Origin of the sequence: Vibrio sp. 10N.247.311.14, from assembly GCF_041467715.1 — a bacterium.
Classification (GTDB): domain Bacteria; phylum Pseudomonadota; class Gammaproteobacteria; order Enterobacterales; family Vibrionaceae; genus Vibrio; species Vibrio crassostreae_C.
Window position 1 is genome coordinate 1 of the sequence record NZ_JBFSVE010000021.1, and the last position, 57,671, is coordinate 57,671.

The following is a 57,671-nucleotide window of genomic DNA, read 5'->3' on the forward strand; positions in this document are numbered from 1 at the left end:
TAACATAATCCGCGTGTCCTGGACAGTCTACGTGTGCGTAGTGACGTGCTGGAGTGTCGTACTCAACGTGAGAAGTTGCGATTGTGATACCGCGCTCACGCTCTTCTGGAGCGTTATCGATAGATGCGAAATCTTTAGCAACACCGCCGTATACTTTTGCAAGAGTAGTACAGATAGCAGCAGTTAGAGTTGTTTTACCGTGGTCAACGTGGCCGATAGTACCAACGTTTACGTGCGGTTTCGTACGTTCAAATTTTTCTTTAGACACAATCGTGTTCCTTCCTAGTTATGATTCGCCACGTTCATTATTGAGCGAGACGCGCCAGAAATTGCTATTTTATGCGCCAACTCTCGTTAGCGCAATATTTGGACGCATTGTTCTTTCAAAAAATGAAAAAAAATGCCTTCCTTTTGTTTAACCACGCTCTGCAATGATTGCTTTTGCAACATTGTTAGGCACTTCAGCGTACTCACTAAACTCCATAGAGTAAGAAGCACGACCTTGTGTCGCAGAACGTAAATCAGTTGCGTAACCGAACATGACAGACAACGGAACTTGTGCACGAATTATCTTCAGGCCAGCTGTCCCCTCGTCCATACCTTCGATGATGCCGCGACGACGGTTAATATCGCCAACAACGTCACCCATCCAGTCTTCTGGAGTAGTTACTTCAACTTTCATCATAGGCTCAAGCAGAACCGGTTGCGCTTCAAGTGCACCCGTTCTGAAAGCCATAGAGGCAGCGATTGTAAACGCCATCTCACTTGAATCTGTTTCATGGTAAGAACCATCATATAGTGTAGCTTTGATATCCAAAACTGGATAGCCAGCAAGCACACCATTGTTCATCTGCTCTTCAACGCCTTTAGCAACTGAAGCGATAAACTCTTTCGGTACGATACCATTGGCAATTTCATCCACAAAGACAAAGCCTTCGCCAGCTTCTGATGGTTCTAGTTTCAGCCATACGTGACCGTACTGACCTTTACCACCATGTTCACGGATAAATTTACCTTCCGCTTTCGCTGTACCACGAATAGTCTCACGGTAAGCCACTTGCGGGTTACCAACGTTGCAGTTCACGCTAAATTCGCGCTTCATACGGTCAACGATGATATCTAAGTGTAGTTCACCCATACCAGAAATCAGAGTCTGGCCAGTTTCCGCATCCATATCAACGCGGAACGATGGGTCTTCCGCTGCTAGTTTACCTAGAGCGATAGTCATTTTATCTTGATCAGCTTGAGAGCTTGGCTCTACAACGATCTGAATAACTGGGTCTGGGAACTCCATGCGCTCAAGAACAATCTTATGGTTCTGGTCACAAAGGGTTTCACCAGTAGTCACATCTTTCAGGCCAATGATGGCTGCGATGTCACCTGCTCGTACTTCTTTTACTTCTTCTCGCTTGTTTGAGTGCATTTGAACAATGCGACCTAAGCGTTCACGTTGTTTCTTCACAGAGTTATAAGCTGTTTTACCGCTTTCAACAACACCAGAGTAAACACGGATGAAAGTTAAAGTACCAACGAATGGGTCTGTTGCAATCTTAAATGCTAGCGCTGAGAACGGTTCTTTGTCGTCTGCGTGACGCTCTGCTTCGTTCTCATCTTCATCGATACCTTTAATTGCAGGTACATCGACTGGAGAAGGAAGGAAATCAACAACTGCATCTAGAACAGCTTGTACACCTTTGTTTTTGAATGCACTACCACAAGTAGCAAGTACGATTTCATTATTAAGGGTACGAGTACGAAGACCTTGTTTGATTTCAGCTTCTGTTAGTTCACCTTCTTCAAGGTACTTATCCATCAGCTCTTCATTTGCTTCTGCAGCAGCTTCAACAAGTTCTGTACGATATTCTTCAGCCATTTCTTGCATGTCTGCAGGAATATCTTCGTACGTGAAAGTCATGCCTTGGTCAGCTTCATTCCAGTTAATTGCCTTCATCTTGATAAGATCGACAACGCCTTGGAAGTTTTCTTCAGCACCAATGTTCAGTTGAATTGGAACAGGAGTTGCGCCTAAGCGGTCCTTGATCTGTTCAACTACGCGCAAGAAGTCAGCGCCGGTACGGTCCATTTTATTAACGAAAACCATACGTGGAACTTGGTACTTATCAGCTTGACGCCATACTGTCTCTGACTGAGGTTCAACACCAGATGAGCCACAGAACACAACAACTGCACCATCAAGCACACGCAGAGAACGTTCTACTTCGATTGTGAAGTCAACGTGTCCAGGAGTGTCGATGATGTTAATACGGTGGTCCGAGAACTGAGCTTCCATACCACGCCAAAACGTAGTGGTTGCTGCTGAAGTGATCGTAATACCGCGCTCTTGCTCTTGCTCCATCCAGTCCATGGTTGCTGCACCATCGTGAACTTCGCCGATTTTGTGAGAAAGACCGGTATAGAACAGAATACGTTCACTTGTGGTTGTTTTACCTGCATCTACGTGAGCAACGATACCGATATTACGGTATTGCTCTATAGGAGTTTTACGAGCCACGGTTGAATCCTCTTATTAGAGACTTAGGGACTATTGCTATGTCTAGATTAGGCGTTAAAAGCGATGCTTCGCTAAAAATTGCTTGCCCTAGAAATAGCAATAGTTCCTAGCATAAGCATAGGAACTAAAGAAGTGCTGCAAGGAACCTTGCAGCACTAAAAAGGTATTACCAACGGTAATGTGCGAACGCTTTGTTTGCGTCAGCCATGCGGTGAACGTCTTCACGTTTCTTAACCGCAGTACCTTTGTTCTCAGACGCGTCTAGCATTTCAGCAGCTAGGCGTTGAGCCATAGATTTTTCACCACGCTTACGCGCAGCTTCAACTACCCAACGCATAGCAAGAGCGTTACGGCGAACCGGACGAACTTCTACAGGTACTTGGTAAGTTGAACCACCTACACGGCGAGATTTAACTTCTACCGCTGGGCGAACATTTTCAAGAGCTTCTTCAAATACAGCTAAGTGGTCTTTACCAGACTTCTCAGCCATTGAATCTAGTGCAGTGTAAACGATTTTTTCTGCAGTAGATTTCTTTCCGTCAACCATAAGGATGTTAACGAATTTTGCCAGCAATTCAGATTTGAACTTAGGATCTGGAAGGATCTTACGCTGACCTATTACGCGACGACGTGGCATGGATATTCTCCGTTGTCTTCTTCAGGTTTTTTCCAAAACTTTTCAGAATAATAAATAAAATAGTGTTTGGCCTTACTTAACGCTTTCTTTTAAAAAAGAAAATGCATTAAGACTTAGGACGTTTCACACCGTACTTAGAACGACCTTGTTTACGGTCGTTAACGCCAGCACAGTCTAGCGCGCCGCGAACAGTGTGGTAACGAACACCCGGAAGGTCTTTTACACGACCGCCACGGATTAGTACAACACTGTGCTCTTGAAGGTTGTGACCTTCACCACCGATGTACGAAGTTACTTCGAAACCGTTGGTTAGACGTACACGACATACTTTACGTAGTGCCGAGTTAGGTTTTTTAGGTGTAGTAGTGTAAACACGAGTACATACACCACGTTTTTGTGGGCACGCTTCTAGTGCAGGCACGTTGCTTTTAACAACTTGCTTTACACGAGGCTTGCGAACCAACTGGTTAATAGTTGCCATTAACTAGCTCCTGAAATTTACTTGAAAGTAAGCTTTGTGAAAAATCTATCCCTAATCACAAGTCGTAATTAGGGACGCAAAATTCTATTCAGCAGTGGGAGGTGTGTCAAGAAATATACAGATCTTTTTTAGCCGTCTAGAGCTCAGGATGGTCTAATTTTAACCAAACTGATAAAACACGCTTACCAAGTCACTGATTTATCTTTCAAAACCGTCAGTTTAACGAAGCCATCGAAGTCAACTTGATCAATGGTACTTGAGACAAGTAGTTGTAAACCTCGGCTATCGAGATCTGGTTTTAACACCGACACCTGCTCTACTGCGCAGATTTGAGTGAATAACTCATGATTTGGAAGGCAAACATACACCGCATCTTCCACCAAAAGGAACTGATCCTGTGGCTGAGAATAGGTCAATGCGAGTTTAAGTTTGTCGACTGATTTTACGATATGAAGCATAGCGTCCCTTAGAAAGTCAGTATCTGTTGGCACTGAGATAACTTCTGCGTTAACTCGTCGGCTTCAACGGTGGTCACATCGATCAACAGGTTGTCTGCTGAAAGACCAAACTGACTCAGACTACGCTGACACACATACACCTGTTCGATGTCGTACAGGTCCATAAGTTTGAATGCAGAGATGTAGTCACGCGATAGTGTTTCGTCGGGCTGCTGCGCTTTAAGAAGCTGTGTCACCCCATCACCAACAAAGAACACGGCAATGTCTTCACTGTATGCGGACGTAGCAAGCAGGGCGTCTAACCCTTCTCTACCCGCAGCGGTCGTATGAGGGAAACTGTTAAATATAAAGGCTAACTTTCTCAAAACTGCACCACCCTATCTTGCGTTAGTAGTGCTTCCGATAAGCTCCCTAATCCGGCCTGAGTAAATCCAGTTGCTAGGTTAGAGGCACTTAGTTGATGTTGCTCTGCTTCTTCAGAGCTAATCACTCCGCGTCTTAGCGCAGCAGCAACACAGGTTTCAAGGCTAACATCGTGCTCATCAGCCAGCTTTTGCCAAGCTGAAGCTAAGTCAAATTCATCGTTAGCCGGTACGGTAAGGTCTGAGCCGTTACTGACGCCATCTTGATAGAAGAACACACTGTGAAGTTTGTGGCCCTGTTTAATCAGAGCCACGGCAAACTGGTAGGCACTTCTTGCTGACTGTGAGCCATACACCGGCCCATTAACTAGGAGTGTATAGCTTAGCAACCCTCTTCATCCTCTGTTTTACGTTGGCGGATGTATAGGTACACGGTGTGCTTAGAGATGTTCAGTCGCTCAGCAACGCGGTTAATCGCGTCTTTGATGTCGAAAATACCTTTATCGTACAACTCCATCACGATCTGACGGTTCTTAGTATTATTCGATACCGATTTGTCAGCGTTAATTTCTTCTATGGTGCGTTCAACCGTTTGGTCGACAAGTTCTTCAACGTCACTAGCAAAGTTAACCGATGATGCGGCTTCGTCTGCGTCTTGCGTAGGCATGAACGATTGCAGTACTTGTGAGAATGGCGCGTCTAGGTTGACGTTAATACACAGTAGACCAATCACTCGGTCTTCACCGTTGCGGATAGCAACCGTGATCGACTTCATCAACACTCCGCCTTTAGCGCGAGTGAAGTATGAACGTGAGAAGTTACGCTTAGAACCTTCAATATCTTTTAGCATCTTCAATGCAAGATCGGTGATCGGCGAGCCAACCTGACGACCTGTATTTTCGCCGTTGGCAATTTTAATCGCAGAAGTATTGAGGTCTTCTAAAGAGTGCAAAACGATTTCACAAAACGGACCAATAAGGCTCGCAATACCGTCAACAACGGCCTCATAAGATCTTAGAATGATTTTATCGTGTTCACTGAATGGCATAACGTGGACTGATTCCATTTCAAGTAACACATCTGCATTGACTGTTTCTGTAGTAGTCACTTATTCCTTACCTTCGTGTGAAAAATCAACAAATTTATGTAAGTTTATCAGAAAATTTTAATTGCACACCTAGCTAACATTGCAACTAGTGATTTAGAACAAGTTTAAAAATCAAATACTCATCTTCAAATCATAAAAAAAGCCTAACTCAAAGTTAGGCTTTTTATTCAATCAACGTATTTTAGTACGAGGCTTTTAACCGATATTACTGTGCAGGAGCTGCTTCAGCATTATCGATGTTTAGTAGTTCTACTTCGAATACTAGCGTTGAGTTAGCAGGGATAGTCGGTGTGTCTTGCTCACCGTATGCTAGCTCTGGCGGGATAACGAACTTGTACTTAGAACCAACTTGCATCAGTTGTACGCCTTCAGTCCAGCCTGGGATTACGCGGTTTAGTGGGAATGTTGCTGGTTCGCCACGATCGTAAGAGCTGTCGAACTGAGTACCGTCTGTTAGCGTACCTTTGTAGTGTACTTGAACGGTATCAGTGTCTTTTGGAGAAGCGCCTTCACCAGCAGTCATTACTTGGTAAAGTAGACCAGATTCAGTTTGCTTAACGCCTTCAGTTTTAGCGAACTCAGCGCGGAAGTCATCACCTGCTTTCTTAGTTTCAGCTGATTTCTCTGCCGCTTGTGCTTGCATAGTTTCAGCAACACGCTTGTCTAGAGCTTCAAGAGCTGCGCGAGTTTCTTCTTCGTTCAGTGCAGTTTTCTCTGCGAATACGTCTTCGATACCTTGAAGAACCATATCTTTGTCTAGGTTAATACCTAGCTCGCTTGGCTTATCAATGCTTGTGCTTAGGTAGTTAGCGAAAGATACGCCGATTGCGTATGCCGCTTTGTCGTCTTCTGTTTTAAAGTTTACTGCTTCAACTTTAACTTCTTCAACCTGTGGAGCTTCTGCCTTTGGTTCTTCTTTCTGACAACCAACTGCTAGCATAACCGTTGCGGCAAGCAGTGATACTTTTAAAACTGATTTCATTGAATTCTCCAATTAATGGCCAAGCCATTGGTTATTGTGCACAAATCTAATGATTAGATTGGTGTGAATACGTTAGTTATAACAATATACTAGTCATATGTCTTTCGACACAAACCGGATTATTAGATGTGATGCGAATATTTTTCCACTCATTGCTATGTACAATTGTCATCGCCTTGTTAAATGGATGTTTTTTCTTCCAAGATGATGAGCAACGTTGGGAAATTGAACCCAATGGTGCCACCAGCTTTGCCCTTAGCAGAGATGGACGCTTCGCCCTGCTCTACTCTCAGAAAAAACAGCTATTGCTTTGGGACCTTGCCGAAAACAAAGAGTTAGCTCAACTCGGCCCACAAGATCAATTAGAAAACCAAGTATCGCGTATCCGTATCTCGGACAATGGCCGCTTTGCCATTACCGCAAGCCAGATGAACTTCGCCGTTTGGGACCTCTCTTGGACTCAAGCACAAGGGCTTTGGTCTATCTCCGATGGCTTAATTCGCGATGTCGATATCTCTAGCAATGGTGAAAAAGTATTGCTTGGCCTGTCTAATGGCAAAGCGATCTATGTGGACTTAGTCACCGGACGCCGTCTTGAGTTCCTTGCTCACCGAGAAAAAGTTAATTCTGTTTCCCTTTCTTCCAATGGTCGCTACGCATTATCAGGTGGCAACGACTATAAAGCCTACCTGTGGGATACCGAGTCAGGCTTGGTATTACGCACCTTTGAGCATGAACAAAGAGTAGTACGAGTCGCGCTACAACGCGATGGTGAACTGGCTTTTACCTCTGATGGCGGCAATCAAGCGATGATTTGGGATCTTGAAACGGGCGAACCTCAAGCGCAATTGCAAAGCTGGTCTCGACAGTTGATTTTCTCGAGTGCGCGTTTTTCTGATGACGGCAGTATGTTGGTGACGGGCACACCATCCAGCCAAGTGAGTGTGTGGAATACTCAGGATGGCAAGCGAATTTCTCGCCACGATGCTGAGCCATTAAAAGATGCTCGCCCTCCTCGTGCGGTAGTGTATGATGCAGCCTTTGATGATAAGAACCGTGTGATATCGGGCACCTCTGCGGGCATTGCCCAAGCTTGGAATGTGGATTAAGAACGATGACAGAAAAGCGAGTTGAACAACTAGAAAGCCGCGTAAATGACCTAGAGTGTCAGCTAGCTTTCCAAGAACAGACCATTGAAGAACTCAATGAAGCGCTTAGCCAACAACAAATGTTAATCACGAGAATGCAAGATCAGATGAAGTTCGTGGTTGGCAAAGTAAAAAATATGGATGGCTCTAATCTAGCTGACGCATCAGAAGAGACGCCACCTCCACACTATTAAGTGCGGTTCAAAATAACCAATTAAATCTAACGACGCATATCGTTAGTTTCTCGTCCTCAATGTGTAAACACATTTCAGGACGGGACATAGAAAACTAAGAGGGCGACAGATACTTATCTGTCGCCCTTTTGTTTATTTCATCTCAGTGAATAAGCTAAAGCCAATTAAGCCGATACCAACTTAGTCGTCGGCATAAATCTTCACTTCAACACGACCTTGAGTATCAACGCTTGCACGATACATTCCTGAGCTGTTCATACCAAAATGTATATCGCCTTGGCCATCGATAGCGATCAAGCCACCTTCTCCACCCATGGTTTTCAATTCACCTTGAATGATCGTTTCACAAGCGGTGTGCACATCTTCTTTCAGATAACGCATTCGTGCTGCGACATCACTGGCGACCATTTTACGTAGGAAGAACTCACCCATCCCGGTTGTTGAGACGGCAACATTGCCATTTTCAGCGATGGTTCCTGCACCAATGATCGGAGAGTCACCCACACGACCGTATTTCTTATTGGTCACGCCACCGGTACTGGTTGCTGCCGCTAAGTTACCCGCTTGGTCTAATGCGACCGCACCAACCGTGCCGTACTTTTTATCGTCAGGGTATTTCTCAGCTTGCTGTTCATCATATTTCGCTTCAGACAGAGCAAAGATGCCTTTCTCTTTCATCGACTGAAGTTGGTCATAGCGGCGCTCAGTAAAGAAGTAGTCTTGCTCGGTAAAGGTGTAGTCATGCTCAAACGCAAACTTCTCGGCACCTTCACCAATCAGCAACACATGGTCGCTTTTCCGCATCACATCACGTGCAAGCTCAATTGGGTTTTTGATATGGCGAACGCCTGCAATAGCACCTGCATCCATTTCGCGGCCATGCATCACAGAAGCGTCCATCTCAACAAATTCATCATGCGTTAAAACAGAGCCCCTACCGGCATTAAAGTGCGGGCTGTCTTCCATCACCTTAACCGGTGCCACTACCGCATCCAGAGCATCACCACCCGATTGCAATATTTGATAACCAGCCAAAACCGATTTTTCCAAAGCCTCGGTAATACCCGCTTTTAATTCATCGCTCATTTGCTCTCGCAAGATGGTTCCTGCACCACCATGAATGGCAATTGAAAAAGGCTGTGACATACAAACTCTCCACTGACGTCGTCTTATAATATTGTGCTATCAATACCACATCCATGGTTCGATGTCTGATAGCGAAAACCAAACTTTTTGCGAATGCTTAGACTTTCGGACACTTGGTTTGGTGGATAAAAGCGAGATCAAAAAGCTAGACTCCTAAACACAAAAAGCCTCCACAAGGGAGGCTTTCAAGATTCTTAAACTAAACCGTTAATTCGGTATTAGTGAGAACCACAGCTACCGCCGCCGCAGCAGCCGTCTTTTTTCTCTTCACCGTGGTCATGGCCTTCGCCACCACAGCAACCGCCTTCGTGGTCATGATCGTGGTCGTGACCGCCACAGCCGCCTTCTTGGTGTACGTGACCGTGTTGAACTTCTTCTTCAGTCGCTTCACGAACCGCTACAACTTCAACGTCAAACGTTAGAGTTTGGCCAGCTAGCATGTGGTTACCATCAACAACAACTTCGTCGCCATCTACTTCAGTAACTTCTACTGGGATTGGACCTTGGTCAGTATCCGCTAGGAAACGCATGCCAACTTCGATTTGCTCAACACCTTGGAATACGTCAGCAGGAACACGTTGAACTAGTGCGTCGTTGTGCTCGCCGTATGCGTCTTCTGGAGTAACCGTTGCAGAGAACTTGTCGCCAGCTACTTTGCCTTCAAGCTCTTTTTCAAGACCTGTAATTAGGTTGTTGTGACCGTGAAGGTAATCTAGTGGAGCTTCTGCAGTTGATTGGTCAACTACTACGCCATCTTCAAGTTTCACTTGATATGCAACACTAACTACTACGTTCTTTTCAATTTTCATGAGAGCTCCAAGGAGGTTTGGACTAAGCTCGAACAGTTGAGCTTAGGAAAAATTCTGTACCGGGATATTATGGGGATCAATTAACGAAACTCAATCATTCTGGCTTAAAAATACCGATCATTTCTTGATTCGCGTGTTCAGATTTCTCTACAGTTTTCGGTTTACGCTGTTCTGTGAAGTCACAATCGACACATTCCACCAGCTCGATATTATTTTCAATCCACCAACGGAGTGTGTCTTGAGTGTTGCAACTTGGGCAGCTTGCCCCTGCGATAAAGCGTTTTTTCTGTTTCACGTTCATATCCTTTACTGCTCTGGATTCGCGGTTCTTCCCACTCACTTTATTGATAAGTTAAGCAGAGACCGCGTTTATTATTAGGTTAGTTCTATAGTCTGTTATTTCTATGCCCAAGCTCTATTTCTAAGCTCAAGCATGAGTTATCACTTCAAGCTACTGCCAATAGTTTCGAGATTGGTGATCGTTTTCCATCTCGCGTCCAAAGATCTCTTCAAGTTCTTTACGAGCCTCTTTCGCTCTTTGGGCTAACTCGGCATCTTCGTTATGCTGAGGCAGCAACTCTTTCAGCATACCATTATCCAACTTTCTAAAGTGTGCTTCTGCTCGCTTCGCTTTATATGGATGCATGCCAAGTTCAGTCAATGTTTGACGACCTAAATCCAATGCTCCAAGGAAGGTTTCACGCGAATAGTTACTCACACCGTGGTTAAGTAGTTGATACGCTTCAACACGGCTTCGTGCACGCGCCAAGATCTTTAAGCGTGGGAAGTGCTGCTTACATAAATCGACGGTTTTCATGATTTCATCAGGGGAGTCAGTACACAACACAATCGCCTCTGCTTTATCAGCACCGGCTGCGCGTAATAGCTCTAGGTGAGTCGAGTCTCCGTAAAAGACTTTGTAGCCAAACTTTCTAAGGATATGGATTTGGCTGGCATCACTCTCAAGAACGGTAATACGAATCTTATTAGCGTACATCAAGCGACCGATGATCTGACCGAAGCGACCAAAGCCAGCAATGATCACTCGAGGGCTGCGATCAACCACATCCGAAGACATCGCACTTTCGCTGATTTGGTTCAGTTGACGAGCAAAGAACTTATCTTGCAGCTTAAGCATTAGTGGCGTGGTCACCATAGACAGGCTCACTACTACCAGTAAGAACGACACCTGTTCGCCACTTAAGATGCCTTGAGCACTCGCCGCAGTAAAAATAACGAAAGCGAACTCACCACCTTGGCTAAGGATCATCGCCATTCGGCTGCGTGCTTTAGCTTGAGTGCCGAAGATACGAGCCAGCGCATACAGCACCAAACCTTTCAATACGACTAGCGACGACACTGCAATAAGTATTGCGAATGGGCTTTCTGCCAGTAGACCTAGGTTTACCGCCATACCCACAGAGATAAAGAACAGACCAAGCAGTAAACCTTTGAATGGATCAATCGCGATCTCAAGCTCGTGTCGATATTCACTTTCAGCCAGAAGGACGCCCGCCAAGAAAGTACCTAATGCCATCGATAAGCCAATCTGCTGCATGATGACGGCAATACCAATCACCAATAACAACGCTGCAACCGTGAAAAGCTCACGGACACCGCTCATCACTACGTATCGGAACAGTGGCCTCAACAAGAAGTGACCACCGACCAGCAGACCAATCACACCGCCTAGCATCCACAGCATGTCAGCCCAACTGCCGCCCGTATTGCCAGCGAGCAAAGGCAGCATCGCCAACATAGGGATAACAGCTATATCTTGGAAAAGCAGTACTGCAAAGCCTGACTGCCCGGCTTCTTTACCACCAAGTTCTCGCTCTTCAATAACGCGTAAAGCAATGGCTGTCGAAGACAACGCTAAACCCATACCTATTACCAGGCTGGTTTGCCAAGTTAATCCAAATAGACAGGCGATGGCGGTAATAATCAGAGTGGTGATCAGCACTTGTGCGCCACCGAGTCCTAGAATCGGCGCTCGCATCTGCCACAGTTTTTTCGGATTAAGTTCGAGACCAATCAAGAAGAGCAGCAGTACCACCCCGAATTCGGAGAAGTGTAGAATCGCTTCGACATCACTGATTAAGCCAAGCCCCCATGGGCCAATTGCCACACCCGCTAATAAGTAACCAAGTACTGAACCCAAACCGGCGCGCTGTGCGATAGGAACCGCAACCACAGCAGCCGCTAAAAATATAACGCTACTTTGTAGAAAATCATTAGTCAGAGCCATCATCTGCTCCTATATCTTGTAGCGGGTCTCGCAACCAATTTCGATACGCTTCGGCGTGTTGGTAACGCGTCATATCGGAGACATTTCGTGCCCAGTGTAAAACCAAAGGGGATATCCAATTCATCTGACACAAAGCAGCGGTAAGCTCGAATGGTTGCAAGATCTCTTGTAATGGATATTTATTATAGCCTGCGGCACCAAACGCCTCTTCTTTACCACCGGTAGTAATCACACTGCGCCAGTGTTTGCCTTTAAGTGCGCTCTGCTCACCAAACGCAAAACCCTTGCCTAACACGCGATCAAACCACTCTTTTAACAATGAAGGGCAGGAATACATAAACAGAGGATGCTGAAACACGATCACATCGTATTGAAGGAGCAATTCATGCTCATAAGGCACATCGATAAAGAAGTCTGGGTAGATGGCGTAGAGATCATGAACTTTGACATGACCGAGCGACTCTACCTTCTTAACCATCATCTGATTAGCAATAGAGGTTTGCGGCTCTGGGTGCGCGTAGATGATCAACACCTTTGGCACGACTTTGTCTGTCGAGGGAGTATTACTCATTCCTTTGAAACATTCCTTTGAGGGCTAAACGGTGGCAAGGCCACAAGAATTTAAGCAAAAGTTATTAATATGTTATTGGCATCATAACGCAAATTGCATTGTGATCGACTTTTATCTGGTTTCAGCCTACTATGCAGGCGTCTGTTCACCTCTAATTTCTATGCTATTTCAATTATGATTACTTTCTCTGATATTCAATTGCTACGCGGCGGTAAGCCACTCCTCGACCAAGCATCTGCGACTTTTCACCCTGGCGACAAGATCGGTTTGGTTGGTAAAAACGGCTGTGGTAAATCTACGCTATTCGCCTTAATTAAGGACGAACTGTCTATTGATGCGGGTTCATTCAGTAAACCAGCCCATTGGGAAATGGCTTGGGTTGCTCAAGAAACACCTGCATTAGAAAGAACAGCAATTGAATACGTGATTGATGGCGACCGTGAATACCGCGGCCTTGAAGATCAACTAGAGAAAGCTGAACAAGCCGACAATGGCACATTGGTAGCAGAGATCCACGGCAAGATTGAAACCATTGGTGGTTACAGCATAAAGGCACGTGCTGCCGAGTTACTGGATGGCCTAGGCTTTAGCCAAGAACAAATGACATGGAACCTGACTCAATTCTCAGGTGGTTGGCGTATGCGTTTGAACCTAGCGCAAGCCCTACTGTGTCGCAGTGACCTACTGCTACTCGATGAGCCTACCAACCACTTGGATTTAGACGCAGTAATGTGGTTAGAGCGTTGGTTACAAAGCTACCCAGGCACACTCGTTCTTATCTCGCACGATAGAGATTTCTTAGACCCTATCGTCAACCGCATCGTGCATGTTGAAAACCAACAGCTCAATGAGTACACGGGTAACTACTCATCGTTCGAAACCCAACGAGCGCAAAAACTGATTCTGCAACAAGCGATGTACCAAAAGCAGCAGAAACAGATGTCTCACATGCAGAGCTACATTGACCGTTTCCGTTACAAAGCTTCAAAGGCTCGCCAAGCGCAAAGCCGTATTAAAGCGCTAGAGAAAATGGAACAAGTGCTGCCTGCTCAGTTTGATAATCCATTCAGCTTTGAGTTTAGAGAACCAGACGCGCTACCAAATCCAATCATGATGATGGATGAAGTATCAGCGGGCTATGATGACAATCTGATTCTAGAGAAAATTCGCCTGAACCTAGTACCGGGTAGCCGTATTGGTCTACTTGGTCGAAATGGTGCTGGTAAATCAACACTGATTAAACTGCTTTCTGGCGAACTTAAACAGCAAGGCGGTGAACTGAGTTATTCGCAAGGCGTTAAGATTGGTTACTTTGCACAGCACCAGTTAGAAACGTTGCACCCAGAAGAAACACCGCTGCAGCACATGATGCAGATTGCCCCTAAACACACCGAGCAACAATTGCGTGATTACCTAGGTAGCTTCGGTTTCCAAGGTGAAAAAGCGCTCGATAAAGTGGCACCCTTCTCTGGTGGTGAAAAAGCGCGTTTAGTTCTGGCGCTACTGGTATGGCAAAAACCGAACCTGTTGCTACTCGATGAACCAACCAACCACTTGGATCTCGACATGCGTCAAGCGCTGACTTTTGCCCTGCAGACGTTTGAAGGCGCAATGGTTATCGTATCGCACGACCGTTACCTACTGCGTGCAACTACCGATGATTTATACCTTGTACACGACCGCCAAGTCGCACCGTTTGATGGTGACTTAAGCGATTACTACAAGTGGCTAACCGAGCAACAGAAAGTTGAGCGCAAAGAAGCACAAGCATTGGCACCAGCCAAAGACGGCGCCAACAGTGCAGCAGCGAAAAAAGAGCAGAAACGTAAAGAAGCCGAGTTCCGTAAACTGACGGCACCACTTCGTAAAAAGCTCACTCAATTTGAAAAGCAGATGGATAAATTAACGCAGGCTCTTGAAGAAGCTGAGCAAGAATTATCCGACACATCACTGTATGAAGCTGAAAATAAGGCTAAACTGAATAAAGTACTCGCTCTCCAAGCGAGCAGTAAGTCACAGCTAGAAGAAGTTGAAATGGATTGGATGTCCACTCAAGAAGAGCTTGAGCAGATGGAACAGGATATGGATAGCTTATGAGCCCAGAGCACGCCCCAATATCACTAACACTGGAACGACTATGGCAATTTAGCCTTCAGTATTACAGTGTGCGCGGTGTAAAGGATGCGTGCTTAGCTTTGCAAAACCAGTTCCACGGCAACGTCAATCTACTGCTGCTTCTCAAATGGCTTGATGAGCAGCAATTGTCTTTTGCTGAAGAAGAGTGGCATAAAGTTCAACAGTGTTTAAGCCGCTCTGAAACCCTGCTTCATGGCTATCGAGAGCTACGTAAACATCTCAAAGCACACGTTGTCGACTCTCTATACCGTGAAGCGCTAAAGTTTGAGTTACAGCTTGAAAAGCAACAACAGTCCGATCTGGTCGACTGTATAAACTCCCTACAGCTGTACGCTAACCAGCAATCACCGCTCACTTTTCAGTACTGTCGTTTATTAGGGGCTGAAAACCTCTACGACGCTTTTTCTGAACCAGCACCACAGCCCTAGCTCATTCTCTTTCCCTTTTATTCAATGAAGATCCAAGCTTAACCTTGATATTATTCAAACGGTTACCCATAGCCTGTTTTTGTATCTCGTATAAGTGAAGCCTTGCGCTTATGCCGAGAATCAACCAAGCTCAAATAAAAACGTGGGCGTTTCGTTACAAACTCAACACGTTATCAAAACCCGTAAAAGAAGCATGGATCGTTTTTATGACAATATTTACCGCAGCTGCTGGTCTCTCTAATCCGCACTTACAAACCTTAGTGCCACGGTTTATTCGAAAGCAGGCGCTGTTTCATCCTCACTGGCAAACCTTAGAAACACCCGATGGTGACTTTCTTGATCTTGCTTGGAGCGAATCACCAGACGGTGACACCTCAAATAAGAATGATCGCAGTAGCAAGCCGATATTCGTTCTATTCCACGGTTTAGAAGGTAGCTTTGAGAGCCCTTATGCCAATGGATTAATGAATGCGTTTGCTAAAGATGGTTGGTTGTCCGTGATGATGCACTTCAGAGGCTGCAGCGGAAAACCCAATCGCCTGGCTCGCGCTTACCATTCAGGTGAAGTCGAAGATGCGCGCTTTTTTCTAAGACACCTGCACGCCCAGTTTCCGAATAACCCTAAGGTTGCGGTTGGCATATCTTTAGGTGGAAACATGCTGGCGAACTATTTGGCTGAGTACGCAGACTACCCATTGCTGTCGGCGGCGACCATCGTATCTGCTCCTTTTGACTTAGCGTGTTGCTCTAGTCGCATTGAGCGCGGTTTCTCCAAGCTCTATAAGAAGTACCTGCTCAACTCTCTAAAATCGAATGCGCTAAAAAAGGTTAACCTGCTACAGGAAAAACTTGGCATCACCGCTGAAGCCATCAAGAACATCACCAAACTGTATGAGTTTGATGAACGAATCACTGCGCCTCTGCACGGCTTCAAAAATGCTCAGGACTACTATGCTCAGTGCTCAGCGCTTCCTAAACTTAATAAGATTAAACTACCGACTCAGATCATCCATGCCAAAGACGATCCGTTTATGACAGACGACGTAATTCCAAAGTTCGTGTTGCCTGACAACATCGACTATCGCCTGTTTCAAAAAGGCGGCCATGTGGGGTTCATTACCGGTAGCACGCTCAAACCAAGGTTTTGGTTAGAAGAAGCATTACCCGCCTACTATGAAAGTATTCAAGATTCGGCATAATGACCGAGCCTTAGTAAATAGAAGTAAAACAATACTAAGCACACGCATTTCTACATCAATAAACCTATTTATGAACATAAAAGAGAGAAGTATTTATGATCATCCCATGGCAAGACATTGCACCAGAAACACTGGAAAACCTCATCAAAGAGTTCGTGCTGCGTGAAGGTACAGACTACGGTGATGTAGAGGTTTCATTGCAAAACAAGATTGACCAAGTGAAACATCAATTAGCCTCAGGAGAAGTCAGTATCGTATTTTCTGAGCTGCATGAAACCGTTGATATTCAAGTCACAAAACGCTTCTAGGCTGCGCTCATAAAGGAGCCGTGTTATAGTGGTAAACGATTGCTAACAAGTAAGTTACTCAAAAGACAAGGGTTGTCATGTCCGCTAAACATCCAATTATTGCGGTGACGGGTTCATCTGGAGCCGGCACCACCACCACCTCAGAAGCCTTCCGTAAAATGTTCAATATGATGGACGTGAAGGCCGCTTGGGTTGAAGGGGATAGTTTCCATCGCTTCACTCGCCCAGAGATGGATGTCGAGATCCGTAAAGCGCGCGAGCAAGGTAAGCACATCAGCTACTTTGGTCCTCAAGCCAACGACTTTGGTGCGCTAGAAGAGTTCTTCCGTAAATACGGTAACGAAGGTACAGGTAAAGTAAGAAGCTACCTGCACACCTTTGATGAAGCCGTGCCTTACAATCAAATGCCGGGCACCTTCACGCCATGGCAAGAGATCCCGGAAAATTCCGATGTGATGTTTTACGAAGGCTTGCACGGCGGTGTGGTTGATGGCGACATTAACGTTTCTCAACACGTCGATTTGCTGATCGGCATGGTGCCCATCGTAAACCTAGAGTGGATTCAAAAATTCGTTCGTGACACCCGCGATCGTGGCCACTCACGCGAAGCCGTAATGGATTCCATTGTTCGTTCGATGGATGATTACCTTAACTACATTACCCCGCAATTTTCGCGCACTCACATCAACTTTCAGCGTGTTCCAACCGTAGATACATCTAACCCTCTCAACGCCAAAGGGATTCCAAGTTTAGACGAAAGCTTCGTAGTTATACGTTTGCGTGGCATCAAAAACGTCGATTTCCCCTACCTTCTGGCTATGATTGATGGCTCGTTTATGTCTCGTCATAACACGCTAGTAGTGCCAGGCGGCAAGATGAGTTTTGCTATGGAGCTCATTGTGAGGCCAATCCTGCAACAACTCATCGAAACCGGAAAAATAGGTTAACAAAACGACATTCTGGTTGATTACTTTTCATACCGTGATCATGTGCACAATTTTGCGTAAAAAATCGTAGCTTGGTCACGATTAAAATCAAGAAATAGTACCTGAAAAAGGATACTATTCTTAAACGAAACACAAGATAGCTTGCAGCACTCAACGAGTGCTCTTATCCTACAAGTCAATCCAGGCTTAGCTAAAATACGGAAAGCGGCAAGCATACCCTGCAGAGGAAGTGAGATATTATGGTTCTAGGTAAACCTCAAACCGATCCAACATTAGAGTGGTTCCTTTCACACTGTCATATTCATAAGTACCCTTCAAAAAGTACTTTGATTCATGCTGGTGAAAAGGCAGAAACCTTGTACTACATCGTTAAAGGTTCTGTGGCAGTTCTTATCAAAGACGAAGAAGGTAAGGAAATGATTCTTTCTTACCTAAACCAAGGCGACTTCATCGGTGAGCTTGGCTTGTTCGAAGAAGACCAAGAGCGTACAGCTTGGGTTCGTGCTAAATCTCCTTGTGAAGTAGCTGAAATTTCTTTCAAGAAATTCCGTCAACTTATCCAAGTGAACCCAGATATCCTAATGCGCCTTTCAGCGCAAATGGCAAACCGTCTACAAGTAACTAGCCAAAAGGTTGGTGACTTAGCGTTCCTTGATGTAACAGGTCGTATCGCTCAAACGCTACTAAACCTAGCGAAACAGCCAGATGCAATGACTCACCCTGACGGCATGCAAATCAAGATCACTCGTCAAGAGATTGGCCAGATCGTTGGTTGTTCTCGTGAGACCGTTGGTCGTATCTTGAAGATGCTAGAAGAGCAGAACCTAATTTCTGCACACGGTAAAACTATCGTGGTATACGGCACTCGTTAATCTCGATTAACTGAGCCAAAAATTTGAAAGCCACCAAATGCAAATTTGGTGGCTTTTTTGTTTTCTAAAGATCTACAAAGAAAATACGAATGAAACACCTACAGCTTCGAAGCGCAAACACTCTCGAAGCGAAGCCTATCTGCATCTTTAGGGTAAAGTCCGTACTCGTATCTTTCTTTAACCGTTAGTGCTTTCGAAGATCTTGTCAGCCGATGCTGCCACAAAACCGGTATAAAGCTCACCATTAGCCATCGCATAACGCTTAGCGAACTCATAGAAGCCTCCAGGAATCATCTCATTGCCCTCAACAAATGAAACTGGGACTTTATCTGCCATTGTTGATGATTGCTCTAATAAGACCTCTGGAGAGCCTTTAACCTGGCCACCAGATGCATTGATCGTGAAGCCTGATTCGCTCAAATAATCATTCACTGCCTGCACTTCATCAAAAGCATCGAGTTGATTAACGCTCACTGTAAAGTGGTTGGCACCGTAACCATGAGCTGCGAGCCAAGACGCGTATTCACTCTCTTTTGCAAGCACTTGGAAATCTGCGAAGCTCAAGTCCCATAGACGACCACCAAACAAGAATTCATGGCCTTGAAGCTTGCTTACGTCGACTTGCTCAACCAATTTAGCAACGATCTGTTGTAAGTCACTTGAACACTCTTCGACCTTCAACTCACTAATGAACACTTTTGGCTGCTTCGGGTCTGGGTGCTCGTAATGCTTCGCGACTAGCTTCTTACTCTCAAACAAGTAATCGCCACACGCTTTATAACCTAGCTCAAGGAAAGGCTTAGCCAATGTTTCAATACCTAGCGGAGCAACATTGAAAGTACGCAGTGCAATATGGTCGTTGATCAGCGCTTCATCTTCTTTCAGCAAGTGATGCACTTTCTCAGCCGATGGACACAGCCTGTGAATGTAATCGTCCCATAGTGATTTAAAGAGTAGATCGGGCGTCATGGTGACTCCTTGTCAGAGGTTCTAGCAAGCTAGTAATTTGGATTAGAAAGGGAGAGGCTGAGACACAGAGTCAGCAGCCATCAGCCTGTGACATACTTGTTCTATTATTATCTACCGCCCAATCTAGGTGTCGGACGTGATGGAAAAGGGAAGCGATAACACCACTTCCTTATTTCAAGCTTAACCAATGAGCCTAAGACTCATTAGCCTAAATTAAAGCTCAATACCTGGGCTAAACGATGCTGGTAGTTGAGTTTCGCCACCTTCCATTGAAGCCATAGGGTAAGCACAGTAGTCAGCTGCGTAGTAAGCACTTGGACGTAGGTTGCCTGAAGCACCCGGACCACCAAACGGTGCATCACCACTTGCGCCTGTTAGCTGACGGTTACGGTTAACAATACCCGCACGGATATGGTCAACGAAGTATTCCCATTCAGAATCGTCTGTTGATACAAGGCCTGCAGACAAACCAAAGCGTGTGTCGTTAGCTAACTCGACCGCTTGCTCTAGCGATTGGTAACGAACCACTTGCAGCAATGGACCGAAGTACTCTTCATCTGGCAGTTCAGCAATATTGGTTGCATCGATAATGCCCGGAGAAACAAACGCCGCTTGACCCGCTTTTGCTTCTACTAGGCTGACGCCGCCTAACGATTGTAGATTCGCTTGCGCGTCCAGAATGAACTTAGCCGCAGCTTCAGAGATCTGAGGACCCATGAAGGGTGCTGGTTCAGCGAATGGCTGATCAACACGAATCTTTTGCGTAGCTGCGACCAGTTTATCTAGAAGCAGATCGCCCTTCTCGCCAACAGGCACATACAAGCGACGAGCACATGTACAACGCTGACCAGCACTGATGAACGCCGATTGGATGATAGTGTATACCGTTGCGTCTGCATCACCGTATTGGTCGCTGATCACCATAGGGTTGTTGCCGCCCATTTCTAGTGCCAGCATCTTGCCCGGTTGGCCCGCGAATTGACGATGCAGGATATGACCAGTATTCGCACTACCCGTAAATAGCACGCCATCAAGACCTTTAGCATCAGCCAGTGCGATACCTGTCTCTTTAGCGCCTTGCACTAGGTTGATTACGCCAGCAGGAAGACCCGCTTCTTGCCATAGCTTCATTGCGAATTCACCCGTCCAAGGTGTCTGCTCTGAAGGCTTGAATACTACGGTGTTGCCCGATAGCAGAGCTGGAACAATATGACCGTTAGGTAAGTGACCAGGGAAGTTGTAAGGCCCAAATACCGCCATCACGCCCAATGGACGGTGACGAAGTACAATTTGGTTGCCAGCCGCTTCACGTGAAGCTTCACCTGTACGCTCGTGGTAAGCACGGATAGAGATGGCGATCTTGCCTGCCATCGCGCCCGCTTCAGTGCGAGTTTCCCAAATCGGTTTACCCGTCTCTTTTGCAATAATCTGTGCAATCTCTTCGCTGTTCTCTTTTACCTTCTCAGCAAAGTTCAACACGATCGCTTCACGCTCTGCAAAGCTCAATTTTTTCCAAACCAAGAAGGCTTCACGAGCTGCTGCTACTGCAGATTCAACCTGCGCTGGTGTTGCGCTATCACCCTGCCACACTACTTCATTGTTGTATGGGCTTACTGATGTCATGGCGTCACCTTGACCTGCCACCCACTGTCCTGCTATCCACTGAGTCATACTTCTATCCTTAAAATCTTCGACAGATAATCGCCGCTCTTACTGAGCCAACATGCGAACGAATTCGCCTTCTTTTACTTCAAGAGCGCTCGCTACTTCAGATGATAAAATCACTGTGTCGCTTGCTTGGTCATACGCACCTTTCGCGGCTACTGCGCGGAAGTTCTCAAACGAGGTATTACCAATTAGGAAGTCTTTAGAGCTAGAGTGCTCTGCAATTTGAACCTGTGCTCGAATTGAGTGACGCACAGATTCGATGTTTCTTAGATCACACTCAACCGTTGGGCCTGCATCAAAGATATCGACATAACCACGGTTGGTGAAACCTTCACGTTCCAGCAACTTAAGTGCAGGGCGCGTATTGTCATGTACCTCTCCGATCACCGCTTGAGCTTCTTTGCTCAGTAGGTTCACGTAGATAGGTAGCTTAGGCATTAGGTCAGCAATGAAGCCTTTCTTACCAATACCGGTTAGGTAATCGGCAAGCGTGAAGTCAATCGAGAAGAAATGTTCTTGCAGCCATTGCCAGAAAGGAGAATTGCCTTCCGCATCTGATACACCACGCATCTCAGCAAAGATCGTTTTTGAGAAACGCTCTGGGTGCTCAGCCATCAGTAGGAAACGACACTTAGACATCAGTCGACCGTTTAAGCCTTTGCGGTAATCAGGACGTAAGAACAGCGTACAAATTTCGCTGCAGCCTGTGTAGTTATTACCAAACGTCAACAGCTTAACCACGTTATTCACTTTAAGGCGCTGTGAAGAGTGAACCACTTTACTGATGTGGTACGAGTAAAAAGGCACATCCCAGCCAATGGAAGCTTCGATACCCGTTGTACCAGCAACTTCGCCAGTTTCAGCGTCGAAACCCACCATTAGATAGCCTTCATCACCGGGTTCGGTCACGTCTGCTTTCGCAAAGCTGTATTCAGAATGGGTAATTCGGTTAGTTAACAATTCTTCGTTAACCGGAAGAGATGTGAATCCATGACCTGATTCAACTGCACAGGTGTGCAGCGCATCGTAATCAGACAGTTTTATTGGGCGAACAACTAGCATCAATATTCCCTCCAGATGCAAAATAGGCCCAAAACCAGAAGCTTGGGCCTTTAGCAGTACGTCATGAGATCGCTCTAATGGCGATCATTCCTATGACGCCGCTCAGGCTAAACTAGCGTAGCGATTGCTTTGTCTAGTGTTGATAAACCTTCTTCAATTTCTTGTTTAGTGATAACCAGTGATGGAGTAAAACGAACCACGTTTGCACCCGCAACCAGTACCATTAGGCCTTGCTCGCCTGCTGCTACTAATACGTCACGCGCACGCCCTTGCCATTCGTCATTCAGTGCAGCACCTAACAATAGGCCTTTACCACGAATCTCACTGAAAATTTGGTATTTGTCGTTAATCTTAGTTAGACCATCACGGAATAGCGCTTCACGCTCTTTTACGCCTTCTAGAGTCTCAGGTTGGCTAACTACGTCAACCACTGCTTCAGCTACCGCACACGCCAGTGGGTTACCACCGTATGTAGAACCGTGCGTACCAACCTTAAGGTGTGTAGCCAGTTCAGACGTCGTCAGCATTGCGCCGATAGGGAAACCGCCACCTAGAGACTTCGCTGTGCTTAGAATGTCTGGCGTCACGCCCAGACCTTGGTAAGCATAGAAGTTACCAGTACGACCATTACCTGTTTGTACTTCATCAAAAATCAACAATGCATTGTGCTTGTCACACAGTTCACGAACCGTATTCACGAACTCAGCCGTTGGAGAGATGATACCGCCCTCGCCTTGCAGAGGTTCCATCATGATGGCACAAGTGCGATCAGAGATATGCGCTTCTAGAGCGGCAATATCGTTGTAAGGTAGGTGAGTTACATCGCCAGGTTTTGGACCGAAGCCATCTGAGTAAGCTTCTTGACCACCAACGGTTACAGTAAAGAAAGTACGACCGTGGAAACCTTGTTTGAATGCAATGATTTCAGATTTCTCAGGACCGTGAACATCCGCAGCCCAACGACGAGCTAGCTTAAGTGCTGCTTCGTTCGCTTCTGCACCAGAGTTCGCAAAGAATACTTTTTCTGCAAAACATACGTCAGTTAGCTTCTTCGCTAGACGCAGTGCAGGTTCGTTAGTCATTACATTACTTAGGTGCCAAATCTTGTTTGCTTGCTCGGTAACAGCATTAACCATTGCTGGGTGACAGTGACCCAAACAGCTCACAGCGATACCACCAGCAAAGTCGATATACTCTCGGCCTTGTTGGTCCCAAACGCGTGCGCCTTCCCCTTTTACTGGGATCATTTCCATTGGGTTATAACAAGGCACCATCACCTCATTAAACAGACTACGTTCTACTTTATTTTCCACTGTCATCGTACATTCCTTCTCGATACCGCAAGCTTCGCAAATAAGCGTAATGGTTCATAAGTGAGACAAAGATATTTTGTCTCGCCATAATCCCGCTGCAGCATTATATTTACATTTAATTAACCTTTTCAATAGTAGATTATTCTTTAGCCATCCCTTACAACCAGCTAAACGTCACTACCTATGACTATTTATGCATCAATTAATCTGTTTTATGAAGCTTTTTTTACCTAAACGTATAACCAGCAACAGCAAAGCCTTACTGGCATTGCGGTATATTGGGTTCGAGACGAAATAACGCGAATAATTTTGCATAGGCTAAAAACTTAGCCTGACGAGGGAGAAATGTTATAAAAAGTGATCGGCGTCAGAGGGATGAAGACGCGTAGCGCCCGAATTTAAACGCTTAACGGGTAATGGAATACGTTAAACTGGCTTATTTAGACGGAGAAAGAGTCAAATTTAAACACTCAGCGTGCTAGGAAGTTAGCGAGAAGCTGGTGTCCTTGCTCTGTTTTAATCGATTCAGGGTGAAATTGCACCGCATCAATCGGCAAGGTTTTGTGTTGATAACCCATGATCTCATCCATGCTGCCATCTTCAAACTCCGTCCAAGACGTCAGCTCAAAGCAGTCTGGTAGCGTGCCATTTTTCACCACGAGTGAGTGGTAACGTGTCACAGTCAGAGGGTTATTGAGACCTTGAAAAACACTCTTGCCATTGTGGCGTATTGGCGAGGTTTTACCGTGCATCACTTGTCTGGCTCTCACCACTTCACCACCAAACACTTGAGCAATGGCTTGATGACCAAGACACACACCTAAGATCGGCAGCTTGCCAACGAAGTGTTCTATAACTTGCAGAGAGATTCCCGCATCATCCGGTGTACAAGGACCCGGCGAGATAACAAGGTGACTAGGATTCAGTGCTTCGATGCCCGCAATATCAATCTCATCGTTGCGTACAACTTTTACAGTTACCCCTAACTCACAGAAATACTGATACAAGTTATAAGTAAAGGAGTCGTAGTTATCGATGATAAGTAACATGAGTCGAAATCGTTTGCTAAATACTAAAGGATTGGGAGATATAGGGGCGGTATTGTGCAATACCCATAGCGAAAGGCAAGTGGAAACTGCATTTCGCCAATAATTAAGGCCAACCTAGGTTGACCTTAATTGTTTACAGATAGCGTTAAGTTATCTGAATTGGCTTGCTTGTATGGCAAGCCAATCTACTTACAGTTTAGCTACTTGCGACGACGCCACATTGCCAGGCCAAACAATGACATCAATGCACCCAAGCCGAATGAACCGCCGACTCTTAACTCAAGAACCGCAGGATCATGATCCGATGAACGGAAGTGATCTTGGTACTTAGGCAGATCGCCTTTGTACTCTTCGTTGTAGTCAAACAACGTCGATTCACCACCATTAATGTGCCAATCGGTAGCATCGACAACCCTATCTTTCAGGCTTTCGCTGATCAACAGGTGATCCAGTGCGCCCACTTCGTCATTGTATGAGTAGCTCCAGCTGTCTGGGTGCTTTTGAGCTACAGCATTAATGTAACCGTAGTTCTTAGTAATCACCGCACCGCTATCACCAAACTGTTCAACACCATCAATGTAAGTGTTACGCGCCGCTTTAATTTGCTTTCCGTATTTCTCTTCAGAGTAATCCGTTAGCACCAACATTGGATCTTCCATGCCATACGAATTCATATCACCCAGGATCACTTTGTGACCTTTGATGCCATCGAGCGCTTCACCTAATGCAACCGCCGCAGCAACACGGAAGTTCTCACATGAACCTTGCTTATCGGCATCAACGCCGCCTTGGCCGCCCTGCTCAATCGGAGCAGCATCTTCCCAACACTTAGAGCCTTTCGATTTAAAGTGGTTGATCGCTACGGTGAGTTTCTCTTTGGTGCCTTTAACTTTAAAGGTTGGCGCCAATGAGTCACGTTGGTAGTTCTTACCGTCTTCAATCACCTTGCCTGAATCGTCTAACACCTCTGGTGCTTGTTGGCTTGGCATCGCGATAACACGGCTGTCTTTAAGCTTAACCACCTTCTTACGGTAGATAACACCCGTTGTGATAACGTCAGTACCAATAGAGTCCATCTCGTCGGTTACGCCGTCTTCGTTCGAGTCGACAGCCACAAAGGTATAACGGTCTTTCTTACGCTCAATGCGATCATTCAGTTGGTTTACAAGTTGCTGAATGGCAGAGCCTTCACCAAAGCCATTGTTCTCAATTTCCATCAAGCCAATGATGTCTGCATCTAAGCGAAGAATCGCGTTCACAATCTTCTCTTGCTGCATCTCAAACTCAGTGATGGTGTTCGCGCCACGGTTATTGCCGTGCTGATTCGCGTCGCCACCAAATGGAGAGTTGAAGTAGTTCAATACGTTGAAGGTCGCAATACGTAGGTCGCCTTCATCCATGTCTGGTTTGTCGGTACGCGGATCGTTACGCACATAGTTTTCAGCCGAGATCTGGTTAGTCGCAATTAAACGGTACTCACCGTAGCTGTAAGTCAGCACGCCTTCTAGGCCAACAATGGTGTCATCAATGCGGATGTAATCTTCTGTTGAACCATCTTGGTCGATATCAGTGCGGCCAAAATCTGGGTAGAAAGGGACTTGTCCATCAGCCGCTTTTTGATCGGTTTCAACGAAAAGACGGCGGTCTGCGTTGTCTTCAGTTTGCTGCTTCGCTTCGTCAGATCCCGCGGCGAAAAGCTGGTTCGGCTGCATGTTAATACGCTCATGCGCCAGTACCATGTTGTTACGACGACCTGCGTAGTCATAACCAAAGGCACGCGTCACACGCATATCAAGCGCTTCGGTTGTTTTCACCAACATGCCTTCGTAGCGTTCAAGCGTTGCAGCGAAGTTCTCGTCACTGTCTAGCACTTCAATCGCCGTAGCTTCAGGTGCCTGCTGCTCGCCCTGTTTTAGCCATTGGTTGTTTTCTACTTTCAGCTGAGTGTGGCTGTAGTATTCTTGAACCTTGCCTTTCACACACACTACATCACCGGCTACTAGCTCTGAGCTCGACTGGTTGGTATGAATAAATAGACCCTCAGAAGTGCTTGAGTTGAAATCATCCTCAAGTGCTTGCAGGTAGAAGCCTTTAGTTAGGCCTGTTGTTACCGCACTTACCACACCTTTTACGAAATATTCATCGTCGGTGATGTATGGGTAGCCATCGATGAATGGCGATGTAGCGCCCTCACCTTGGATTTCTTGAATGGTGGTGAATACTGGGTCAGAGCCATCTTGTGTACAAGTGAACGCTTCTGGCAGTTCAACGCTGTCTAGTGAACCTAGGCCTTCAATGCTGTCTTTTGGTAGCGATACCCATTGTGAAGCATCAAACGTCGCAGAAGGTGTTTGTGTCGCACGAACCAAAGTAACATCTTTGCCCCAGTCCACATCGCCCATCAAACCAACAACATCATGTACCGAGCCGTCTGAATTCAAGATAGCCAGCGGGTCGTCACCATTATGATTGGCGATAGAGGCATTAATGATGTCAGCTTGAGCTTTAATCTCATCACTCGCACTAGAATGTGCGACCACGAGTACTTCACCGGGTGCTAAAACGTGTCCATCTAAAGGTAAAGTGGCACCCCATGATCCGTTGCCATTGGCAGATTTCGCCAATGAGTAACCATCTAAACTAATGCTGCTATCGCCACTATTGGCAATCTCAACCGCTTTGTTATAGCTGCCGCCTTCCACATATTGTGAAATAAACAAATCAGCGTGTGCGCTTGTAGTTAACAAGCTACCAATTGCCACTGCTAGCAATGAAGGTTTGTGTAAAAGAGCCATCCGTTTCACCTGAGTTCATCGAGTTATAGTCACTGCCATCTATGGGCAGTCATGTATTTTGTGGTAACTATCAGGTTTATTTATGAAAGGAATAAGTCAGTTGGCAAGAAAATGAGGAACTTATCACTTTGGAATCATCAATTGTTTGGCACGTTATATATTTCCAACATATATAGAAACGAGTGTAATTTTATAAAGCTTGAGGGTACCAAATAAGATCATCTGCACAGCATTACAGCGATGGATATGCTAGCTAAATACTGGGTAAATTATCAATTCAAACAAGGGGGTTTCGAGGAAGGCAAATGGAATGGGCATGAAAAAGCCCAAAGTAAACAACAGCTACTTTGGGCTCAAATTCTCAAGCGAGTTGTGTTAGTTCACCCTATGGGCGAGTAACAAAACCTACTGCTTCGTATGCTTTTTTCAGTGTCACTGCAGCACGTTCAGAGGCTTTTTCAGCACCGGCTTTCATTACTGCGTCCATGTAGGCACGGTCAGCACGGATACGGTGATATTCAGCTTGAATCGGCTCAAGCATCTCAACCAATGCTGCGCCTACGTCTTTCTTGAACGGACCGTACATTTCAACGCCTTGGTACTGCGCTTCGATCTCTTCGAACGTTTTACCCGTCGCTGCAGAGTACAGACCCATTAGGTTAGAGATACCCGCTTTGTTTTCCCAATCGTGAGCAATGCGTGGTGGTGTTTCTGCATCGGTTTGCGCTTTGTTGATCTTCTTGATGATCGACTTAGGCTCTTCTAGCAGAGTAATCACGTTCTTACGGTTGTCGTCCGACTTAGACATCTTCTTCGTCGCGTCTTGCAGGCTCATTACACGTGCATTCACTGTTGGAATGTAAGGTTCTGGTACTTGGAAGATTGGCGTTTCAGGACCGTAGATGTTATTGAAGCGAGTTGCGATATCACGCGCTAGCTCTAGGTGTTGTTTCTGGTCGCTACCTACAGGTACTTGGTGAGCACCGTAAAGCAGGATGTCTGCAGCCATCAACACTGGGTAGTCGTATAGGCCTACGTTTACGTCGTTTGAGTGACGTGCAGACTTATCTTTAAACTGAGTCATACGGCTCAGTTCACCCATTTGTGTGTAACAGTTAAGAAGCCAACCAAGTTGAGCATGCTCTGGTACGTGTGACTGAACAAATAGCGTGCTCTTCTTTGGATCAACACCGACAGCAAGACAGATTGCTAGTGCGTCTAGAGTCGCTTCATGCAGTGCTTTCGGATCTTGGCGAACCGTAATTGCGTGAAGGTCTACAACACAGTATTGGCAATCGTAATCATCTTGCATCTGTTGCCATTGACGTAGAGCACCCAAGTAGTTACCGATACTTAGTTCACCAGATGGTTGAACACCACTCAATACGATGGGCTTGCTCATGGTTTTAATTCCTTTGCTTATTCGCTAAGTTTATTGAACGCTTAGCTTCTTAACTTAAATATAGAAAAGCCGCACAGCTCTTCTGTACGGCTCATCCAGTGTACTCATTGATAAGTATTTTGCTAGTAGGTTAGCTAACTTTTGTCCGCTTTATGCTGAAACTAGAACGACATCTAGTAATTGCGCGACGTTATCCGCGACATAGTCAGGGTTTGATGCTGAAATCGGCTCGCCGTGGTTATAACCGTAAGTCAGACCAAACGAGTGACAACCTGCATTCTTAGCCGCTTTAATGTCGTTGCTTGAATCGCCAACCATCAACATCTCTTCCGCTTTTACATTGTGCTTTTCTAGCAACCAGTTCAGAGCGACTGGGTTCGGTTTTTTCTCTGGGAAAGAGTCGCCACCCAACACATCAACAAAGTACTTATCAATACCGTGTTGCGCCAGTACGTCTGGTACAAACTTCGATGGCTTGTTGGTAACCAGCGCCATAGTGAAGCCGGCTTTATCCAGCTCAGCCAGCGTCTCTTTAACCGATGGGTAAAGGTGACTTAGCTTGTGACCGCCCTGCTCATAGAAATCATCAAACAGGATGCGTGCTTTTTTCAGTAGCTCTGGCTCTAGGCTTGGGTCAACCGTCAAGTTACGGCTGAGTGAACGTCCGATAAGAACATCAGCTCCATTACCTACGTAGTCGCGAACTTGTTCTTCGCTCACTGAAGGGAAACCCAACTCCTGACAAGCTTGGTCAGCAGCAACGGCCAAATCAGGCACGCTGTCTAACAAGGTTCCATCCAAATCAAAGGCGATCAGTTTTATTGAGCTTAATGACATCTTACTTTCCTATTTATTATGTTCGTCTTATGAGTTGAGCTATAAGACGTAAAAAAGGGGCAAATTAGCCCCTTAATATTCAATCTATCTGTAGTTTTACGATTATGCGTTTACTTTTGCAAGCTCTGCACGCATCTCATCAATCACTTCTTTGTAATCTGGTTGATTGAAGATAGCTGAACCCGCAACGAACATATCTGCGCCCGCTTCTGCGATTTCACGGATGTTATCAACCTTCACGCCGCCATCAATCTCAAGGCGAATGTCACGGCCTGACTCATCAATCAGCTTACGAACAGCACGTAGTTTATCTAGCGTGTGCGGAATGAAAGATTGACCGCCGAAGCCTGGGTTCACAGACATCAGTAGAATCATGTCTACTTTGTCTAGGATGTAATCTAAGCAAGAAAGCGGCGTTGCAGGGTTAAGAACCACACCCGCTTTACAGCCGTGCTCTTTGATTAGCTGTAGAGTGCGATCGATGTGCTCTGAAGCTTCAACGTGGAAGGTAATCATTGATGCGCCGGCTTTAGCAAACTCAGGCACGATGCTGTCTACTGGCTTAACCATAAGGTGAACATCGATAGGAGCCGTAATACCGTAGTCGCGCAGCGCTTTACAGATAGGCGCGCCAAAAGTCAGGTTAGGTACGTAGTGGTTGTCCATCACATCGAAGTGCACAACATCAGCACCAGCTGCGAGTACTTTTTCTACGTCTTCACCAAGACGAGCAAAATCTGCAGACAAAATCGATGGAGCGATTAGAAAATCTTTCATACCAAACCTCTTAAGAGTGAGTAAATTGCGAATATCACCGCCTTGTGACATCTCATATACAAATACAAGACTCAATTCCAAGACTATTTGGTGTGCAATTCTACCTAAGCAACTAAGCAGATCCTAGCAGTTCGAAAGATTAGTTTATGAAAGTACCCGTTGGTCACTCAATTTAATGAGTTCGAGGGTTATGCTGGCCGCTACAATTCTTCTGAAGCGTGTTGCTGGTTTTTCTCTTTATGAAAAAGTGCCAGTAACTCATCGACTTTATTGCGCCCTGCGCCATTACGGCTAATGGTGCGCTTAACCTTGACCACGTTCAGTTCTGCACCATGGTATAAACGGCGCGTTAAGGTGGTGTCATGGTTTGAGATCAAGACAGGGATGCCTCGTTCCATCGCTGCTTTTTCAGCAACATCCGCCAGTGCAGCTTGGTCATCTAAGCTAAAGCCATTACCTGCGTAAGAGGTAAAGTTTGCCGTGTTCGACAGTGGTGCGTATGGAGGATCGCAGTAAACCACACAGCCTTTGCGCGCGCGGCTAAAGGTTTCATGGTATCCCTCACAGACGAAGGTGGCTTTTTTCGCTTTCTCGGCAAAAAATTCCAGCTCAGCTTCTGGGAAGTAAGGTTTTTTATAAGAACCAAATGGAACGTTAAAACCGCCCTTCTTGTTGTAACGACATAGGCCATTGAAGCCAAATCGGTTCATATACAAGAAAGCCAATGAACGATACATGACGTTATCTGTACCATTGAACTCAGCGCGAATATCTAAGAAGGCTTCTTTACGGTTGTTCTCAGGACAGAACCAGCGCTTCGCTTCCGTGATATAAGTTTCAGGATCGGTTTTAAGCAGGTTGTACAGGTTGATAAGATCGGGATTGATATCTGCAAGCAGGTACTGTTCAAAGTCAGTATTCAGAAATACTGAGCCGGCACCGACAAACGGTTCTACCAATTTACGAGCAGGTGGCAGGTGACGTTGGATGTCTTCAACTAGGCCATATTTACCACCAGCCCATTTTAGAAAGGCACGCTGCTTTTTCATTTACTGCTCTATCTATCAACTCAAAAATAAGGCTGCGGAATGTAACATATTTTGAGGCTAAGCTCAGGGTTATTTCGCACGTTCTATCTCTCGATGCACTTGATTCATCGATTTTGCCCAAGGTTCCAACTGTTGAAGGGGTTTTGATAACGCACTTACCGCGTCTCTCGCCACTTGAATCGTTGGGTAATCTTGATAAGTGATAATAAACCACTTGGTGTCGTTGCGAAGTGTTGGGTAAATACGAACCTTGTTCTCAAGGTCATACTCTTCAATGAAAGACTGTACGTCGTCCAATGAGGTCATCGCACTCAACTGCAAAGTATAAGCTCGCGGAGAGATAGCTTGTAACTCTTCGCGAGAAAATGAGAATGTAATTTTCTTAGTCGGTGGCGTGGACTGTGTTAGGTCTGTTGCTTCATCGGCTGAAGGCTGTGACTCCACTTTGTCTGCATCTGATTGCGAACTCACCGCGGCACCTGTGTTTTCTTCAACAGCAGCATCAATCGCACTGGTATCGGCACTTTCAGGTTTATCATCAAGCAAGGCATCAACCACATCAGAGGTGATTACGACACGCTGCTGATCTTGTTCGACTTCTCCAACACTCGCGGTATCTTCAACGACAGTCGGTGGCAAAGATGAGCTGTCGTCATCAGCACCTTGATAACTCATGTCAGCTTCGGCTTCAGAATCGTCCATTCCGTCGATTCCAGCTTGCTCGGTACCACTTTCCACTTCAAAAGTTGGGATAGCTGTCTGTTCAATCGGAGCGATAAGAGATTGCGCTTTATCGTCAGGGGTTGGTTGACTGAACATCCACCAATAACCACCACCAATTAAAATCAACAGCAAGGCCACCACAATCGCGATATTGATGGGTGAGCCAATAATTGAGCGAATAATAATCCTTTTTTCCACTTTCAATTCTCCTAAAGCCATTAACTCACCGGGCAGAGGTTGCGCTTTATTAAACGCACGTCGCACGCAAGTTTCAGACTCATCATCAACATATCGAATCACCAGTGATTCAAAGAAATGTTCAGCTTCTGGTTGCGAAAGGTCATCGATCTCAAGATCGATAGGTTTGTGTTGTTGACCGTAGCTCAAACGCGTTAATAACGTATCTAAGTGGCCAGGTTCCGAGAAGAGAACGATATTGATCGTCCATTGAGGGTTTGATTGAGCTTCCAGTACCAACATCCATAATTCGGATACCAATAGCTCAGAAAGTCGTTGGGCATCATCAACGACGATAACCACATTACACGGTTCTCCATCCAGTAACCTTGTTAGGCTATCCGATAAAGAATCATGTTGATTAAACAGGGGATCAGAAACAATTTGGCTAAGAATGAGCGCACGGCGTTGTTGATCGTCTTGGCTTGGATGACAAAGCAGTAAACACTGATTTTTTTCTGTCGACCATGCTTCAAGATAACGCTGAGCCAACCAAGATCGGCCAGAGCCAGCTTTGCCCGCCACCGTCACAAGGTTTGAACCAAAGTTAGTCAAAAGCTGTAAGCGCTCTAGCAGCTCAACTTGAGATTCTAACTCTAATACTCTTAATTCATGAGCCAAACTCATTGGGGATCCCTACTGATAAGATCGATCAGTAAAACGCTTCAGTTGCCTAGAGTTTAGCTAGGCAACCTCACAACCAAATTTAAAGAGTACGGCAGAAATCGATCGCTTGTTTAATGATGTCTTGAGGCACATCAGCAACCACTTCAGCAGTACCAATACTTGTTGGTAATACCAAACGCAACTGACCAGACAGCACTTTTTTATCGCGCATCATGTGCTTCATAAAGTCTTCAAAAGACATGCTTTCTGGCGTATGGATTGGTAGTTTCGCATTCTTGAGTATAGAAATAATTCGCTCAAGTTGCTGCTGAGAGATCAGTCCCTGTAATTGAGCTGTTTTAGCTGCCATTACAGTGCCTGACGACACAGCTTCACCATGTAGCCAATTACCATAACCTAGTTCTGCTTCAATCGCATGACCAAATGTATGACCTAGGTTCAATAACGCTCTGATTCCTGACTCTTTTTCATCTAGAGCCACCACTTCAGCCTTAATTGCACAACAACGAGCAATCGCGGTAATCAGTGCTTCTTCATCAAGTTGATAAAGTTTCTCTAGATTCTGCTCCAACCAATCAAAGAAGGCTTCATCGTAAATGATGCCGTATTTGATCACCTCAGCAATGCCCGCTGCAAACTCACGCTCTGGAAGCGTTGATAAACAGTTGGTATCGATGATCACAGATTTCGGTTGGTAAAAAGCGCCGATCATATTCTTACCAAGAGGATGGTTTACTGCGGTTTTACCACCGACAGAAGAGTCCACTTGAGAAAGAAGGGTCGTCGGGATTTGAATGAAATCAATACCGCGCTGGTAACAAGAGGCAGCAAAACCGACCAAGTCACCGATAACACCACCTCCTAAAGCAATCACCACCACATCGCGGCTGTAATTTCCTTCAAGCATGTAGCTCATCACTGAATTGAACGTTTCAAGGGTTTTGTACTGTTCACCGTCTGGCAGCTCGAGAAGAGATGTCTGACAGCCGACTTGATCCAATAGCGATAAAATTTTATCAGCATAAAGAGGCGCTACTGTCACATTACTGATAACAACAACTTTCTGCTTACCTGATAAAAAAGAAAGGTACGCCGGGTCTTCAAATAACCCGGCGCCAATAGAGATAGGGTAGCTACGCTCAGCTAGATTGACCGTAATCCGTTCCATGGGTTTGCTCTCCGAAAAAATGAACTTAACGTTCTTCTAGCATTTTTACGATCTGGTTGGCTACCACTTTTGCACTTTGGTCGTCAGTACGAACTGTGTAGTCCGCCACTTCTTCGTATAGTGCGTTGCGAGATACAGCTAGATCTTCTAGCACATCACGCGGGTTGTCTGTTTGAAGTAGAGGGCGTTTCTTGTCGCGGTTAGTGCGAGCAAGTTGCTTTTCAATTGTTGTCTCTAGGTATACAACAATGCCTCGTGCAGATAGACGGTTACGGTTTTCTTTGCTCAACACTGAACCACCACCTGTCGCAAGAACAATACCTTGTTCTTCTGTCAGATCATTGATTACAGATTCTTCGCGCTTACGGAAACCTTCTTCGCCCTCAACATCAAAAACCCATGCGATGTCTGCGCCAGTGCGCTCTTCGATCACAGTGTCAGAGTCTAGAAACTCCATATGAAGTTGGGAAGCTAGGTGTCTACCAATTGTACTTTTGCCGGCGCCCATTGGGCCAACAAGAAAAATATTGCGTTTCTCAGCCATGTTTTTAGCAGTAATTTACAACGTTAATTCAATGACATCGCCACAAGGTAGGTCAGTACAAGTACTGAAATTAAAAGGCCCGTGGCACCGATTCCTCACAGATAATTCGTGATAAGACCCGAAATTATCAAGGTTAGGTGCCACTAATGCAACTTTATTTTTAATCTAATTGTTCATTACTGAATCACAACTTTGGGTGTGACAAAAATAAGTAGTTCACTTTTACCCACATTTTCATAGCTGCGACGGAACAATGCGCCCAAAACTGGCAGGTCCCCCAACAGAGGAACTTTATCCACTGTACTGCTCACGCTGTGCTGAAATATCCCGCCAAGCACGACAGTTTCACCATTATTAACAAGCACTTGCGTACCTATTCTTTGCGTATCAATGGCGACCGCTTCACCGGTTCCAGTTTTTACCACTTGCCCTGGCCTATCTTGAGTCACGCTCAAATCCAATACCAAACGATTATCGGGCGTGATCTGCGGTGTCACCTTAAGACTCAACACGGCTTTCTTAAATGCAACCGACGTAGCGCCACTTGAAGATGACTCTAAGTAAGGAATTTCAGTACCTTGCTCAATATAAGCCGGCTTTTTATTGGTGGTGATTAAGCGTGGACTAGAAATGATTTCAGCTTTTGACTCTTGTTGCAGTGCCGACAGTTCAAGATCGAGTAAGGTATCTGAACCCAGCTTGGCCACCTGAAACGCAATACTCGAGGCGTTCGGCGATGTTGCCCCTAAATTGACGTTGAGATAGTCATCAATCACGCTGCTGCCGCTATCGTCGTCATACGGCGTAATCGCTGATGGGTGGTTACCTTCGATTGAGCCACCAACGGTGAAGCTTCCGTTGGTTGAGGAAACGCCCCAGCGCACGCCAAGCTCATCAAGATTACCCTCAGTAACCGTGACAATACGTGCCTCTATCTGTACCTGCTTCACGGGAATGTCTAACGATTCAATGATGCCTCGGATCACGGCAATGTTTTCTTCCAATTCACGAATGAGCAGTGAGTTGGTGCGCTCATCAATGGTAATCGAACCACGATCGGACAACATGCTGACCGCACCTTCACCTCCAATCATGTCAGCGATGTCGGTGGCTTTAGCAAAGTTAATCTTGATGATTTCCGATTTAAGCTCCCCTAACTCCTCTTCTAAGCGCGATTTCTCTAACGCTTGTTGCTCTCGAAGGTCGAGCTCCGCTTTCGGCGCGACCAAGATAACATTGCCATCAACACGCTTATCCAAGCCTTTAACTTGCAAGATAATGTCGAGAACTTGCTGCCAAGGTACGCCATCTAAGCGTAACGTCAGGTTTCCGGCTACCGAATCAGACACCACGAGATTGAAGTCATTGTAATCGGCAATCAGTTGCAGGACATTTCGTACCGGGATATCCTGGAAGTTAATCGATATCAGCTTGCCCTCTTTCTCTAGAACGCTTTTTTCTTTGGTCGCTTCATCGAGCACCGGTTTGCTGATCACCACCTCAATAAAGCGCCCCTTTAGGTTGTATTCATACTGATAGTCATTGCTAATCGTCGCTAGAAGCCGAGTGCTTGGTGTCTCTTTATAGACTTCAATGCCTTCAACCAAGGTAGCGAAATCCTTCACATCCAGCAGGTAGAGCTTGTCATCATCAACTTGAGTATTGATTAGCTCGATACTTAACCCTTCCTGAGCTCGTTGAACATCCACCACTGCTGTGCTGGTCGCCAGCTCAATAATGATGACGGCGTCTTTATCCTTATTGACCCTAAAATCAATATTCTCCAATTTGTTCGGTAAGCTCTCGGCATGGCTGAGCACGCTAACAACCAACATCACAGACACAGCAAAACCTTGTAGAGCCTTGCTCACTAATCCACTTATTCCTTTAATCATATTTACATCTCATATCCACATCATGTGACATTGGTTTACTTCAGAGCCAGCCTAACGTTGCGCTTATGCCAACAACCTAAGCCATCTGGAAGAGTTTCATTAATCTGAACGTATTGGCTCGTCACCTTAGTAACTCGGCCATTGTTTAAGCCGATAAACTGGCCTTTCTTGACGTTTACCACGTTGCCTTTGGGTGTTTGCACTAAGCCAAACACGCTTGAGCCACTGCCCATCACGCCTCTTAAACGAAGCTTACTCAGCGGGTACTTCTCTAACTTGCCATTACGAGAACGGGCGCTGGGTTGCCAACAGTCTTTCTTAACCAAGGGTTGGTTTTGCACAATGGCTTCTTTAGGCAGTTCAAAGGGAGGACGCAAAGATCGGCGCTGATAAGTCGCCGCCGTGAATTCAGTTGCTGGGACAAGTTGCTCGACATCTTTTCTCGCCTTGGCTTCAACCTGCGCCACAAAATCTTGCAGTGAGTCTTGATTAGCTTTGCAGCCTGACAACGCAAGTATCAATACGATTGAGTAAAACGCGCTATTGGGTTTCATCATTAACCTCCGATTTAAACTGGTAGGTATAAGCTCGAACCCTAAAGTGCAGCGTGCTACTTTCTTGACTGACTCGCTGCCAATTCACATCATCAAAGCTAATAATACGCGGCAGCTTGGCGATGGCAGCAGAGAAGTCACCAATCTCGTGATAGTCACCTGTCAGCTCTATATTGAGAGGCAATCGATAGAGAAACTCCTTGTTCTGTTTTTGTCCCCAATCGATTCGAGTAAAGGTCAGCGAATTATCCAAGCCGAGTTCATTCACAGACGCCAACATACTTGCTAGCTCTTTTTGAACAGGCAGCTGCTCTAACAGGTAATCGTAGCGACTGGTTAGTTCATCCAGCTGACTCTGCAATTTAGGCAAGGCTGCAACCTTGTTGGCCTTTATTCGCAAGGTCGTCTTTAAGGTTTGTTCTTGTTGCTTCATCTGTTGCAGTTCATCGTCGAGTGGCAACACATAAAGCCAAGTGCCTACACCTTGGATTAACACTATCAACACCAGAATCACGAGAAGCTGAGGCAGCAATGGCCATTCGGTGATCTCATCAACATCGAGATCTTGCAAGCTCATCCTGTTTTGCCTACTAATCCTATTTTGAAGGTTAGCCATGATGCGCCCCCTTATCTTTTCTGCTCGCGGTTGTGTTTTCTAAAGACACAGGGCTAAACACAAAAGAGACCTTGAAGGTCTGAAACTCTTTATTGAAGCGCTTGCGGTTATGAACGATAGAGTGCATCTCGACCCCTTTCAAAGAATCTGAACGTTCGAGGTTGTCCAACATGGTGGCGAGACGAGCAGTGCTGTCGCTGATGCCCGACATTTCAATCTCCTGACCATTCATCTTTATCTTGTCGACATACACACCCTCTGGAATCAGCTCCGGCATCAAGTTCATGAAGTCGGTGGTCTTATTACGGCCAAGCTGCAGCGACTCAACCACATCAAGTCGAGTCAGAATGGCTTTGTGTTCTTGCTCTGCGACTTTTAACGACTGAATTTGTCGGTCGAGCTCAGCAATGTACTGATTGAGGTAATTGAGGCGAGCTTGCTGCTTGGCTTGTTGATCGTGAAAATAGTGACCAACCGCCCATTGCCCTATAAGCGCAATGATGACGCCAAGAATGACCAGATGGATAAAACGCTTCTTGTGCTGAGCACGAATCTCATCACGCCACGGCAGCAGGTTAATTTGATGCAACATGCTTCTCTCCCTGCCACTTGAGCCCACTCATCGCCATACCCGCCGCGATACCAAAGTGTTGCCAGTCAATCGGCAGTCGGCGTCTCTTGGCGACCTTATTCTCAAATAAAGACAAAGGATTCAATGACTCGCAGCTCAACTGAAAATGGCGTTCTAGCTCTTCGGTTACCATAGGGATGCTGGCGCCCTCGCCCATCAACCAAATCCCTGAGATAGGTTGCTGCGCATTTCCCGATGAATAGAGCTGCAATTGACGCTTGAGCTTCTCAATCAGGTTAACAATGAATTGATGTGTCTCTTCCATAGTACCGAACACGCTCTCGATATCACTCGGGTCATCTGAGCTGCGAAGATCTTGAGTGCCAAAGGCGATGTCTTTATAGAAAGGCGCCGAATTCTGCGGGATAACCCCTAGCGAGGTTTGGTCGATTCCAACATCCACTAGCAACCAGTTTTTCTTATCGGGATACAGGCGCGAGGCCAATTGCCAGATATTAAGTAGCCCATGCGCCTGTGTATCCACCACCACAGGTTTGAAGCCAGCCTTGGTTAATGCATCCGCTCGGCTATCCACAACTTCTTTACGAGTGGCGTATACCTGATAACTGCTTGTCGAACCTTTACCAAATCGTTTGTCTTCCAGCTTTACAAAATCTAAACTCAGCTCCTCGATAGGAAAGGGAGATTGATGGGCGAAGGTTTGATAGATAGAAAACTCTTTTTCTCTGTCTTCTAACTCACTCTCTATTTGCAGTACTTTGCTGATCACCGTGTTATCAGGTACCGAAATGGCGACGTTGCGACAGCCAAAAGGCAGTCCTTTCCTAAGTTCTTTAAGTTTCTTAACAGTTTTCTGATACTCCAAAGTATGGTTAGCTGTAAAAATGTCGTCCGAAATCGGCAGCTCTTTGTATCCCACTAGGGCATACAACTCCCCCACGGGTTTTAGTACCACGGCTTTGATGCTGTGATGATTTATATCTATACCTGTAATTAATGATGAACCCATGTGACCTAGCTCCTGAAGTGCCAAGCATTTCGTTGATTATCTAGGGGTTGTGATTATTAGTTAAATAAGCGTTAATAAACGAAAGCTAAGTTTTTAGCCTAGAGTACAAGGGTTTGCTGCTTATCAGCCTTAACTAATCAGGGATTATCCGGTGAAGTTCATAAAGCGATTATTCATATTTACATTGATTTGCATGATTCTTGGAGTCAGTACAATTTTCGGGTTTTATTTTTACGTAAAACCAGAGTTGCCTGATGTTGCCACTTTGCGCGACGTAGAACTCCAAACGCCGATGCAAGTCTTCAGTCAAGACGGTAAGCTGATCTCTCAATTTGGTGAAAAGCGTCGTAATCCAGTCACTTATGACGAGATTCCTCGCCACTTAGTTGAGGCTCTGATTGCCACCGAAGATAGCCGTTTCTATGAACACCCAGGTATTGACCCAATCGGTATCACACGTGCAGCACTCGTGGTTGCAATGTCGGGTTCAGCCAAACAAGGTGCGAGTACCATTACTCAGCAGCTTGCGCGTAACTTCTTCTTATCTAATGAGAAAAAGATTATGCGTAAGATCAAAGAGATCTTCATTGCGATCCACATTGAGCAACTTCTTAGTAAAGAAGAGATCATGGAGCTTTACGTCAACAAGATCTTCCTTGGTCACCGTTCGTATGGTTTTGGCGCGGCAGCACGTGTTTACTTCGGTAAAGATCTTCCTGATCTCACGCTGAGTGAAATTGCGACCCTTGCGGGTATGCCAAAAGCACCTTCGACAATGAACCCTATTTACTCTGTTGAGCGCGCGACTAACCGTCGTAACGTTGTATTGCGTCGTATGTTAGACGAGAAATACATCACTCAAGCAGAGTTCGATGACGCTCGTAGCGAAGAGCTTATCTCGAAATACCACGGTGCAGAGATCGAACTGAGCGCGCCATATGTTGCTGAAGTTGCACGTGCTTGGATGGTGGAACGCTATGGTGAAGAAGCTTATACATCAGGCATGAAGGTCTACACGACCGTTGATTCGAAACTGCAAAAAGCAGCGAACCAAGCCGCAATTAAGAACCTACTTGGCTACGATGAGCGTCACGGCTACCGTGGTGCTGAAAAAGTATTGTGGCAGACTGCGCAATCAGCGTGGGATCAAGAACAAATCGTTAAACACCTTAAGTCTCAACCAACCTATGGTGACCTAGTCCCTGCTGTTGTTACCGCGGTTGATTCGAAAAGTGCTCAAATTTGGGTTAAGAACCAAGGTGAAGGCACTATCGAATGGCAAGGCATGAACTGGGCGCGTAAATTCCTAACGGATAACCGCCAAGGACCAGCGCCTTCTCAAGCGAAAGAAATTCTGGCGGTTGGTGAACAAATCTGGGTTCGCCATGAAGCCGTTACCGGCGATGAAGTCTCTGAAGAGCCGACAGAAGAGTCAGCGACTGCAGAATCAGAAACACCGATTGTATGGCGACTAAGCCAAGTACCGAATGCGAACACAGCATTTGTTGCAATGAACCCGAACAACGGCGCGGTATTGTCGATGGTCGGTGGCTTTAACTTTGTCCACAACAAGTTCAACCGTGCAACGCAATCTATTCGTCAGGTGGGTTCTGGTATCAAACCCTTTATCTACTCAGCAGCGATTGAGAAAGGCTTAACGCTAGCCTCACTGATCAACGATGCACCGATTAACCAATGGGATAAGAGCCAAGGTACCGCATGGCGACCAAAGAACTCGCCACCGACTTACGTGGGTCCAACTCGTTTACGTATTGGCTTAGCTCAGTCTAAAAACGTAATGGCGGTACGTGTACTGCGCGAAGTAGGTCTAGATGATACTCGTAACTACCTAACTCGATTTGGCTTTGATATTGATGAAGTTCCGCGCTCTGAAACCATTGCTCTGGGTGCGGGTAGCTTAACGCCAATGAAAGTAGCTCAAGGTTACTCAGTATTCGCTAATGGCGGCTACTACGTTGAACCTTTCTACATCAGCCGCATTGAGACACCATTTGGTGAGACTGAATTTGAAGCGACACCAAAAGTGGTTTGTAAAGACGATTGCCAACAGCAAATGACCTCAGACCCAATGGCTGATGAGTTTGCAGAGCAAGATGTGGATGCCAAAGTACAATACGCACCTCAAGTTATCTCTGAACAGAACGCATTCCTTGTTCGTGAAATGATGTACAGCAACATCTGGGGTGGCGGTGATTGGAGCGCAGGTACGGGTTGGAACGGTACAGGTTGGCGTGCACAGCCGTTGAAGCGTCGTGACATTGGCGGAAAAACGGGTACCACCAACGATTCGAAAGATACTTGGTACAGCGGTTACGGCCCTGGCATGGTTGCAACGGTATGGGTTGGTTTTGATAACCACAACCGCAACCTAGGCAGAACCAAAGCGAACTCAAATCTTGGTAAGAACCAAATTACGGGTGCAGAAGCTGGCGCGAAAACAGCAGAACCTGCATGGGTTGATTTCATGGGTACGGCGTTAGCGGGTGTTCCTGCTGAGCGTAAAGAGATTCCTGAGAACATCGTCCGTGTTCGTATCGACCGTGAAACTGGCTTACTGACCAACAAGTTCGATAGCTCATCAATGTTCGAGTACTTCGAGAAAGGCACAGAGCCAACCGAGTACATCACTGAACGTTTCAATGATGACATCTACTCAACCTCATCAGGTGAAGCAGTAGAAGAACTGTTCTAACTAAGGTTTGTAGAACCTAGTAACATGAACCAACAAAAAGGGTTGATATGAATTCATATCAACCCTTTTTATATATCTATATCTGACCAGACTAGGCTCTAAATTCAAGCGCTAAGCCGTCTTCTCCAGTTGAGTTCGAATCGTCTCAGCCAGTTGCTCGAAACGTCCCTTCAATGGAGAGCCCGGACGATATGCGACCACAATTCGACGTGAAGGTGTTGGATTCACCGCAGGTACGTAACACACACCATCTTTCTGCTTTTCCTTTGGCACCGATAACTGAGGTAGCAAGGTAATGCCCGCCCCCGCCGCGACCATGTTACGCAGCGTTTCTAAGCTGGTTGCCTTAAAGCGCTCGTCATCTTTGGCACCCGCAGCAAAACAGAAACCCAAGGCTTGGTCTCTTAAACAGTGACCGTCACCTAGCGCCAGTACGGTTTGTCCATTTAGCTGCAGCATATCGACAGTGTCTTGTTGAGCCCACTCGTGGTCACATGGAACGGCAACACTTAACGGCTCGTCATACACATCAATCTCTTTAAACACCGCCGTTTCATCAACCGCAGCCAGTACCAAGCAATCAAGCTTGCCGTCTTCCAGTTGACTCACTAACTGATGGGTCTGAGCTTCATGCAGGTAAAGCTCAAGATCTGGGAAGCTCTCTTTAAGATGAGGAACAATCTTAGGCAAGATGTAAGGACCCACGGTTGGAATAAAACCAATGTGCATTGGCCCCGTCATCGCTTCACCGTGTCCACTCGCCATATCTTTAAAAGTTTTCACTTCATTGAGAATACGCTTGGCTTGTTCAACAAGTTGTAACCCTGATTCTGTAAATATCACCTTCCTTGGACTACGCTCGGTTAACTGAAGTCCAATTTCATCTTCGAGTTTGCGTATTTGACCGCTTAGTGTCGGCTGACTGACAAAGCACGCTTCTGCCGCTTTTCGGAAGTGTTTATGCTCTGCGAGCGCCACCAAGTATTCAAAGTCACGAATGTTCATGATCAGTCTCTTACCTCAGGTTTTAATAAGAACAAGGGTTCTAATAGAAACATTTAAAAGAAAAATGCTCTTGATAGAATTTACCTATCAAAACCATAACATCAAACGATTAGAGCTATCAAAGGATTTATCTAATAATGGGCTCAACGAAACGAAACAGAGCGAAGAAAAACGTTAAGCTCTGATAGAACAAAATTAAAAATACTATTTAAGGAAATCAATATGTTTGCATCTAAAGAAGGTCAATCAATCCCTCAAGTAACATTCCCAACTCGCCAAGGTGATGCATGGGTTAGCGTAACGACAGAAGAGCTATTCAAAGACAAGACAGTTATCGTATTCAGCCTACCAGGTGCGTTTACGCCAACATGTTCGTCAAGCCACCTACCTCGTTACAACGAGCTACACTCTGTATTCAAAGAAAACGGTGTTGATGACATTCTGTGTGTTTCAGTAAACGACACATTCGTAATGAACGCTTGGAAAGCAGACCAAGAAGCGGAAAACATCACATTCATCCCAGATGGTAACGGTGATTTCACAGACGGCATGGGTATGCTAGTTGAGAAAAACGACATCGGCTTCGGCAAACGTTCATGGCGTTACAGCATGCTGGTTAAAAACGGCGTGGTAGAAAAAATGTTCATCGAAGAAGACGTACCAGGCGACCCGTTCAAGGTTTCTGATGCAGATACTATGCTTAACTACCTTGCTCCTGAGCACAAAGAGCAAGAGTCAATCACAGTATTCACTAAGCCAGGCTGTCCTTTCTGTATGAAAGCAAAACAGAACCTAATCGACAAAGGTCTGAACTACGAAGAAGTGGTTCTAGGTAAAGATGCAACAACAGTAAGCCTACGTGCAATCTCTGGTCGCACTACCGTTCCTCAAGTATTCATCGGTGGCAAACACATCGGTGGTAGTGAAGAACTAGAAACTTTCCTAGGCTAATCGCTTCATCGCCGATATAGGCTTAGAAGTATCAGCTAACCCACCCTCTTGTGGGTTAGCTATTCCAAACACTCTTATCTGAGTTTTGGGAAAAAGAATATAGCTGGTGACTCGCCTGTCTTTTACTAACCTATAGTTAGCAATAAAAGCAGAGTCACAAGCTAAACCTAATAAAACAGAATCACAAAACTGACCCGCAATCCTGACTCTCAAAAAATCATCAGAGTTGGAGGGGTTCGTTCAAACCAAATTTAGCCATTGCGAGAAAATTATTATGAAACAAGTCAATGTAGATGTAGCAGTTATCGGGGGCGGTACGGCAGGTTTAGGTTCTTACCGCGCTGCAAAAGCACACACTGACAGTGTCGTGATGATTGAAGGTGGCCCTTACGGTACAACCTGTGCTCGTGTTGGTTGTATGCCATCTAAACTGCTTATTGCAGCTGCGGAAAGCGTACACCAAATCGAGAAAGCTCCGGCTTTTGGCGTTCACCCACAAGGTGATATCGTGATTAACGGCCGTGAAGTGATGGACCGAGTGAAGTTTGAGCGTGACCGTTTTGTTGGTTTTGTTTTAGAAGGCGTTGATGAAATCCCAGAGCAAGACAAGATCTCTGGCTACGCAAAGTTCTTAGATGACAACACACTACAAATTGATGACCACACGGTTGTCACCGCTAAGCGTATTGTTATCGCGACCGGTTCTCGCCCTGCATACCCTGCCGTTTGGAATGAGCTTGGCGATCGCCTGATCATTAACGACGACGTGTTCAGCTGGGATGATTTACCAGAATCGGTTGCGGTATTTGGCCCTGGTGTTATTGGTCTTGAGCTTGGTCAGTCACTGCACCGCTTAGGTGTGAAGACCAAACTGTTCGGTTTGGGTGGTCAAGTTGGCCCAGTAACTGATCCAGAGATCATGGCTTATGCAGATAAAGCTTTCAATGAAGAGTTCTATCTCGATGCCGACGTGAAAATCGAAAGCATGAAGCGCATTACCACTGAATCGGGTGAGCCACGTGTCGAAATCCAGTTCATCAATAAACAAGGTGAATTAGAAACTAACGTCGTTGAATACGTACTAGCAGCAACAGGTCGTCGCCCTAACACTGACAAGCTTGGCTTAGAGAATACCTCTCTAGAGCTTGATGAACGTGGTGTGCCAATCGCAGACCACTACACGCTACAAACATCACTACCATCAATATTTATCGCTGGTGATGCGAGTAACCAACTGCCTCTACTGCATGAAGCAGCAGACCAAGCTCGTATTGCGGGTGACAATGCAGGTCGCTTCCCAGAGATTCGTGCAGGCCTACGCCGCTCTAAAATCTCGGCAGTATTCTCTGACCCGCAAATCGCGATGGTTGGTGAAACCTACAAAGAGATCACCACACGCTTAGGCACATGTGGCTGTTTCGCAACGGGTGAAGTGTCTTTCGAAAACCAAGGTCGTTCACGAGTGATGCTTCGCAACAAAGGTATTCTGCACGTATACGGCGAGCAAGGCACAGGCCGCTTCCTTGGTGCTGAGATGATGGGACCAAACGCAGAACACTTGGCTCACTTATTAGCATGGGCACACCAGAACAAGATGACGGTTTCTGAGATGCTAGACATGCCGTTCTACCACCCAGTAATCGAAGAGGGTGTACGAACTGCCCTACGTGACCTGAATGCGAAACTGCACCTAGGCCCAGAGATGGTGAAACACTGCCTAGATTGTGGCCCTGGTTGTTAATCTCAGACTAGCGCCAGTCAATTAGCAGTTAACAAACGTTAGATACTAAAAAGGAAAGCCATTGGCTTTCCTTTTTGTTTTTGGCAACGAGTAAACTATAGATTCCCGATTACGCTCCTTCGTCGCTCTCGGGAATGACAGCAATTTTCATACACGTCTAGGCGAAGCTAACCAGAATAACGGTGCTTTTCAAAACGCGTCTAAACTGAAGCAAATCAAAGTGACGCATCAGCTAAACCAAAACTAAACTCGTCATTCCAGAACCGAGGGACGAGGTATCTGGAATCTCTTGAAGCCATTGCGTCACTAAAAGCTTTAAGCAATTACTTCTCAGCAGCAATCACAGAGATCTCAACAAGTAGCGCTTCGCGAGCCATGTCGCCTGTCACACATGCGCGAGCTGGAGCGTGACCTTCTGGTACCCATGCATCCCACACTGCATTCATTTCTTGGAAGTCTTTCATGTCTTTCAAGTAAATCGTTACTGACAGCATGTGCTCTTTGTCGCTGCCTGCTTGCTCAAGTAGCGCTTCTACTTTATCTAACATGGTTTGAGTTTGTTCAGTGATGTCTTTAGTTGCATCAGCACAAACTTGGCCACATAGGTAGATAGTACCGTTGTGTTTAACAATACGGCTCATACGTTGCTTGGTTTCTTGGCGCTCAATCATCGACTTTCTCTCTCTGTGTCACCGTGATCCAATATCTTGTGACGTGTTATTATCAGGGCAACAAGCATAACGCGAATCAAACCCAAGATGACATGCATTCATTGCAATAAAAGTGAAAAAATCCGTAACAAACTCGGTCGCTGCCAGCGTTGCATGAATCAGCTGATGGTGTTGTCGATTTTGAGTTGGGGAGTATGGTGGTTGTTTTTCAGAGAAGACCAAAAAACCATCAATGCCATCGCGTTGATGATGGCCGCTTTCGCGTTCAGTGGCTTGCTGTCGTTGCATTGGGTCATGAAGTTTGTGGTGCTACCGTTAAAGGGCAAAAAACGTTAGCTGGAAGTCTTTATTGGATAAAGAGTAGTGATTAGAGACAGGGCTAAACAATCCGATAATTCATCATAATTTTCGAGCTATTGTCATTTCCCAAACAGCAGATAGAAAAAAGCCCCAGAACCAATCGATTCTAGGGCTTTCTTAGAAAATTCTAAGAAAAAGCAGTGGTACTTTAATAGACCGGGCTTTTCTTAGTTTGTTCCCAAAAAAGATCAGATTTTTGATCTTTTTTTTAGGAGCTATAAAATCAATGCCTTATGCAACATTAACCTTAGCAATTATCTGCTCTACCAAGTTCACTTCCAATGCCACTTCATCACACGCATGTTGACGAGGACACTGGTCACAATCTTTCAGTACCTTCTCAGGCAACAGAGATTTCGATGTCGGTAAGAAATCATGCTTCATGAAGAACTCAGGTGTACGAGTCAGCACAAACACCTTCTTGATGGCCATTTGTCGCGCTTTCTCAACCAAGTGCTGCACAATTGCGGTACCCTGCCCTTGACCTTGCCAGCCAGCTTCGACACCCAGTGAACGGATTTCCGCTAGGCCAGAGTCATACACATAGAGTGATGCACAACCTGTCACCTCACCATGATGCTCTGCGACCGCAAACGAGCCAATATCACGCACCAGTTCATTACGAGAACGAGGTAGGTTTTCACCCATGTTCGCCCAGTAAGCGACCATACCTTCCAACGCTTCAATATCGGTCAGACGAGCAGGACGAACCTTGACGATGGACGTATCACGCTGTGATAAACGTTTCTCAGCTTGGTCAACCGCGTAAGCCACTTGCTGTGGAGATACACCGCCTAGCGCGCTACGTTTTTCAAGACACGATTCAATGGTCAGGATGTCATACACATCTTCCTCAATCACCTCAGAGAACTCTTTCATCTCTGCGATGGTTAATTCTTCTAATGCACAGCCTTTAGCAATCGCCGCCACTACCGTCACACCAACAATATGGTGAGCTTCACGGAAAGGAATCCCTTTCGCTACTAGGTAATCAGCCAATTCAGTTGAGTTCGCGTAGCCTTGTTTCGCGGCTTCAAGTGTACGTTCGCCGTTCACTTTAATGCCGTCAAAACAGAGTGCTGCCATTTCCATACAATCATTCCAAGTATCTAAAGCGTCGAACAGACCTTCTTTATCTTCTTGCATGTCTTTGTTGTACGCCAAAGGCAGAGCTTTTACTGTCATCATCATTGCCGCTAATGAACCGTAAACACGGCCAGTTTTGCCACGGATAAGCTCTAGCGCATCTGGGTTTTTCTTTTGTGGCATCAGAGATGAACCTGACGTCACGGTATCCGCTAACTCGATGAAGTTTGATTCACCTGAGTTGTAGAAAATCATATCTTCTGCAAGACGCGAAAGGTGAAGCATAGAGATAGAAGCAATCGACATTAGCTCCATCACATGGTCGCGGTCAGAAACTGAATCTAGAGAGTTGCGCGTTGCACGACGGAAACCTAAGTTGTGAGCTAACTCTTCACGGTCCATCGGGTAAGCTGTTCCAGCAAGGGCACCAGAACCCAGCGGACATGTGTCTAGACGCTTAATCGCATCATTCAAACGTGAATAATCACGCTCAAGCATTTCAACGTAAGCCAAGCACCAGTGAGCAAAAGTTACCGGCTGAGCACGTTGTAAGTGAGTGTAGCCAGGAAGCACGGTTTCTTGATGCTGAGAAGCAACGTTCACCATTTGGCTTTGTAGGCGATCCAATGCCAGTAGCAGTTGGTTACCTTGCTGACGACACCATAGTTTCAGGTCTGTCGCCACTTGGTCGTTACGAGAACGGCCAGTGTGAAGTTTTTTGCCCAAGTCACCGACTTTGCCGATAAGTTGCTGCTCAACCCAGCTGTGAATATCTTCTGCATCAGAACGTAGAATCTGTTCAGGATCTTCCATCACCTCAAGTTTTAGCTCATTCAGCGCTAACTCAAGCTTCTGTTGCTCTTCTTCTGTTAATACGTTGACCGACAGTAGAGCTTTAGACCAGGCAATTGAGCCCACAATGTCTTGCTCAGCCAATCGGTAATCAAAACGAAGAGAATCGTTAAAATCTTTGAACCGGGTGTCTGCTGCTTGGGTAAATCTACCGCCCCATAATGCCATTGTGTATCTCCTAATTGCACAGTGCTCACTGTTTTTGCAAATGATAATTCTGATTAAGATTCAGTATTTTTCTGATGGTTTAAACTTACGGCAATTCAAAATGAAAATAAAGTATTAATTCATTATTTTCACATATTTATTCACCAACAGTTCAATCCATTGATTATTTTTAGCGTGGAGCGCGAATTATATGCCATCCGATAGGAAAAACCGAAGCTGATTTATTAGGCAAATAGAAAGTAAAAAGCCCACTCACTAATCAATAGTGAATGGGCTTTGCATAATAATGTCTGTTTACTAACCTTCAATCTTTCATCAAAGGCTAGCTCACTAACTCATTGTTAGGATTACTTTTGGCTATTCAAAGCACGGATACGGCTTGATAGCGAGTAAAGGCGGATGAAGCCTTCAGCATGGCTTTGGTCGTAAACTTCATCTTCACCAAAGGTTGCAAACTCTTCTGAGTACAGGCTGTTGTCAGAACGCTTCTGAGTCACCGTTGCATGGCCTTTGTAAAGCTTGATAACCACTTCACCATTCACGTCTTGTGCTAGCTCTTCTGTCGCGGCAAGGATTGACTTACATAGTGGAGTGAACCAACGACCATCGTATACAAGGTGAGAAGCCTTAACACCGAGCTCTTCACGGAATTCGAATGCCGCTTTATCAAGAACCAGTTGCTCTACTGCACGCAGTGCTTCCATCATGATTGTGCCACCCGGAGTTTCGTAACAACCACGAGACTTCATGCCAACAAGACGGTTCTCTACGATATCGATACGACCAACACCGTGCTTAGCACCTTTCTCGTTTAGGTAAACCAGTGCGTTGTATGGCGTCATTGTTTCGCCATCAACCGCAACCACTTCGCCTTTTTCAACTTTAAGCGTCACTGTTTCAGATTCGTTTGGCGCTTGCTCAGGGTCTACAGTCCAAGCCCAGCAATCTTCGTTAGGTGCATTCCATGTGTTTTCTAGAACGCCGCCTTCTGTTGAGATGTGCCATGCGTTTGCATCACGCGAGTAAATCTTAGTAAGAGAAGCCGTACAAGGGATGTTACGCTCAGCCAGGTAATCTAGACACTCTTCACGACTCACTAGATCCCATTCACGCCATGGTGCAATTACGTGTAGATCAGGTGCTAGTGCAGCAAATGCGCCTTCAAAACGAACTTGGTCATTACCTTTACCAGTACAGCCGTGACACAGTGCGTCTGCACCTACTTTACGTGCGACTTCAACCTGTGCTTTCGCGATGATTGGACGCGCCATCGACGTACCTAGTAGGTATTTACCTTCGTAGTAAGCGCCCGTTTTCAGCGTTGGGTAGATGTAGTCAGCAACCATCTCTTCTTTAAGGTCTGCGATGTAACACTCAGATGCACCAGAAGCTTTTGCTTTCTCTTCGATACCAATCAACTCTTCGTCGCCTTGACCAACATCCGCAACAAACGCAACCACTTCACAGTCATAGTTCTCTTTCAACCATGGAATGATTACTGATGTGTCTAGACCGCCAGAGTAGGCTACTACAACTTTCTTTACGTTAACTTTGCTCATTTTCTTTCTCCTAGTTTCCATACTGCACATGGCGGTCAGCGTTGGAAATGACTTCATAATTATATGTTTATTTAATTTGTCTAAATTCTTTAAGTAGTGACTCGTTGTGAGACCTACTGAGGTAAAAACTGTGTTCCTATGCTTTTACCTGAAAACAGTTGTGTTAGCTTTTCTGGGTATCGCCAAGTGGCAACTTCGATTGGTCGTCCAAGGTCGTTAGCGGCTTCTAGTGCAGCTTGAACCTTAACGATCATACCGTCGGTAATCACTTTGCCTGCAATAAGGTCATCAGCTTGTTGTTGATTAAGGCTTGGAATCAGGTGGCCTTTGCCATCCAACACACCACTTACATCAGAAAGCAGTACCAGTTCAGCATCAAGTGCACCCGCAACGGCAACCGCAGCTTGGTCGGCATTGACGTTCATCAGTTGGCCTTGCTCAGTCAGACCAATCGAGCTAATGATAGGCAGTGCGCCCGCATTAAGAATCGCTTGCAGAACGGTTGAGTCGCCCGGCTCCGCTTTTCCTACCGCCCCCAGTTCAGGGTTCAGTTCGCTCACTTTGCATAAACCACCGTCTGCTAGGCTTAAACCAACGGCATTGATACCGTCTTTAATCGCCTGACCTTGAAGTAATTTATTCGCCGTGCCCGCTAATGCACCAGCGATCACAGGGATCTGATCATAAGGAGTAACACGTAGTCCCTCTTTCTTAACGGTTTCGAGGTTCAACTTATTCATCAAATCATCAACAAGATAACCGCCACCGTGAACAATCACGATTGGTCGTTGTGCCTGTTGTTGGTAAGCAGAGATCGCACCAAATAACTTGCTAAGTGTTTCACCACAAGATAGCGCAGCGCCACCTAACTTTATGATTAATGGTTGATTATTAAGGCTCATATCTAGATTCCCTTACACTAACGCAGTTAATGGCGCAAAACCATAACGTAAATTTAAACACTGCATCGCTTGGCTAGATGCACCCTTTAATAAGTTATCAATCGCTGAAACAACGATGATGTGCTGACCTTGAACCTTCCAACCTAAGTCGCAGAAAGGCGTCTGTTCTACATCTTGAATTCTTGGCAATGTCTCTTCGAGTAGTCTCACTGCTGGTTTACCTTGGTAAGCTTGCTCGAAGGCATCTTGTATCTGTTGTTCTGTCACGCCTTCAGCCAATTTCATGGTGATGGTCGCTAAAATACCGCGCTTAAAGTTGCCTAGGTGCGGAGTAAAAATCACATCACATCCTAGATGTGCAGCCATTTCAGGTTGATGACGGTGATTGAATACACCATAAGCTTGCAGGCTCACTTCGCAGAAGCTGTTAACCATCGTCGCCTTGCGGCCCGCACCAGTCACACCGCTAGTCGCGTTAATCACTGGCCATTGGTTTTCATCCAGTAACTTGGCTTCAACCAAAGGCTTAATCGCCAGTTGTGATGCGGTTGGGTAACAGCCCGCTACCGCAACAAGCTGAGCTTCTTTAATTTCTTGTTCGTTCCATTCCGCTAAACCGTAAGCCGCTTTGTCTAGCCATTGTTCGTGTTGATGTTCAAAACCGTAAAACTCTTGATAGAAGTTTTCGCCTTTAACTCTGAATGCACCCGATAGGTCGAAGACTTGGCAATCGTTCTCTAGAAAGATTGGCGCTAGGTCGTGACTGACTTCGTGTGCAGTGGCTAAGAAAATCACATCAGACTGTTTAGCTACTTCTTCCGGATTTGTTAAAGGTTGTACTGGCATATCAATCAAACCAGCTAACTTACCGTGCAGTGCCGCAATAGGTTTACCTGCGTCTACACTATTGGCTGAGACATATAAACCTGATAGCGTGAGCTCAGGGTGTCTGTTTATCATTAGAGCCAGTTCTGCTCCTGTGTAGCCGCTTGCGCCAATGATCGTGGTTTTCAACATCTCAACACATCCATTTTTGAGGTAAGTTACATTTCAAATTTGACTATTCATACTTAATTTTTAGCTTTATTTGATTTCTTATGCATTAAATATGATTTAATATGTGTTTTACCGACTTATGGTTTTCCTGTCAATAGTAGAAGTGAAGTTATTATGCAATTACCGAGTTTTCTTGAGGTCTACAAAGGCCTAATTTCCACAGACTCTATTAGCTCGACCGATCCAAGCTGGGATCATGGCAACGAGAAAGTGATCGAAAAAATGGCTCAATGGTTTAAAGACGTAGGCTTTAGCGTTGAAGTCGTGGAAGTCGAACCCGGCAAGCATAATATGGTCGCTAAGATGGGATCGGGCGAAGGTGGCTTGCTACTCGCAGGACACAGCGACACAGTGCCATTTGATGAAGGACGTTGGAACTTCGACCCTCACGCACTAACAGAACACAACAATCGCTTCTATGGATTAGGCACAGCCGATATGAAAGGCTTTTTCGCTTTCGTTTATGAAGCGGCAAAGAAGATGGATTGGAGCAAACAGACCAAGCCGCTATATGTATTGGCAACCTGTGACGAAGAGACCACCATGCTGGGTGCGCGTCATTTCACTGAAAATGCACCGTTTAAACCGGATTACTGCATTATTGGTGAGCCAACCAGCCTTGTGCCGATTCGTGGCCATAAAGGCCATGTTGCTAACGCTGTGCGAGTAACGGGTAAATCAGGTCACTCTTCTGATCCTGCATTAGGTGTCAACGCCATCGAGATCATGCATGAAGTGTTGTTCGCTTTAATGCAACTGCGTGACAAGCTAGTCAAAGAGTATCACCACCCGGGTTTCGCAATTCCAAGCCCCACTCTAAACCTTGGCCATATCCACGGTGGCGACAGTGCCAACCGTATCTGTGGTTGCTGTGAGCTGCACTATGATGTGCGTCCTTTGCCAGGTATCAGCCTAGATGGCTTGGATAACATGCTGCGCAGCGCACTCAAAGAAGTAGAAGCAAAATGGCCGGGCAGAATTGAGATTACGCCACTGCACGAACCTATCCCGGGTTACGAGTGCCAACATGACCATCCATTTATCGGTGGCATGGAATCAGTTTGCGAAACTGAATCACAAACCGTGAACTACTGTACAGAAGCACCTTTCCTTCAAGAACTTTGCCCAACCTTAGTGCTGGGTCCAGGCTCAATCGACCAAGCTCACCAACCAGATGAGTTCCTAAGCTTCGATTTTATCGATCCAACGATTGATGTTCTGAGTAAGTCGATCCGCAAATATTGTTTCTAGTTATTACTTTTCTTCCAATATTTTCGTATAAAAGCTACCCGAAAAGGTGGCTTTTATTCTGTTATCCCAGACACAGCCTGATCTTGTAATTAAATTTCACTTTAATTCCGAACTATTGGGAAATTTACTTCTCCCGCATTTCGAAAACTAATAATTGCAAACTTAGAATGCTTTATTTGACTAGATACAGCACTTTTCGCTAGATTGTGTACTTAACAAGGAACAATGGATGTAATTTTTTTACGAGGCAGGATGACAATGAACGAGAAATACGCCGCTCTCAAGAGTAACGTAAGCATGCTGGGACGCTTGCTAGGTAACACAATCCAAGATGCACATGGTGACGTTATCTTAGAGAAAGTGGAGACTATCCGTAAACTTTCCAAATCCGCCCGCGCAGGCAACAAAGCTGACCGTGACAGCCTAGTTGAAGAAATCAAAAACCTGCCGAACGAACAACTCACTCCTGTTGCTCGTGCATTTAACCAATTTCTCAACCTCACCAACATGGCAGAGCAGTACCACACCATCTCTCGCCACTGTGAGGAGCATGTTTGTGAACCAGACGTGCTGCAATCTCTATTTTCCAAATTAAACCAGAATGACATCAGCAAGCTAGACGCGGCTCAAGCCGTTCGCGACCTGAACATTGAACTCGTTCTGACTGCACACCCAACAGAAATCACTCGTCGCACCATGATCAACAAGCTAGTTAAGATCAACGAGTGTCTGTCTAAATTAGAATTAAGCGACCTATCACACAAAGAGCGCGTGAAAACCGAACGCCGCCTAGAGCAACTGATCGCTCAAGGTTGGCACTCAGATGTGATTCGTCAGCAACGCCCTACGCCACTTGATGAAGCGAAATGGGGCTTTGCGGTTGTTGAAAACTCACTTTGGGAAGCTGTACCAGATTTCCTACGTGAAATGGACGGCCGACTAAAAGGCTACCTTGGTGAAGGTCTACCAATTGATGCGCGCCCGGTACACTTCTCATCTTGGATGGGCGGTGATCGCGATGGTAACCCATTCGTAACGCACACCATCACCAAAGAAGTACTGCGCCTATCTCGCTGGAAAGCCGCTGACCTTTACCTAGGTGACGTAAACGAGCTGATTACCGAACTATCGATGACTAAGTGTAATGATGCCGTTCGTGAACTAGCGGGTGATGAGCATGAAGCTTACCGAGCAATCCTAAAGAGCCTACGTACTCTGCTGAACAACACGTTAGAAGTGCTCGATGCAAAACTGCATGATGCTGAAGTACCGAAGAAAGAAACACTACAGAACATCGACCAACTTTGGACACCGCTTTACGCATGTTACCAATCGCTGCACGAATGTGGCATGGGCGTAATCGCAGACGGTTCTCTGCTTGATACTCTGCGCCGCCTAAAAGCGTTCGGTGTACACCTAGTTCGTCTCGATGTTCGTCAAGAAAGTACTCGTCACTCAGATGTACTGTCTGAACTGACTCGCTACCTAGGCATTGGCGACTACGACCAATGGAACGAGCAAGACAAGATTGCTTTCTTAACCAATGAATTAAGCTCTAAGCGTCCGCTTCTTCCTCGCGATTGGGAGCCATCTGAACAGGTTAAAGAGGTTTTAGACACCTGCAAGGTTATTGCTGCTCAACCTCGTGAAGCCTTCGGTGCTTACGTAATTTCGATGGCTCGTACTGCATCAGATGTACTGGCTGTTCACTTACTACTGCAAGAATGTGGCTGCCCATACCGCATGGACGTATGTCCGCTGTTCGAAACGCTAGACGACTTGAACAACTCAGAAGCAGTAATGAAACAGCTAATGAGCATCGACTTGTACCGTGGCTTTATCCAGAACCACCAAATGGTGATGATCGGATACTCTGACTCAGCGAAAGATGCGGGCGTAATGTCTGCAGGTTGGGCTCAATATGATGCAATGGACAAACTGGTTAAGGTTTGTGATGAAGAAGGCATTGAACTGACTCTATTCCACGGTCGTGGCGGTACGGTTGGTCGTGGTGGTGCTCCGGCGCACGCTGCTCTTCTTTCTCAGCCACCTAAGAGCTTGAAAGGCGGTTTACGTGTAACAGAGCAAGGCGAAATGATCCGCTTTAAACTTGGCTTACCAGACGTTGCTGTAAACAGCTTCAACCTTTACGCAAGCGCGATTCTAGAGGCGAACCTTCTGCCGCCACCTGAGCCAAAACAAGAGTGGCGCGACCTAATGGAAGTGCTATCTCAAGTATCTTGTGAGGCTTACCGCAACGTGGTTCGTGGCGAAGAGAAATTCGTACCTTACTTCCGTCAAGCGACACCTGAACTGGAGCTAGGTAAACTGCCTCTTGGCTCTCGCCCTGCGAAACGTAACCCGAACGGCGGCGTAGAAAGCCTACGTGCGATTCCATGGATCTTCTCTTGGAGCCAAAACCGTTTGGTACTGCCTGCATGGTTAGGCGCTGGTGAAGCGATTCAGTACTCTGTAGATCAAGGCCATCAAGCCCTGCTCGAAGAGATGTGTCGCGAGTGGCCGTTCTTCTCTACCCGTCTCGGTATGTTGGAAATGGTGTACTCGAAGTGCAACATGGAAATCGCTAAGTACTACGACCAACGCCTTGTTGACGAAGAGCTATTACCATTAGGTGAGTTACTGCGTGAACAGCTGCAAAAAGACATCAAAGCCGTGCTAAATGTTGAGAACAACGAGAACCTAATGCAGAGCGACCCTTGGGGACTTGAGTCAATCCGCCTACGTAACATCTACGTTGAGCCACTAAACATGCTTCAAGCTGAACTGCTTTACCGTACTCGTAAGTGTGAAACACCACCAGCAGAGCTTGAAGAAGCGCTAATGGTGACGATTGCAGGCATTGCAGCAGGCATGCGAAACACTGGTTAATTAGTGATTCCTACTATAACCTGATCAGCATTTATATCTAAAAAAAGAACAAAAGGTCGCCACGTGCGACCTTTTTATTTTGCAAAATAACCACTAGTGAGTATTTTGCCAGTTTTTTGGGTTATTTTGTCCATGTATTCTACTTTATGCTTATTATTTAGATATACTACTGCTCCGCTGCGGAAACACTCCAAAAAATAATCTGCAGCATCTTGACCAATAAACTGGTCAACCTAGGTGATAAACGGCTTTGTAAGGTGACATAACCAACCGATGAGTTGGTGCTACTTAGACATAACCAATATAACGTGCCATTAGAAGCACACTTGTTGTTTAAGTATTTGTTTACTGTTTACCATTTGGATTTCAGACATGTCATTACCACACGTAATTCTAACCGTTTTAAGTACACGCGATGCTACTGGTTACGATATCACAAAAGAATTCTCCGCAAGCATTGGTTACTTCTGGAAAGCTAGCCATCAACAAGTTTACCGCGAGCTAAATAAAATGGCTCAGAACGACCAGGTAACTTGCGTGCTTGAGCCTCAAGAAGGCAAACCTGATCGTAAAGTTTACTCTATCACTGATGCTGGCCGTGGCGCGCTAGGTGAATGGTTTGAACAACCAACTGCACACCCAACCGTTCGTGACGAGTTCTCAGCTAAGCTAATGGCTTGTGCTGTACAACCTTCTGACGCTTACCGTGTACAACTTGCTGAGCTAGTAGAAGAGTCTCGCAAACTGGTTTCTCACTACCGTGAAATCGAAGCAGCTTACTACGCAACGCCATCGACACTAGACAAGCAAGCACGCCTTGAGCGTCTAACACTTCGTCGTAACCTACTTATCCGTGAAGCATGGATTGTATGGGCTGAAGAAGTACTGCTTGAACTTGGTGCTCTTGCTTAAGTTAAGCTAGAAGCTAGAAAAGCAAAAGGCTTGAACTCTTAGAGTCCAAGCCTTTTTTGTATCTATAGGATTTGAAATTTTACAGCCAGAGGCTTTTTACAAGCGCTTAGGCTTTACTTCTTA

General features: G+C 45.8%; 54 protein-coding genes. 16 read left to right on the forward strand and 38 right to left on the reverse strand.

The window, feature by feature from the left end; translation table 11 throughout:
• The 9 genes from AB6F11_RS09750 to fkpA all read right to left on the reverse strand — a co-directional run.
• On the reverse strand, positions 1-268 hold a 268-nt coding region (locus AB6F11_RS09750; RefSeq protein WP_246847629.1), incomplete at its 3' end, for a GTP-binding protein.
• A gap of 147 nt (positions 269-415) precedes the next feature.
• Complete coding sequence (fusA, locus tag AB6F11_RS09755; protein WP_017061101.1) at positions 416-2,512, reverse strand: elongation factor G; 2,097 nt, start codon at positions 2,510-2,512, stop codon at positions 416-418.
• A gap of 166 nt (positions 2,513-2,678) precedes the next feature.
• Positions 2,679-3,149 carry a 30S ribosomal protein S7 gene (rpsG, locus tag AB6F11_RS09760; RefSeq protein ID WP_010435163.1) on the reverse strand — a complete coding sequence of 157 codons (471 nt, stop codon included), beginning with the start codon at positions 3,147-3,149 and terminating at the stop codon, positions 2,679-2,681.
• Positions 3,150-3,255: 106 nt separating this feature from the next.
• Positions 3,256-3,630 (reverse strand): 30S ribosomal protein S12, encoded by a 375-nt coding sequence (gene rpsL, locus AB6F11_RS09765; RefSeq protein WP_004737194.1) that lies wholly within the window; start codon positions 3,628-3,630, stop codon positions 3,256-3,258.
• Positions 3,631-3,812: 182 nt separating this feature from the next.
• Positions 3,813-4,088: a sulfurtransferase complex subunit TusB gene (gene tusB / locus AB6F11_RS09770; RefSeq protein ID WP_048659145.1), complete on the reverse strand. Its 276-nt coding sequence runs from the start codon at positions 4,086-4,088 to the stop codon at positions 3,813-3,815.
• 8 nt (positions 4,089-4,096) lie between these two features.
• Complete coding sequence (tusC, locus tag AB6F11_RS09775) at positions 4,097-4,453, reverse strand: sulfurtransferase complex subunit TusC (RefSeq protein WP_102393028.1); 357 nt, start codon at positions 4,451-4,453, stop codon at positions 4,097-4,099.
• Positions 4,450-4,839, reverse strand: coding sequence for a sulfurtransferase complex subunit TusD (gene tusD / locus AB6F11_RS09780; RefSeq protein ID WP_017063709.1), 390 nt, complete (start codon positions 4,837-4,839; stop codon positions 4,450-4,452). Before tusD ends, tusC begins: the two co-directional genes overlap by 4 nt.
• Positions 4,833-5,558, reverse strand: coding sequence for a transcriptional regulator (locus AB6F11_RS09785; RefSeq protein ID WP_004729851.1), 726 nt, complete (start codon positions 5,556-5,558; stop codon positions 4,833-4,835). Before AB6F11_RS09785 ends, tusD begins: the two co-directional genes overlap by 7 nt.
• Before the next feature lie 205 nt (positions 5,559-5,763).
• Complete coding sequence (gene fkpA, locus AB6F11_RS09790) at positions 5,764-6,540, reverse strand: FKBP-type peptidyl-prolyl cis-trans isomerase (protein ID WP_102393029.1); 777 nt, start codon at positions 6,538-6,540, stop codon at positions 5,764-5,766.
• A 131-nt stretch (positions 6,541-6,671) separates the two neighbouring features.
• On the opposite strand from fkpA, the gene AB6F11_RS09795 reads away from it, so the two are divergent.
• Positions 6,672-7,649, forward strand: coding sequence for a WD40 repeat domain-containing protein (locus AB6F11_RS09795; protein WP_102320012.1), 978 nt, complete (start codon positions 6,672-6,674; stop codon positions 7,647-7,649).
• A 5-nt stretch (positions 7,650-7,654) separates the two neighbouring features.
• Positions 7,655-7,882: a SlyX family protein gene (locus tag AB6F11_RS09800; RefSeq protein WP_009848930.1), complete on the forward strand. Its 228-nt coding sequence runs from the start codon at positions 7,655-7,657 to the stop codon at positions 7,880-7,882.
• Positions 7,883-8,062: 180 nt separating this feature from the next.
• On the opposite strand, the gene AB6F11_RS09805 is transcribed toward AB6F11_RS09800, so the two are convergent.
• The 5 genes from AB6F11_RS09805 to kefG all read right to left on the reverse strand — a co-directional run bounded on the left by AB6F11_RS09805 (position 8,063) and on the right by kefG (position 12,656).
• Positions 8,063-9,028 (reverse strand): isoaspartyl peptidase/L-asparaginase family protein, encoded by a 966-nt coding sequence (locus AB6F11_RS09805; RefSeq protein WP_102393030.1) that lies wholly within the window; start codon positions 9,026-9,028, stop codon positions 8,063-8,065.
• A gap of 218 nt (positions 9,029-9,246) precedes the next feature.
• The gene (gene slyD, locus AB6F11_RS09810) at positions 9,247-9,837 is read right to left on the reverse strand and encodes a peptidylprolyl isomerase (RefSeq protein ID WP_017061108.1); all 591 of its coding nucleotides are present in this window, start codon (positions 9,835-9,837) and stop codon (positions 9,247-9,249) included.
• Positions 9,838-9,931: 94 nt separating this feature from the next.
• Positions 9,932-10,132, reverse strand: a complete 201-nt coding sequence (locus tag AB6F11_RS09815; protein ID WP_029235422.1) for a YheV family putative zinc ribbon protein — start codon at positions 10,130-10,132, stop codon at positions 9,932-9,934.
• A 156-nt stretch (positions 10,133-10,288) separates the two neighbouring features.
• On the reverse strand, positions 10,289-12,085 hold the full coding sequence (kefB, locus tag AB6F11_RS09820) for a glutathione-regulated potassium-efflux system protein KefB (protein WP_102393031.1): 1,797 nt from the start codon (positions 12,083-12,085) through the stop codon (positions 10,289-10,291).
• A complete protein-coding gene (gene kefG, locus AB6F11_RS09825; protein WP_050711690.1) occupies positions 12,072-12,656 on the reverse strand; it encodes a glutathione-regulated potassium-efflux system ancillary protein KefG in 585 nt (194 codons plus the stop codon). The genes kefB and kefG overlap by 14 nt, the downstream gene beginning before the upstream one ends.
• A 174-nt stretch (positions 12,657-12,830) precedes the next feature.
• Between kefG and AB6F11_RS09830 the strand changes: the two genes are divergently transcribed.
• The 6 genes from AB6F11_RS09830 (at position 12,831) to crp (ending at position 18,546) form a co-directional block, all read left to right on the forward strand.
• A complete protein-coding gene (locus AB6F11_RS09830) occupies positions 12,831-14,753 on the forward strand; it encodes an ABC transporter ATP-binding protein (protein ID WP_017061112.1) in 1,923 nt (640 codons plus the stop codon).
• Positions 14,750-15,220, forward strand: a complete 471-nt coding sequence (locus AB6F11_RS09835; RefSeq protein ID WP_102393033.1) for a TIGR02444 family protein — start codon at positions 14,750-14,752, stop codon at positions 15,218-15,220. Before AB6F11_RS09830 ends, AB6F11_RS09835 begins: the two co-directional genes overlap by 4 nt.
• Positions 15,221-15,426: 206 nt before the next feature.
• Positions 15,427-16,419 carry a hydrolase gene (locus tag AB6F11_RS09840; RefSeq protein ID WP_102393048.1) on the forward strand — a complete coding sequence of 331 codons (993 nt, stop codon included), beginning with the start codon at positions 15,427-15,429 and terminating at the stop codon, positions 16,417-16,419.
• A 95-nt stretch (positions 16,420-16,514) separates the two neighbouring features.
• A complete protein-coding gene (locus tag AB6F11_RS09845; protein WP_010435208.1) occupies positions 16,515-16,727 on the forward strand; it encodes a YheU family protein in 213 nt (70 codons plus the stop codon).
• A 77-nt stretch (positions 16,728-16,804) separates the two neighbouring features.
• Positions 16,805-17,674, forward strand: coding sequence for a phosphoribulokinase (locus AB6F11_RS09850; protein WP_010435210.1), 870 nt, complete (start codon positions 16,805-16,807; stop codon positions 17,672-17,674).
• 239 nt (positions 17,675-17,913) lie between these two features.
• The gene (gene crp, locus AB6F11_RS09855) at positions 17,914-18,546 is read left to right on the forward strand and encodes a cAMP-activated global transcriptional regulator CRP (RefSeq protein ID WP_004729651.1); all 633 of its coding nucleotides are present in this window, start codon (positions 17,914-17,916) and stop codon (positions 18,544-18,546) included.
• Between the two features lie 177 nt (positions 18,547-18,723).
• On the opposite strand, the gene AB6F11_RS09860 is transcribed toward crp, so the two are convergent.
• The 18 genes from AB6F11_RS09860 to pilM all read right to left on the reverse strand — a co-directional run bounded on the left by AB6F11_RS09860 (position 18,724) and on the right by pilM (position 39,432).
• Positions 18,724-19,515 carry a DUF1338 domain-containing protein gene (locus AB6F11_RS09860; RefSeq protein ID WP_102393034.1) on the reverse strand — a complete coding sequence of 264 codons (792 nt, stop codon included), beginning with the start codon at positions 19,513-19,515 and terminating at the stop codon, positions 18,724-18,726.
• A 213-nt stretch (positions 19,516-19,728) separates the two neighbouring features.
• Positions 19,729-21,186 carry a succinylglutamate-semialdehyde dehydrogenase gene (astD, locus tag AB6F11_RS09865; RefSeq protein WP_061019169.1) on the reverse strand — a complete coding sequence of 486 codons (1,458 nt, stop codon included), beginning with the start codon at positions 21,184-21,186 and terminating at the stop codon, positions 19,729-19,731.
• Between the two features lie 39 nt (positions 21,187-21,225).
• Positions 21,226-22,245 carry an arginine N-succinyltransferase gene (gene astA, locus AB6F11_RS09870; RefSeq protein ID WP_017061116.1) on the reverse strand — a complete coding sequence of 340 codons (1,020 nt, stop codon included), beginning with the start codon at positions 22,243-22,245 and terminating at the stop codon, positions 21,226-21,228.
• Between the two features lie 107 nt (positions 22,246-22,352).
• On the reverse strand, positions 22,353-23,564 hold the full coding sequence (locus AB6F11_RS09875; protein ID WP_102393035.1) for an aspartate aminotransferase family protein: 1,212 nt from the start codon (positions 23,562-23,564) through the stop codon (positions 22,353-22,355).
• A 464-nt stretch (positions 23,565-24,028) separates the two neighbouring features.
• On the reverse strand, positions 24,029-24,607 hold the full coding sequence (locus AB6F11_RS09880) for an aminodeoxychorismate/anthranilate synthase component II (RefSeq protein WP_009848915.1): 579 nt from the start codon (positions 24,605-24,607) through the stop codon (positions 24,029-24,031).
• 200 nt (positions 24,608-24,807) lie between these two features.
• Entirely contained in the window at positions 24,808-27,402 is a 2,595-nt protein-coding gene (locus AB6F11_RS09885; protein ID WP_102393036.1) for an ExeM/NucH family extracellular endonuclease, read from the reverse strand.
• A 385-nt stretch (positions 27,403-27,787) separates the two neighbouring features.
• Entirely contained in the window at positions 27,788-28,804 is a 1,017-nt protein-coding gene (trpS, locus tag AB6F11_RS09890) for a tryptophan--tRNA ligase (protein ID WP_016796005.1), read from the reverse strand.
• 150 nt (positions 28,805-28,954) lie between these two features.
• Positions 28,955-29,641, reverse strand: a complete 687-nt coding sequence (locus AB6F11_RS09895) for a phosphoglycolate phosphatase (RefSeq protein ID WP_017061120.1) — start codon at positions 29,639-29,641, stop codon at positions 28,955-28,957.
• Positions 29,642-29,743: 102 nt separating this feature from the next.
• Entirely contained in the window at positions 29,744-30,418 is a 675-nt protein-coding gene (gene rpe / locus AB6F11_RS09900; protein WP_010435263.1) for a ribulose-phosphate 3-epimerase, read from the reverse strand.
• A 200-nt stretch (positions 30,419-30,618) separates the two neighbouring features.
• Positions 30,619-31,467: a Dam family site-specific DNA-(adenine-N6)-methyltransferase gene (locus AB6F11_RS09905; RefSeq protein WP_017061122.1), complete on the reverse strand. Its 849-nt coding sequence runs from the start codon at positions 31,465-31,467 to the stop codon at positions 30,619-30,621.
• A 69-nt stretch (positions 31,468-31,536) separates the two neighbouring features.
• Positions 31,537-33,054, reverse strand: a complete 1,518-nt coding sequence (locus AB6F11_RS09910) for an AAA family ATPase (RefSeq protein ID WP_017068836.1) — start codon at positions 33,052-33,054, stop codon at positions 31,537-31,539.
• 79 nt (positions 33,055-33,133) lie between these two features.
• Positions 33,134-34,222 (reverse strand): 3-dehydroquinate synthase, encoded by a 1,089-nt coding sequence (gene aroB, locus AB6F11_RS09915; RefSeq protein WP_017061124.1) that lies wholly within the window; start codon positions 34,220-34,222, stop codon positions 33,134-33,136.
• 25 nt (positions 34,223-34,247) lie between these two features.
• Positions 34,248-34,766, reverse strand: a complete 519-nt coding sequence (gene aroK / locus AB6F11_RS09920; protein WP_017061125.1) for a shikimate kinase AroK — start codon at positions 34,764-34,766, stop codon at positions 34,248-34,250.
• Positions 34,767-34,942: 176 nt separating this feature from the next.
• The gene (locus AB6F11_RS09925) at positions 34,943-36,661 is read right to left on the reverse strand and encodes a type IV pilus secretin PilQ (protein ID WP_032545762.1); all 1,719 of its coding nucleotides are present in this window, start codon (positions 36,659-36,661) and stop codon (positions 34,943-34,945) included.
• A 35-nt stretch (positions 36,662-36,696) separates the two neighbouring features.
• The gene (locus AB6F11_RS09930) at positions 36,697-37,215 is read right to left on the reverse strand and encodes a pilus assembly protein PilP (RefSeq protein ID WP_102398320.1); all 519 of its coding nucleotides are present in this window, start codon (positions 37,213-37,215) and stop codon (positions 36,697-36,699) included.
• Positions 37,202-37,831 carry a type 4a pilus biogenesis protein PilO gene (locus AB6F11_RS09935; RefSeq protein WP_017068838.1) on the reverse strand — a complete coding sequence of 210 codons (630 nt, stop codon included), beginning with the start codon at positions 37,829-37,831 and terminating at the stop codon, positions 37,202-37,204. The genes AB6F11_RS09930 and AB6F11_RS09935 overlap by 14 nt, the downstream gene beginning before the upstream one ends.
• Positions 37,824-38,423: a PilN domain-containing protein gene (locus AB6F11_RS09940; protein WP_017061129.1), complete on the reverse strand. Its 600-nt coding sequence runs from the start codon at positions 38,421-38,423 to the stop codon at positions 37,824-37,826. Before AB6F11_RS09940 ends, AB6F11_RS09935 begins: the two co-directional genes overlap by 8 nt.
• The gene (gene pilM / locus AB6F11_RS09945; protein WP_017061130.1) at positions 38,407-39,432 is read right to left on the reverse strand and encodes a type IV pilus assembly protein PilM; all 1,026 of its coding nucleotides are present in this window, start codon (positions 39,430-39,432) and stop codon (positions 38,407-38,409) included. Before pilM ends, AB6F11_RS09940 begins: the two co-directional genes overlap by 17 nt.
• Positions 39,433-39,583: 151 nt before the next feature.
• On the opposite strand from pilM, the gene AB6F11_RS09950 reads away from it, so the two are divergent.
• Positions 39,584-42,145 (forward strand): penicillin-binding protein 1A, encoded by a 2,562-nt coding sequence (locus AB6F11_RS09950; RefSeq protein WP_032546261.1) that lies wholly within the window; start codon positions 39,584-39,586, stop codon positions 42,143-42,145.
• A 111-nt stretch (positions 42,146-42,256) separates the two neighbouring features.
• Here the strand turns inward: AB6F11_RS09950 and oxyR are convergent, their stop codons facing one another.
• Complete coding sequence (gene oxyR, locus AB6F11_RS09955; protein ID WP_017061132.1) at positions 42,257-43,150, reverse strand: DNA-binding transcriptional regulator OxyR; 894 nt, start codon at positions 43,148-43,150, stop codon at positions 42,257-42,259.
• On the opposite strand from oxyR, the gene AB6F11_RS09960 reads away from it, so the two are divergent.
• The 3 genes from AB6F11_RS09960 to AB6F11_RS09970 all read left to right on the forward strand — a co-directional run bounded on the left by AB6F11_RS09960 (position 43,149) and on the right by AB6F11_RS09970 (position 45,842).
• Positions 43,149-43,328, forward strand: a complete 180-nt coding sequence (locus AB6F11_RS09960) for a hypothetical protein (RefSeq protein ID WP_017096544.1) — start codon at positions 43,149-43,151, stop codon at positions 43,326-43,328. The two genes, oxyR and AB6F11_RS09960, sit on opposite strands and share 2 nt — an antisense overlap.
• Positions 43,329-43,372: 44 nt before the next feature.
• Positions 43,373-44,101 (forward strand): glutathione peroxidase, encoded by a 729-nt coding sequence (locus tag AB6F11_RS09965; RefSeq protein WP_102393038.1) that lies wholly within the window; start codon positions 43,373-43,375, stop codon positions 44,099-44,101.
• Positions 44,102-44,375: 274 nt separating this feature from the next.
• Positions 44,376-45,842, forward strand: coding sequence for a dihydrolipoyl dehydrogenase (locus tag AB6F11_RS09970; RefSeq protein WP_017061134.1), 1,467 nt, complete (start codon positions 44,376-44,378; stop codon positions 45,840-45,842).
• Positions 45,843-46,165: 323 nt separating this feature from the next.
• Here AB6F11_RS09970 and AB6F11_RS09975 read toward each other — a convergent pair whose 3' ends face one another.
• Positions 46,166-46,513 carry a RidA family protein gene (locus AB6F11_RS09975; protein WP_102393039.1) on the reverse strand — a complete coding sequence of 116 codons (348 nt, stop codon included), beginning with the start codon at positions 46,511-46,513 and terminating at the stop codon, positions 46,166-46,168.
• 87 nt (positions 46,514-46,600) lie between these two features.
• Between AB6F11_RS09975 and AB6F11_RS09980 the strand changes: the two genes are divergently transcribed.
• Positions 46,601-46,849, forward strand: coding sequence for a DUF3624 domain-containing protein (locus AB6F11_RS09980; protein WP_102393040.1), 249 nt, complete (start codon positions 46,601-46,603; stop codon positions 46,847-46,849).
• A 255-nt stretch (positions 46,850-47,104) separates the two neighbouring features.
• Here AB6F11_RS09980 and argH read toward each other — a convergent pair whose 3' ends face one another.
• The 4 genes from argH to argC all read right to left on the reverse strand — a co-directional run bounded on the left by argH (position 47,105) and on the right by argC (position 52,457).
• On the reverse strand, positions 47,105-48,979 hold the full coding sequence (gene argH, locus AB6F11_RS09985) for an argininosuccinate lyase (RefSeq protein WP_017061136.1): 1,875 nt from the start codon (positions 48,977-48,979) through the stop codon (positions 47,105-47,107).
• A gap of 347 nt (positions 48,980-49,326) precedes the next feature.
• Positions 49,327-50,538, reverse strand: a complete 1,212-nt coding sequence (locus AB6F11_RS09990) for an argininosuccinate synthase (protein ID WP_017061137.1) — start codon at positions 50,536-50,538, stop codon at positions 49,327-49,329.
• Positions 50,539-50,651: 113 nt separating this feature from the next.
• Entirely contained in the window at positions 50,652-51,440 is a 789-nt protein-coding gene (gene argB, locus AB6F11_RS09995) for an acetylglutamate kinase (protein WP_017063686.1), read from the reverse strand.
• A gap of 12 nt (positions 51,441-51,452) precedes the next feature.
• Positions 51,453-52,457 (reverse strand): N-acetyl-gamma-glutamyl-phosphate reductase, encoded by a 1,005-nt coding sequence (gene argC, locus AB6F11_RS10000; protein ID WP_017063685.1) that lies wholly within the window; start codon positions 52,455-52,457, stop codon positions 51,453-51,455.
• Positions 52,458-52,610: 153 nt separating this feature from the next.
• Here argC and argE point away from each other — a divergent pair, with 153 nt between their 5' ends.
• From argE to AB6F11_RS10015, 3 genes are all read left to right on the forward strand, one after another.
• Positions 52,611-53,747, forward strand: a complete 1,137-nt coding sequence (gene argE / locus AB6F11_RS10005; protein WP_009848891.1) for an acetylornithine deacetylase — start codon at positions 52,611-52,613, stop codon at positions 53,745-53,747.
• Positions 53,748-53,999: 252 nt separating this feature from the next.
• Positions 54,000-56,636: a phosphoenolpyruvate carboxylase gene (gene ppc / locus AB6F11_RS10010; RefSeq protein ID WP_017071318.1), complete on the forward strand. Its 2,637-nt coding sequence runs from the start codon at positions 54,000-54,002 to the stop codon at positions 56,634-56,636.
• Between the two features lie 372 nt (positions 56,637-57,008).
• A complete protein-coding gene (locus tag AB6F11_RS10015; RefSeq protein WP_017061141.1) occupies positions 57,009-57,548 on the forward strand; it encodes a PadR family transcriptional regulator in 540 nt (179 codons plus the stop codon).
• Positions 57,549-57,671 lie beyond the last annotated feature (123 nt).

Coding starts and splice junctions, on each gene's coding strand:
- AB6F11_RS09840 (WP_102393048.1), top strand. CDS start 15,427: ATGACAATATTTACCGCAGCTGCTGGTCTCTCTAATCCGCACTTACAA.
- AB6F11_RS09800 (WP_009848930.1), top strand. CDS start 7,655: ATGACAGAAAAGCGAGTTGAACAACTAGAAAGCCGCGTAAATGACCTA.
- AB6F11_RS10015 (WP_017061141.1), top strand. CDS start 57,009: ATGTCATTACCACACGTAATTCTAACCGTTTTAAGTACACGCGATGCT.
- argB (WP_017063686.1), bottom strand. CDS start 51,440: ATGAGCCTTAATAATCAACCATTAATCATAAAGTTAGGTGGCGCTGCG.
- AB6F11_RS09980 (WP_102393040.1), top strand. CDS start 46,601: ATGACATGCATTCATTGCAATAAAAGTGAAAAAATCCGTAACAAACTC.
- trpS (WP_016796005.1), bottom strand. CDS start 28,804: ATGAGCAAGCCCATCGTATTGAGTGGTGTTCAACCATCTGGTGAACTA.
- slyD (WP_017061108.1), bottom strand. CDS start 9,837: ATGAAAATTGAAAAGAACGTAGTAGTTAGTGTTGCATATCAAGTGAAA.
- AB6F11_RS09905 (WP_017061122.1), bottom strand. CDS start 31,467: ATGAAAAAGCAGCGTGCCTTTCTAAAATGGGCTGGTGGTAAATATGGC.
- AB6F11_RS09925 (WP_032545762.1), bottom strand. CDS start 36,661: ATGATTAAAGGAATAAGTGGATTAGTGAGCAAGGCTCTACAAGGTTTT.
- AB6F11_RS09875 (WP_102393035.1), bottom strand. CDS start 23,564: ATGACAGTGGAAAATAAAGTAGAACGTAGTCTGTTTAATGAGGTGATG.
- rpe (WP_010435263.1), bottom strand. CDS start 30,418: ATGAAAGATTTTCTAATCGCTCCATCGATTTTGTCTGCAGATTTTGCT.
- AB6F11_RS09930 (WP_102398320.1), bottom strand. CDS start 37,215: ATGAAACCCAATAGCGCGTTTTACTCAATCGTATTGATACTTGCGTTG.
- kefG (WP_050711690.1), bottom strand. CDS start 12,656: ATGAGTAATACTCCCTCGACAGACAAAGTCGTGCCAAAGGTGTTGATC.
- AB6F11_RS09830 (WP_017061112.1), top strand. CDS start 12,831: ATGATTACTTTCTCTGATATTCAATTGCTACGCGGCGGTAAGCCACTC.
- argE (WP_009848891.1), top strand. CDS start 52,611: ATGCAATTACCGAGTTTTCTTGAGGTCTACAAAGGCCTAATTTCCACA.
- AB6F11_RS09795 (WP_102320012.1), top strand. CDS start 6,672: ATGCGAATATTTTTCCACTCATTGCTATGTACAATTGTCATCGCCTTG.
- fkpA (WP_102393029.1), bottom strand. CDS start 6,540: ATGAAATCAGTTTTAAAAGTATCACTGCTTGCCGCAACGGTTATGCTA.
- AB6F11_RS09960 (WP_017096544.1), top strand. CDS start 43,149: ATGATCAGTCTCTTACCTCAGGTTTTAATAAGAACAAGGGTTCTAATA.
- aroK (WP_017061125.1), bottom strand. CDS start 34,766: ATGGCTGAGAAACGCAATATTTTTCTTGTTGGCCCAATGGGCGCCGGC.
- AB6F11_RS09970 (WP_017061134.1), top strand. CDS start 44,376: ATGAAACAAGTCAATGTAGATGTAGCAGTTATCGGGGGCGGTACGGCA.
- AB6F11_RS09860 (WP_102393034.1), bottom strand. CDS start 19,515: ATGACGCCCGATCTACTCTTTAAATCACTATGGGACGATTACATTCAC.
- AB6F11_RS09965 (WP_102393038.1), top strand. CDS start 43,373: ATGTTTGCATCTAAAGAAGGTCAATCAATCCCTCAAGTAACATTCCCA.
- astA (WP_017061116.1), bottom strand. CDS start 22,245: ATGCTAGTTGTTCGCCCAATAAAACTGTCTGATTACGATGCGCTGCAC.
- rpsG (WP_010435163.1), bottom strand. CDS start 3,149: ATGCCACGTCGTCGCGTAATAGGTCAGCGTAAGATCCTTCCAGATCCT.
- AB6F11_RS09935 (WP_017068838.1), bottom strand. CDS start 37,831: ATGGCTAACCTTCAAAATAGGATTAGTAGGCAAAACAGGATGAGCTTG.
- rpsL (WP_004737194.1), bottom strand. CDS start 3,630: ATGGCAACTATTAACCAGTTGGTTCGCAAGCCTCGTGTAAAGCAAGTT.
- AB6F11_RS09880 (WP_009848915.1), bottom strand. CDS start 24,607: ATGTTACTTATCATCGATAACTACGACTCCTTTACTTATAACTTGTAT.
- AB6F11_RS09850 (WP_010435210.1), top strand. CDS start 16,805: ATGTCCGCTAAACATCCAATTATTGCGGTGACGGGTTCATCTGGAGCC.
- AB6F11_RS09910 (WP_017068836.1), bottom strand. CDS start 33,054: ATGAGTTTGGCTCATGAATTAAGAGTATTAGAGTTAGAATCTCAAGTT.
- AB6F11_RS09940 (WP_017061129.1), bottom strand. CDS start 38,423: ATGTTGCATCAAATTAACCTGCTGCCGTGGCGTGATGAGATTCGTGCT.
- oxyR (WP_017061132.1), bottom strand. CDS start 43,150: ATGAACATTCGTGACTTTGAATACTTGGTGGCGCTCGCAGAGCATAAA.
- crp (WP_004729651.1), top strand. CDS start 17,914: ATGGTTCTAGGTAAACCTCAAACCGATCCAACATTAGAGTGGTTCCTT.
- AB6F11_RS09895 (WP_017061120.1), bottom strand. CDS start 29,641: ATGTCATTAAGCTCAATAAAACTGATCGCCTTTGATTTGGATGGAACC.
- kefB (WP_102393031.1), bottom strand. CDS start 12,085: ATGGCTCTGACTAATGATTTTCTACAAAGTAGCGTTATATTTTTAGCG.
- pilM (WP_017061130.1), bottom strand. CDS start 39,432: ATGGGTTCATCATTAATTACAGGTATAGATATAAATCATCACAGCATC.
- AB6F11_RS09990 (WP_017061137.1), bottom strand. CDS start 50,538: ATGAGCAAAGTTAACGTAAAGAAAGTTGTAGTAGCCTACTCTGGCGGT.
- argH (WP_017061136.1), bottom strand. CDS start 48,979: ATGGCATTATGGGGCGGTAGATTTACCCAAGCAGCAGACACCCGGTTC.
- AB6F11_RS09805 (WP_102393030.1), bottom strand. CDS start 9,028: ATGTCACAGCCTTTTTCAATTGCCATTCATGGTGGTGCAGGAACCATC.
- aroB (WP_017061124.1), bottom strand. CDS start 34,222: ATGGAACGGATTACGGTCAATCTAGCTGAGCGTAGCTACCCTATCTCT.
- AB6F11_RS09845 (WP_010435208.1), top strand. CDS start 16,515: ATGATCATCCCATGGCAAGACATTGCACCAGAAACACTGGAAAACCTC.
- AB6F11_RS09835 (WP_102393033.1), top strand. CDS start 14,750: ATGAGCCCAGAGCACGCCCCAATATCACTAACACTGGAACGACTATGG.
- AB6F11_RS09885 (WP_102393036.1), bottom strand. CDS start 27,402: ATGGCTCTTTTACACAAACCTTCATTGCTAGCAGTGGCAATTGGTAGC.
- ppc (WP_017071318.1), top strand. CDS start 54,000: ATGACAATGAACGAGAAATACGCCGCTCTCAAGAGTAACGTAAGCATG.
- AB6F11_RS09975 (WP_102393039.1), bottom strand. CDS start 46,513: ATGATTGAGCGCCAAGAAACCAAGCAACGTATGAGCCGTATTGTTAAA.
- argC (WP_017063685.1), bottom strand. CDS start 52,457: ATGTTGAAAACCACGATCATTGGCGCAAGCGGCTACACAGGAGCAGAA.
- tusB (WP_048659145.1), bottom strand. CDS start 4,088: ATGCTTCATATCGTAAAATCAGTCGACAAACTTAAACTCGCATTGACC.
- astD (WP_061019169.1), bottom strand. CDS start 21,186: ATGACTCAGTGGATAGCAGGACAGTGGGTGGCAGGTCAAGGTGACGCC.